Annotated in this window: 44 protein-coding genes, 1 tRNA gene, 2 rRNA genes and 1 pseudogene (1 of these 48 cut by a window edge); 29 read left to right on the top strand and 19 right to left on the bottom strand. The window is 63.2% G+C overall.

Going from position 1 to position 57,671, the window contains the following annotated elements; genetic code table 11:
- Together X750_RS01000000162745 and X750_RS156675 are read right to left on the bottom strand one after the other, a co-directional pair.
- Nucleotides 1-482 (bottom strand): annotated as a pseudogene (locus X750_RS01000000162745) (extracellular solute-binding protein) (it extends 911 nt beyond the left edge of the window).
- 358 nt (nt 483-840) lie between these two features.
- Complete coding sequence (locus tag X750_RS156675; protein ID WP_023704248.1) at nt 841-1,524, bottom strand: TetR/AcrR family transcriptional regulator; 684 nt, start codon at nt 1,522-1,524, stop codon at nt 841-843.
- A gap of 111 nt (nt 1,525-1,635) precedes the next feature.
- Between X750_RS156675 and X750_RS156680 the strand changes: the two genes are divergently transcribed.
- Genes X750_RS156680 through X750_RS156690 form a run of 3 tightly spaced genes read left to right on the top strand, consistent with a single transcriptional unit; the run spans nt 1,636 to nt 4,118 of the window.
- The gene (locus X750_RS156680; protein WP_023747008.1) at nt 1,636-2,829 is read left to right on the top strand and encodes a Tm-1-like ATP-binding domain-containing protein; all 1,194 of its coding nucleotides are present in this window, start codon (nt 1,636-1,638) and stop codon (nt 2,827-2,829) included.
- A 13-nt stretch (nt 2,830-2,842) separates the two neighbouring features.
- Nucleotides 2,843-3,697: a phosphoenolpyruvate hydrolase family protein gene (locus tag X750_RS156685; protein WP_023747007.1), complete on the top strand. Its 855-nt coding sequence runs from the start codon at nt 2,843-2,845 to the stop codon at nt 3,695-3,697.
- A gap of 4 nt (nt 3,698-3,701) precedes the next feature.
- Nucleotides 3,702-4,118: a cupin domain-containing protein gene (locus X750_RS156690; RefSeq protein ID WP_023669853.1), complete on the top strand. Its 417-nt coding sequence runs from the start codon at nt 3,702-3,704 to the stop codon at nt 4,116-4,118.
- A gap of 170 nt (nt 4,119-4,288) precedes the next feature.
- On the opposite strand, the gene X750_RS156695 is transcribed toward X750_RS156690, so the two are convergent.
- A complete protein-coding gene (locus X750_RS156695) occupies nt 4,289-5,479 on the bottom strand; it encodes a Xaa-Pro peptidase family protein (RefSeq protein WP_023747006.1) in 1,191 nt (396 codons plus the stop codon).
- Between the two features lie 363 nt (nt 5,480-5,842).
- Here X750_RS156695 and X750_RS156700 point away from each other — a divergent pair, with 363 nt between their 5' ends.
- The 6 genes from X750_RS156700 to X750_RS156725 all read left to right on the top strand — a co-directional run bounded on the left by X750_RS156700 (nt 5,843) and on the right by X750_RS156725 (nt 11,820).
- Nucleotides 5,843-7,447 (top strand): ABC transporter substrate-binding protein, encoded by a 1,605-nt coding sequence (locus X750_RS156700; RefSeq protein WP_031242710.1) that lies wholly within the window; start codon nt 5,843-5,845, stop codon nt 7,445-7,447.
- 273 nt (nt 7,448-7,720) lie between these two features.
- Complete coding sequence (locus X750_RS156705) at nt 7,721-8,707, top strand: ABC transporter permease (RefSeq protein WP_023747004.1); 987 nt, start codon at nt 7,721-7,723, stop codon at nt 8,705-8,707.
- The gene (locus X750_RS156710; RefSeq protein ID WP_023735154.1) at nt 8,704-9,534 is read left to right on the top strand and encodes an ABC transporter permease; all 831 of its coding nucleotides are present in this window, start codon (nt 8,704-8,706) and stop codon (nt 9,532-9,534) included. Before X750_RS156705 ends, X750_RS156710 begins: the two co-directional genes overlap by 4 nt.
- Complete coding sequence (locus X750_RS156715) at nt 9,531-10,532, top strand: ABC transporter ATP-binding protein (protein ID WP_023747003.1); 1,002 nt, start codon at nt 9,531-9,533, stop codon at nt 10,530-10,532. Before X750_RS156710 ends, X750_RS156715 begins: the two co-directional genes overlap by 4 nt.
- Entirely contained in the window at nt 10,529-11,314 is a 786-nt protein-coding gene (locus X750_RS156720; protein WP_023747002.1) for an ATP-binding cassette domain-containing protein, read from the top strand. Before X750_RS156715 ends, X750_RS156720 begins: the two co-directional genes overlap by 4 nt.
- Entirely contained in the window at nt 11,311-11,820 is a 510-nt protein-coding gene (locus tag X750_RS156725) for an L-2-amino-thiazoline-4-carboxylic acid hydrolase (protein WP_023672929.1), read from the top strand. The genes X750_RS156720 and X750_RS156725 overlap by 4 nt, the downstream gene beginning before the upstream one ends.
- An 11-nt stretch (nt 11,821-11,831) precedes the next feature.
- Here the strand turns inward: X750_RS156725 and X750_RS156730 are convergent, their stop codons facing one another.
- Genes X750_RS156730 through X750_RS156750 form a run of 5 tightly spaced genes read right to left on the bottom strand, consistent with a single transcriptional unit; the run spans nt 11,832 to nt 16,869 of the window.
- Complete coding sequence (locus X750_RS156730; RefSeq protein WP_023672930.1) at nt 11,832-12,614, bottom strand: DeoR/GlpR family DNA-binding transcription regulator; 783 nt, start codon at nt 12,612-12,614, stop codon at nt 11,832-11,834.
- 2 nt (nt 12,615-12,616) lie between these two features.
- Nucleotides 12,617-13,420, bottom strand: coding sequence for an HAD-IIB family hydrolase (locus X750_RS156735; protein WP_023747001.1), 804 nt, complete (start codon nt 13,418-13,420; stop codon nt 12,617-12,619).
- Nucleotides 13,421-13,427: 7 nt separating this feature from the next.
- Nucleotides 13,428-14,720: an iron-containing alcohol dehydrogenase gene (locus tag X750_RS156740; RefSeq protein ID WP_084567111.1), complete on the bottom strand. Its 1,293-nt coding sequence runs from the start codon at nt 14,718-14,720 to the stop codon at nt 13,428-13,430.
- A gap of 14 nt (nt 14,721-14,734) precedes the next feature.
- On the bottom strand, nt 14,735-16,192 hold the full coding sequence (locus X750_RS156745) for an FGGY family carbohydrate kinase (protein WP_023746999.1): 1,458 nt from the start codon (nt 16,190-16,192) through the stop codon (nt 14,735-14,737).
- Nucleotides 16,192-16,869 (bottom strand): 4-hydroxythreonine-4-phosphate dehydrogenase, encoded by a 678-nt coding sequence (locus X750_RS156750; protein ID WP_023672934.1) that lies wholly within the window; start codon nt 16,867-16,869, stop codon nt 16,192-16,194. The genes X750_RS156745 and X750_RS156750 overlap by 1 nt, the downstream gene beginning before the upstream one ends.
- 237 nt (nt 16,870-17,106) lie before the next feature.
- Here X750_RS156750 and X750_RS156755 point away from each other — a divergent pair, with 237 nt between their 5' ends.
- The 5 genes from X750_RS156755 to X750_RS1000000165670 all read left to right on the top strand — a co-directional run bounded on the left by X750_RS156755 (nt 17,107) and on the right by X750_RS1000000165670 (nt 21,494).
- The gene (locus X750_RS156755; protein WP_023746998.1) at nt 17,107-18,420 is read left to right on the top strand and encodes a sugar ABC transporter substrate-binding protein; all 1,314 of its coding nucleotides are present in this window, start codon (nt 17,107-17,109) and stop codon (nt 18,418-18,420) included.
- A gap of 67 nt (nt 18,421-18,487) precedes the next feature.
- Nucleotides 18,488-19,417, top strand: a complete 930-nt coding sequence (locus tag X750_RS156760) for a sugar ABC transporter permease (protein WP_156932370.1) — start codon at nt 18,488-18,490, stop codon at nt 19,415-19,417.
- A gap of 252 nt (nt 19,418-19,669) precedes the next feature.
- Entirely contained in the window at nt 19,670-20,266 is a 597-nt protein-coding gene (locus tag X750_RS1000000163635) for a carbohydrate ABC transporter permease (RefSeq protein ID WP_050588581.1), read from the top strand.
- Between the two features lie 11 nt (nt 20,267-20,277).
- A complete protein-coding gene (locus X750_RS156765; RefSeq protein ID WP_023685718.1) occupies nt 20,278-21,333 on the top strand; it encodes an ABC transporter ATP-binding protein in 1,056 nt (351 codons plus the stop codon).
- The gene (locus X750_RS1000000165670) at nt 21,330-21,494 is read left to right on the top strand and encodes a hypothetical protein (RefSeq protein WP_023672938.1); all 165 of its coding nucleotides are present in this window, start codon (nt 21,330-21,332) and stop codon (nt 21,492-21,494) included. Before X750_RS156765 ends, X750_RS1000000165670 begins: the two co-directional genes overlap by 4 nt.
- 22 nt (nt 21,495-21,516) lie before the next feature.
- Here the strand turns inward: X750_RS1000000165670 and ggt are convergent, their stop codons facing one another.
- From ggt to X750_RS156790, 5 genes are read right to left on the bottom strand one after another with little or no spacing between them, the layout of a single operon-like run.
- Nucleotides 21,517-23,103 (bottom strand): gamma-glutamyltransferase, encoded by a 1,587-nt coding sequence (ggt, locus tag X750_RS156770; RefSeq protein ID WP_023746996.1) that lies wholly within the window; start codon nt 23,101-23,103, stop codon nt 21,517-21,519.
- A gap of 41 nt (nt 23,104-23,144) precedes the next feature.
- Entirely contained in the window at nt 23,145-24,446 is a 1,302-nt protein-coding gene (locus X750_RS156775) for an FAD-binding oxidoreductase (protein WP_031201307.1), read from the bottom strand.
- A gap of 2 nt (nt 24,447-24,448) precedes the next feature.
- Nucleotides 24,449-25,831 carry a glutamine synthetase family protein gene (locus X750_RS156780; protein ID WP_023685714.1) on the bottom strand — a complete coding sequence of 461 codons (1,383 nt, stop codon included), beginning with the start codon at nt 25,829-25,831 and terminating at the stop codon, nt 24,449-24,451.
- A 6-nt stretch (nt 25,832-25,837) separates the two neighbouring features.
- Nucleotides 25,838-27,121 (bottom strand): glycosyltransferase, encoded by a 1,284-nt coding sequence (locus tag X750_RS156785; RefSeq protein WP_023746995.1) that lies wholly within the window; start codon nt 27,119-27,121, stop codon nt 25,838-25,840.
- Between the two features lie 10 nt (nt 27,122-27,131).
- Nucleotides 27,132-28,070, bottom strand: a complete 939-nt coding sequence (locus X750_RS156790) for a GntR family transcriptional regulator (protein WP_023685712.1) — start codon at nt 28,068-28,070, stop codon at nt 27,132-27,134.
- 235 nt (nt 28,071-28,305) lie between these two features.
- Here X750_RS156790 and X750_RS156795 point away from each other — a divergent pair, with 235 nt between their 5' ends.
- The 9 genes from X750_RS156795 (at nt 28,306) to X750_RS156835 (ending at nt 36,246) form a co-directional block, all read left to right on the top strand.
- Entirely contained in the window at nt 28,306-29,370 is a 1,065-nt protein-coding gene (locus X750_RS156795) for a spermidine/putrescine ABC transporter substrate-binding protein (protein ID WP_023746994.1), read from the top strand.
- Nucleotides 29,371-29,464: 94 nt separating this feature from the next.
- Nucleotides 29,465-30,307 carry an ABC transporter permease gene (locus X750_RS156800; RefSeq protein ID WP_023746993.1) on the top strand — a complete coding sequence of 281 codons (843 nt, stop codon included), beginning with the start codon at nt 29,465-29,467 and terminating at the stop codon, nt 30,305-30,307.
- Between the two features lie 186 nt (nt 30,308-30,493).
- The gene (locus X750_RS156805) at nt 30,494-31,285 is read left to right on the top strand and encodes an ABC transporter permease (RefSeq protein WP_023672946.1); all 792 of its coding nucleotides are present in this window, start codon (nt 30,494-30,496) and stop codon (nt 31,283-31,285) included.
- Nucleotides 31,282-32,355, top strand: coding sequence for an ABC transporter ATP-binding protein (locus X750_RS156810; RefSeq protein ID WP_023746992.1), 1,074 nt, complete (start codon nt 31,282-31,284; stop codon nt 32,353-32,355). The genes X750_RS156805 and X750_RS156810 overlap by 4 nt, the downstream gene beginning before the upstream one ends.
- Before the next feature lie 9 nt (nt 32,356-32,364).
- On the top strand, nt 32,365-33,639 hold the full coding sequence (locus tag X750_RS156815; RefSeq protein ID WP_023746991.1) for a glycosyltransferase: 1,275 nt from the start codon (nt 32,365-32,367) through the stop codon (nt 33,637-33,639).
- Entirely contained in the window at nt 33,636-33,986 is a 351-nt protein-coding gene (locus tag X750_RS156820; protein WP_023672949.1) for a cupin domain-containing protein, read from the top strand. Before X750_RS156815 ends, X750_RS156820 begins: the two co-directional genes overlap by 4 nt.
- Nucleotides 33,987-34,007: 21 nt before the next feature.
- Nucleotides 34,008-34,349: a cupin domain-containing protein gene (locus tag X750_RS156825; protein WP_023746990.1), complete on the top strand. Its 342-nt coding sequence runs from the start codon at nt 34,008-34,010 to the stop codon at nt 34,347-34,349.
- A gap of 23 nt (nt 34,350-34,372) precedes the next feature.
- Complete coding sequence (locus X750_RS156830; RefSeq protein WP_023672951.1) at nt 34,373-34,717, top strand: cupin domain-containing protein; 345 nt, start codon at nt 34,373-34,375, stop codon at nt 34,715-34,717.
- A 20-nt stretch (nt 34,718-34,737) separates the two neighbouring features.
- Nucleotides 34,738-36,246, top strand: a complete 1,509-nt coding sequence (locus X750_RS156835; RefSeq protein WP_023685709.1) for an aldehyde dehydrogenase family protein — start codon at nt 34,738-34,740, stop codon at nt 36,244-36,246.
- Between the two features lie 55 nt (nt 36,247-36,301).
- On the opposite strand, the gene X750_RS156840 is transcribed toward X750_RS156835, so the two are convergent.
- On the bottom strand, nt 36,302-36,841 hold the full coding sequence (locus X750_RS156840) for an invasion associated locus B family protein (protein ID WP_023746989.1): 540 nt from the start codon (nt 36,839-36,841) through the stop codon (nt 36,302-36,304).
- 268 nt (nt 36,842-37,109) lie between these two features.
- Between X750_RS156840 and X750_RS156845 the strand changes: the two genes are divergently transcribed.
- From X750_RS156845 to X750_RS156865, 5 genes are all read left to right on the top strand, one after another.
- Entirely contained in the window at nt 37,110-49,352 is a 12,243-nt protein-coding gene (locus X750_RS156845; protein ID WP_156932369.1) for a hypothetical protein, read from the top strand.
- Between the two features lie 118 nt (nt 49,353-49,470).
- The gene (locus tag X750_RS156850) at nt 49,471-49,977 is read left to right on the top strand and encodes a tail fiber protein (RefSeq protein ID WP_023704274.1); all 507 of its coding nucleotides are present in this window, start codon (nt 49,471-49,473) and stop codon (nt 49,975-49,977) included.
- A 12-nt stretch (nt 49,978-49,989) separates the two neighbouring features.
- Nucleotides 49,990-50,511, top strand: coding sequence for a tail fiber protein (locus X750_RS156855; RefSeq protein WP_023672956.1), 522 nt, complete (start codon nt 49,990-49,992; stop codon nt 50,509-50,511).
- A gap of 9 nt (nt 50,512-50,520) precedes the next feature.
- On the top strand, nt 50,521-51,048 hold the full coding sequence (locus X750_RS156860) for a tail fiber protein (protein WP_023686661.1): 528 nt from the start codon (nt 50,521-50,523) through the stop codon (nt 51,046-51,048).
- A 94-nt stretch (nt 51,049-51,142) separates the two neighbouring features.
- Nucleotides 51,143-51,586, top strand: coding sequence for a GNAT family N-acetyltransferase (locus tag X750_RS156865; RefSeq protein WP_032904447.1), 444 nt, complete (start codon nt 51,143-51,145; stop codon nt 51,584-51,586).
- A gap of 15 nt (nt 51,587-51,601) precedes the next feature.
- Here the strand turns inward: X750_RS156865 and X750_RS156870 are convergent, their stop codons facing one another.
- On the bottom strand, nt 51,602-52,174 hold the full coding sequence (locus X750_RS156870) for a 2OG-Fe(II) oxygenase (RefSeq protein ID WP_023707559.1): 573 nt from the start codon (nt 52,172-52,174) through the stop codon (nt 51,602-51,604).
- A 70-nt stretch (nt 52,175-52,244) separates the two neighbouring features.
- Nucleotides 52,245-52,514 (bottom strand): hypothetical protein, encoded by a 270-nt coding sequence (locus X750_RS156875; protein WP_023704276.1) that lies wholly within the window; start codon nt 52,512-52,514, stop codon nt 52,245-52,247.
- A 238-nt stretch (nt 52,515-52,752) separates the two neighbouring features.
- Between X750_RS156875 and X750_RS156880 the strand changes: the two genes are divergently transcribed.
- Nucleotides 52,753-53,541 (top strand): SapC family protein, encoded by a 789-nt coding sequence (locus X750_RS156880; RefSeq protein WP_023704278.1) that lies wholly within the window; start codon nt 52,753-52,755, stop codon nt 53,539-53,541.
- Between the two features lie 311 nt (nt 53,542-53,852).
- On the opposite strand, the gene X750_RS156885 is transcribed toward X750_RS156880, so the two are convergent.
- From X750_RS156885 to X750_RS156895, 3 genes are all read right to left on the bottom strand, one after another.
- Nucleotides 53,853-53,929, bottom strand: a tRNA-Met gene (locus tag X750_RS156885).
- 258 nt (nt 53,930-54,187) lie between these two features.
- Nucleotides 54,188-54,302, bottom strand: a 5S ribosomal RNA gene (gene rrf, locus X750_RS156890).
- A 202-nt stretch (nt 54,303-54,504) separates the two neighbouring features.
- Nucleotides 54,505-57,306, bottom strand: a 23S ribosomal RNA gene (locus tag X750_RS156895).
- Nucleotides 57,307-57,671 lie beyond the last annotated feature (365 nt).

Raw genomic sequence — 57,671 nt, 5'->3', positions numbered from 1 at the left:
TCCTTTTCCTTCGGGTCCTCGAACCAGTCCTTGCGATAGGACCAGCCGACAGCGTCGCCTTCGAGCGGGATCGCCCAGTACTTGCTGCTGCCGCCCGGATACTCGGCGTAATATTTCACCGTTGCCGGCGCCATCACTTCGCCAAGCTTGTGCTTGTTGAAGAAGTCGGTCAGGTCGACATAGTGGCCGCCGGTCGAGCCGGCGCCGAGCCATTGCGAGTCGCCGACGACCATATCATAGGCGTCGCCATGGGCGTTGAACTCGGTGAAAGCCTTGGTCTGGAAGTCGGACCAGGGCGTGGTTTCCACCGTGATCTTGACGCCGGTTTCCTTCTCGTACTCGTTGCCGAGTTCCTGCAGATAATTGGCCGGATCCCATTCCGCCCAAAAGATGGTGAGCTCCTTGTCCTGCGCGTAGACGGACGTTCCGCAGGCAAGTACTAAGCCGATACCAGCAAGCAGGCTGGTCATTGTCTTGCGCATAATGATTTCCTCCCTTGTGCGCATTCTACCTTGTCATGCTAGCCGGCGGTGAAGCCGGCCTGGTAGTTCCTCCCGAGATCGCACCTTTCCGGTTCCAAGCCTCCTCGCTTTGCCGGAAACTGGATCGCAGCTCTCACTTTCGATCCGCTTTTCTGTCCTGATCTGGTATTACCAATTTTAGATAGCCGTCAAGCTCTTTCTTGGACCACCACCGGACCTTGTATAACCGGATTCTTCATGTATCCGACTGTTTTCCCTGAATTTTCCTACTCGTTGATATAGGAGAGCCTTGTTTCGGCACTGCCATCCCGGTTAACATCAATAGTGGGCATCCAAATCTGGTCGAACCAGATTGGCGCTATTTCGCCAATGCCGCTGTCGGGGCCGCATCGATTTCAGCCGTTGATTCCGCCACCGCGGCGCGCACAAGGGCGCCCGCCGCCCATTGCGCGACCGACCGCATGCCGCGGCTATCGAGCCCCCATATATCCTTCAGCACGATCAGCACTTCGACGCCGAACATCATCGACAGCGCCTGCGCCAGGCGCTTGAACTCGCGCGGCGGCAGCCGGCCCTTGAGCGGTGCGATGGCATCCTTCAGCAGCTGGACGCGATGTCCGCGCGTGAATTGCGGCTCGCCGCCCAGCGTGCCCGCCTGCCGCTGCGCCCATTGGTCGAGCGACAGTTTCAGCGCTGCCTTGAAAGTTGCCTCGAAAGCTTCGATGCGCGGCATGGCGGTATCGAACAATTCGGCAACGCGCCGCCCGGCATCGGTGGACGTCGATTGCCAGGTCAGGATCGGCCCAAGCCCCTCGTCAACCACCGCCTGCACCAGGGCTGCCTGGCTGGGGAAATAGCGATAGGCGGTGGCGCGCGACACTTGCGCCGCCTCCGCGACTTCGCTGACCGACGGGGTGACGCCCGCCTGCATCAGCCGCGTCGCCGTCTTCAGCATCAGCCGTTTTGTGCGGGCCCGTGGGCCGCGTTCGGCAGCCTCGTTGGCGTCGTCGTTCCCAGCGGCTTGTTGACGTGAGACTTCCATGTCAATACGATACGCGCGTCTCAAAAAATTGCAATGACCTTTGCCCACCGAAGGGCCGGCAAAGGGCGACAGGCGGCCCGGCGCCGGTCGGCCGGTGACGGGAGAAACGCGATGAAGCGCATCTACGTGGTGGGCACAGCCGACACCAAGGGCGAGGAACTTGCCTTCCTGGCCGATGCTATTGCCGCCACCGGCAGTTCGGTTGCCCGCGTCGACATCGGAACGCGCGGTGCCACGGTGCCGGTCGATATCCCGGCCAGCGAGGTCGCGGCGCATCATCCGGGTGGAGCCAGTGGCGTGCTCGGCATCGATGATCGCGGCACGGCAGTGGCCGGCATGGGCGCCGCCTTCACCGGTTTCATTCAGTCGCGCGACGACATATCAGGCGTGATCGGCATTGGGGGCGGCGGCGGCACGTCGATCATCACTGCCGGCATGCGCGCGCTGCCGCTTGGGCTGCCCAAGATCATGGTCTCGACGCTCGCCTCCGGCGACACCGCGCCCTATGTCGACGTCTCCGACATCATCATGATGCCATCGGTCACCGATATGGCGGGACTGAACCGGCTCTCCCGCACGGTGCTGCACAACGCGGCGCAAGCGATCGCCGGCATGGCCGCAAAGCCGGCGCCGACTGCCACCGGCAAGCCGGCACTCGGGCTCACCATGTTCGGCGTCACCACGCCTTGCGTGACCGCCATCGCGGATCAGTTGCGCGCCAACTATGACTGCATGGTTTTCCACGCCACCGGCACCGGCGGCCGCTCGATGGAGAAGCTCGCGGACTCGGGCCTGCTCGCCGGCGTCATCGACATCACCACGACGGAAGTCTGCGACCTGCTGCTCGGCGGCGTGCTGCCTGCGACGGAGGACCGCTTCGGCGCCATCGCCCGCACCAAGCTGCCCTATGTAGGCTCGGTCGGCGCGCTGGACATGGTCAATTTCTGGGCGCCGCCGACCATTCCCGAGAAGTTTAGGGGCCGGCTGTTCTACGAGCACAATCCCAACGTCACACTGATGCGCACCACGGTGGATGAATGCCGCGGTATAGGCGAGTGGATCGGCACCAGGCTCGCTCGCTGCGAGGGCCCTGTGCATTTCCTGATCCCCGAAAAAGGCGTCTCGGCACTCGACATCGAGGGCGGCGCCTTCTTCGACCCCGAAGCCGACGCCGTGCTGTTCGATGCCGTCGAGCGCACCATCAAGCCGAACGCCGCGCGCCGGGTCTCACGCCTGCCGTTGCACATCAACGATCCGGAATTTGCCAAAGCCGCAACCGCGGCCTTCCTCGACATCGCCAGATAGTGAGAGCCAACAAATGCCCGCAATACCGCGCAAGGACATATTGAAGAAGTTCAAGGCGATGATCGCCGACGGCGTGCCCATCGTTGGGGGCGGCGCCGGCACCGGCTTGTCGGCCAAGGCCGAGGAAGCCGGCGGCATCGACCTCATCATCATCTACAATTCCGGCCGCTATCGCATGGCCGGGCGCGGCTCGGCTGCGGGCCTGCTCGCCTATGGCAACGCCAACGAGATCGTCAAGGAAATGGCCTATGAGGTGCTGCCGGTGGTCAAAAAGACGCCGGTGCTGGCCGGCGTCAACGGCACCGATCCCTTCGTCATCATGCCGCTGCTGCTTGCCGAGCTGAAGACGATGGGCTTTTCAGGCGTGCAGAATTTCCCGACCATCGGCCTGTTCGATGGCAGCATGCGCCAGAGTTTTGAGGAAACCGGCATGGGCTTCGGGCTGGAGGTCGACATGATCGCCGAGGCGCACAAGCTCGATCTTCTGACCACGCCCTATGTCTTCAACCCCGACGAGGCGCGCGCCATGACAAAAGCCGGCGCCGACATCGTCGTTGCCCATATGGGGGTGACAACCGGCGGCTCGATCGGAGCCACGTCGGCCAAGTCGCTCGACGACTGCGTGGTCGAGATCGACGTCATCGCCAACGCGGCGCGCTCGGTGCGCAAGGATGTCATCCTGCTTTGCCATGGCGGGCCGATCTCGATGCCGGACGACGCGAGATACATTCTCGACCGCTGCAAGGGCCTGCATGGCTTTTATGGCGCGAGTTCGATGGAACGGCTGCCGGCTGAAGCCGCGATCGCCAGGCAGACGGCGGATTTCAAGGCCGTCACGCTGCACGACCAGAAGAAAAAGAAGGGATGAGATCATGACCGACAAGAGCAAGGTATTCGTATACCCGAAGGACGTGAGCGCCTTCGGCTTTGACTGGGGCAAGCTGTCGCTGACGGTCGCGCCTGAAGTGAATGGCGCTGAGCGCTTTTCCGGCGGCGTCGTCGACCTGCCCTCAGGCAAGGGCCACACCCGCCACAACCACCCCGGCGCGGAAGAAATCATCTTCGTCATCTCGGGCAATGGCGAGCAGATGGTCGAGGACGAGGAGGGCAATCCGGTCGTCGCCAAGGTCGGCCCCGGCTGCACCATCTATGTGCCGGAAAGCCGTTTCCATTCGACGCTGAACACGGGCGATGGGCCGATGCAGCTCTTCGTTGTCTATTCGCCGGCTGGACCCGAACTGGTGCTGCGGGAGCTGCCGGATTTCAGGCTGATCCCGGCGGGGAAGTAATCGCGAAAGGCCCCCTTCATCCGGCCGCTTCGCGGCCACCTTCTCCCCGAGGGGAGAAGAGGCAGAAGCCAGCGCCGGCGCAAACTCCTCTCCCCTCGGGGAGAGGTCGGATAGCCCCGAATTGCCCTTCGCAATTCGGATGGCAATCCGGGTGAGGGGGTAGCGCCGAGCTAGGCTATCCCACCTCTATTCCACCCCCGCGCCCGATCCCCAAACATCACATATCCCGCATCCGTCACCGCCAGCGTATCCTCCAGCTTGATGAACCCCCGCGTCGGGTGAAGCATGGTCGTCTCCACCGACAGCACCATGTTTGTCTCCAGCGGCTTGGCGGCATAGGTGCCTTCATAGGTCACCGGATGGTTGGTCATCAGGAACGGAGCCTCATGCGTGATCAGCCCCATGCCGTGGGCGAAGAAATCCGTGTAGGGCGCGACCTTGGAGGCCTTCAGCACACCCTCGGCATGCGAAATCATGTCGCCGCCGATGGTGCCCGCCCTCACCTTCGAGAACGCCGCCTGCTGGACAGTCTCGACCTCGGCCAGGAGATCTTCCAGCTCGGCATCCGGTTCGCCGAGAATGCCCATGCGGCAGAGGTCGCCGATATAGCCGTGATAATTGCCGCCGGAATCGATCGACAGCACCTCGCCCTTGTTCCACGCCTGCGGTGACGCCGCGCGGTTGTGGCTGGCACCCAGCGTCAGCAGGCAGTATTCGAAATGCGCGCCGCGATTGGTTTCCTCGCGCCTGAGCTGCTCGATCATCTCGGCCTTGGTCGTGCCTTCATGCGCCCACTGGATGGTCGCCAGCATGGAATCCGTGATCAGCTCGGAGGCAATACGCAGCTTTTCCAGCTCGGCGTCCGTCTTGATGGCGCGCATGCTCTCCAGCATGCCGGTCGCGTCGATCAGCCTGGCATCCGGTAACGCCCTGCGGATCAGCGCATAAGCGTCCGACGGCAGGAAGGCCGGCTCGATGCCGATGCGGGCGCCTGCGTTGCCGATCTTGCTGATGTGCTCGACCGCAAGATTGGCAGCATCGAGCGTGCCCCAGCAGGCGGCATGCAGCGTCGGCGTCCAGAACGGGCTGTTCTGGTGCTCGGCGCCTTCCATGCGGTTGCCGATGTAGGCGGCATGACCGGGCCCGCCCTTTTCATAGAGGACGATAGGCAGGTAACGGCTATGGCCGATCGCATCCATGGCGGCAAAGAAGATGAACTTGTAGCCGCCGAGCAGATACTGCGTGTTGTGCTTGGACGTCGCGAGCAGAACATCGATACCGGCCTCTTCCATCAGCCGGTCGACCCTCGCCTGGTCGAACGGGATATTGCTGACGGCGCTCTTGCCCGGGGCAATGTTCATCTTTCTCTCCCTGATATCAGTGGGATCGCCGGCCGTACTGCGTCCAATCCCTTGGCTTCGATCAAATCTGCACCATTTCGTTAACTCTGGTCCAGCCAGAAACAGGTTAGATTGCTTCGGCAGGCTGTCACCACTCGTCATTGCTGCACGCTCAGGCAATCTGGTCCTACCAGAATACCAGAATGAAAGGGCCACCTCTAAAACTGGTCCAGAGGACGAAAATTTCAAAGCCAAGCAAAGATGCGCCAATTCCGTCTCTGGCGAAACCCTTGGCAAGGGCCATAATCGCCGCGAGGATGCTGGCGGGTGCCGCCAGCTTCGAGGGGTGCGCCCATCTGGTCGCGGAGAGGACGGAGGTTGATCATGTCGGATATTTCCAGACGCACGCTGCTAGGCGGCTCAGTTTTACTGCTGGCCTCCACCGCCATGCCCACATTCAGTTGGGCGCAGACGCCGAAGAAGGGCGGCCGCCTCGTGCTTGCCGCCGATTCCGAGCCGCGCAACCTCAATCCCGCCATCGTCGCCTCCAACGGCGTCTTCTTCATCTCCAGCAAGATCGTCGAAACGCTGGCCGAAGCCTCGTTCGAAGGCAAGGACGGACTGGAACCCCGCCTTGCGCTCTCCTGGGAAGGTGCTGCCGACGGGCTCTCGGTAACCTTCAAACTGCGCGATGGCGTCAAATGGCATGACGGCAAGCCGTTCACCTCGGCCGACGTCGCCTTCTCGGCGCTGCAGATATGGAAGCCGCTGCAGAATCTCGGCCGCACCGTGTTCAAGGATCTGGCCAGCGTCGACACCCCTGACGATCTGACCGCCGTCTTCAAATTCGCCAAGCCAACGCCGTTCCAGCTGATCCGCAACGCGCTGCCGGCGCTGTCAAGCGTGGTGCCGAAGCACATCTACGAGGTCGGCAAGATCGAGGACAACCCGGCCAACAATGCACCCATCGGCACCGGGCCGTTCAAGTTCGGCGAATACAAGGCCGGCCAGTATTACAAGCTGACCAGGAATGCGGATTACTGGGCCAAGGACGAGCCGTATCTCGACGAGATCATCTACCAGGTGCTACCCGACCGCACGTCGGCTGCAGCGGCGCTCGAGGCCGAAGAGATCCAGCTCGCCGCCTTCTCCGCCGTGCCCCTGGCCGACCTCGACCGCATCTCCAAGGTGCCGGGCCTGAAGGTGATCTCCAAGGGCTATGAGGGGCTGACCTATCAGCTCGTCGTCGAGATCAACCATCGCCGCAAGGAACTGGCCGACGTGAAGGTCCGCCAGGCGATCGCGCATGCCATCGACAAGGACTTCGTCGTCAAGACGGTGTTCCTCGGCTATGCCGCCACCGCCACCGGCCCGGTGCCGAAGAACGATCCGCAATTCTACACTGCCGACGTGCCGATCTATCCATTCGACGTCGCCAAGGCCAACGCCTTGCTCGACGACGCGGGGTACAAGCGCGCCGATGACGGCAAGCGTTTTGCGCTGAAACTCCTGCCGGCACCCTATTTCAACGAGACCAAGCAGTTCGGCGACTATCTGCGCCAGGCGCTGGCGGCAATCGGCATCGACGCCGTGATCGTCAACAACGACTCGGCCGCGCACATCAAGGCCGTCTACACCGACCACGCCTTCGACCTCGCCGTCGGCCCGCCGGTGTTCCGCGGCGACCCGGCGATCTCGACCACCATCCTGGTGCAGAGCGGCATTCCCGACGGCGTGCCGTTCTCCAACCAGGGCGGCTACAAGAACGCCGCGCTCGACGCGCTGATCGCCAAGGCTTCGGAGACGCTGGATACGTCAGCGCGCACCGACCTCTACAAGGAATTCCAGAAACAGGTCGCGGCGGACCTGCCGCTGATCAACGTCGCCGAATGGAGCTTCATCAGCGTCGCGCGCGAGACGGTGGGGAACATCGCCAACAACCCGCGCTGGGCGGTTTCGAACTGGGCGGACACGTATCTGGAATCGTGACACATTTGCGCGGATGAAAGTTCGCAAAGAAATTGGTGTGAAGGCATGGCGTAGGGCCGCGTTTCGTCACACCCCCCTCTGTCCTGCCGGACATCTCCCCCTCAAGGGGGGAGATCAGCAGCTTGTCTGTCCCGCCAATTCTGCAACGTTGGAGATTGGCGAAGCCTGCGATGACAGCCAATCTCCCCCCTTGAGGGGGAGATGTCCGGCAGGACAGAGGGGGGTGCCTAGACACCGCACCTCTCCCGACTGGCGCAGCGTTATGCCTTTCCCATGACCCGCGCCCTCACCCTCATGCGCCGTCGCCTCGTCGGCAGCATCTTCGTGCTGCTGATCGTCATCATCGGCACATTCCTCCTCCTGGAAGCCGCCCCCGGTGATGCGGTCGACGCCTACATCGTCTCGACCGGTGGCGATGCCGGCATGATCGAATTGCTGCGCCATCGCTGGGGCCTCGACCAGTCCGAGTTGACCCGGCTCGCCAACTACCTCTGGGCGCTGCTGCATTTCGACCTTGGCCAGTCCGTTACCTTCTCGCGGCCAATTCGCGATGTCATCCTGGAACGCCTGCCGACGACACTGCTCCTGATGGTCACCGCCACCGCGCTCTCCTTCGGGCTCGGCTCGGCGCTCGGCATCTACGCCGGCGCCAGACCCGGCAGCTTTCGCGACCGCTTCCTGTCGATCGGCTCGCTGGCGCTTTATGCCGTGCCGGGCTTCTGGCTCGGCCTGGTGCTGATCGTCGTCTTTGCCGTCGACCTGCGCTGGCTGCCGATCGGCGGCATCGAGAGCCTGGCCTCGGACAAGACCGGTTTTGACCGCGCCACCGACATCGCCGTCCACCTCGTCCTGCCGGTTTCCGCGCTCGGCTTCATCTATCTCGCGCTCTATCTGCGCATGATGCGCGCCGGCATGGCCGAGGCGTGGCGGCAGGATTTTGTGCTCGCCGCCCGCGCCAGGGGGCTGTCGCGCCGCCGCATCGTGCTCGCCCATGTCGCCCGCAACGCGCTCTTGCCGCTGGTCACCATGCTCGGCCTGCAATCGGCGCAGATGCTGGGCGGCAGCGTCGTCATCGAAAGCGTCTTTGCCGTGCCCGGGCTCGGCCGGCTGGCGCAGGAAGCGGTCGGTTCGCGCGACACGCCGCTGCTGCTCGGCATCATTCTCACCAGCGCCGTCCTCGTCATTGCCGTCAACCTTGCCGTCGACATCGCCTACGCCTTCCTCGACCCGCGCGTCGGCGCCGGCGAGGCCAGCGCGTGAGCGCGCTGCCGCGGTTCCTGCGCCGGCCGGAAGCGGTCGCCGGCGCGATCATCCTGGCGCTTCTGTTCGCCATGGCGCTGTTTGCGTCGCTGCTCTTCCCCGGCGACCCGCAGGCCATTGCCGGACCAGCACTGCTGCCGCCGTTCCAGGACTGGTCGCTGCCGCTCGGCACCGACCGGCTCGGCCGTGACGTGCTGGCCGAACTGTTCCACGGCGCCCGCACCTCGCTGGCGGTCGGCCTGGCGGCGGCAGCGGCGGCACTCTTCATCGGCGCGGTCGTCGGCACGCTGGCCGGCTTTGCCGGCGGCCTTGTGGACGAGGGGCTGATGCGCATCACCGATGCCTTCCAGACCGTGCCGAGTTTTCTTCTGGCGCTGGCCTTCGTCAGCGTCGTCGGGCCGTCGCTCGGCGTCGTCGTCACGGCAATAGCGCTTGGCGCCTGGACCGGACCGGCGCGTGTAGCGCGCGCCGAAGTGCTGTCGATCCGCGAGCGCGATTACGTCGCCGGCGCTCGCGTCATCGGCATGCATCCGCTTGAGATCGCTTTTCGCGAGGTGTTGCCCAACGCGTTGCCGCCGGTGCTGGCCTTGTCCTCGGTGATCGTGGCGGCCGCGATCCTCACCGAGGCAGCGCTGTCCTTCCTCGGTCTCGGCGACCCCAATCGCGTCACTTGGGGCGGCATGATCGCCGAGGGCCGCACTGTGCTGCGCACCGCGCCCTTTCTGTCGATCGTTCCGGGCATCGCGTTGGTGCTGACCGTGCTTGGCGTCTATCTCACCGGCGAAGGCGTGGTCGAAACGACGGCGGTGCGGAGGAGCCTGTCGTGACCGCACTGGCTGAGATACGCGATCTGTCTGTGCGCTATTTCAGCGATGGCAGCGAGGTAACGGCGCTGAAGGGGGTCAGCCTGGATGTTATTGCCGGCGAGCGGCTGGCGATTATCGGCGAAAGCGGTTCGGGCAAGAGCACGCTGGCGCTGGCGGTGGCTGGACTGCTGCCGGCGAGCGCCAAGATTGAAGGGCATGTCAAGTGGCAGTTTCAGGCGCCGCGATCCTTCCCACCCCCCTCTGTCCTGCCGGACATCTCCCCCGCAAGGGGGGAGATCAGCAGCTTTGCCGACGGCTTCCCTTCTGCAACGTTCGTGGTTGGCGAAGGCGGAGATGAGAGAGCAATCTCCCCCCTTGCGGGGGAGATGTCCGGCAGGACAGAGGGGGGTGTGACGGAACGCCGACCTCTCAAATTAACCGAACCCAGTACGCTCCCCCTTCCCGGTCGCGACATTGGTTTCGTCTTCCAGGACCCCTCCGCCAGCCTCGACCCCGTCATGACCGTCGGCAAACAGATCGCCGAAGTCGCCCGCACCCACCTCGGCCTCGACTGGCCACAAGCTTACGCCAAAGCCAAAACCCTGCTCCAACGTGTCCGGCTGCCCGACCCACAAACCGCCATGCGTGCTTTCCCGCACCAGCTCTCCGGCGGCCAGAAGCAGCGCGTTGCTGTTGCCGCGGCCATTGCAGCCGGTCCGAAACTGCTGATCGCCGATGAGGCGACCAGCGCGCTGGACACCATTGTGCAAGCCGAAATCGTCAGCCTCATTCGGCAACTGGTGGCGGAGGACGGCATGACGCTGCTGTTCATCAGCCACGACATCGCGCTGGCCGCCGAACTCGCAGAGCGTATCGCTGTATTCCGGAACGCCGAACTGATCGAACTCGGCCCGACGGAGCAAATCATAAACGCCCCGCGCCATGCCTATACGCGAACGCTGCTCGACGCCCATCTCGGCCTCGACGCCGATCCGCTGCTACGACGGGCGCCGGCATGAACTTGCTCACCGTCTCCGGTCTTACCAAGCGATACCGTCGTGGCGGCAAGGCCATCGCGGCCGTCGACGGTGTCTCCTTCGCCATCGAACCCGGCGAGACGCTGGCGCTGGCCGGGCCCTCCGGCGGCGGCAAGTCGACGATCGCGCGGCTGGTGCTTAGGTTGATCGAGCCCGACGCCGGCACCGTCCAGTTCGAAGGCGATGACTTTCTGCTCTTGAAGGGTGCGGCCCTGCGCACCAAGCGCGCGCGCCTGCAAATGGTGTTCCAGGATCCGCTCGCCGCGTTCAACCCGCGCGCCACGGTGGCTCGCGTGCTTGACGATCCCTTGCGCATCCATGCCATCGCTTCCCGCGCCGAGAGGCCGGCCCGCATTGCTGCCTTGCTGGATCGCGTCGGGCTGGCAGCCGATCTCGCCCCGCGCGCCATTCACGAAATCTCCGGCGGCCAGCGCCAGCGCGTCGCCATCGCCCGCGCCATTGCGACAAACCCGTCGCTGATCGTGCTCGACGAGGCAGTGTCGGCGCTCGATGTTTCGGTGCGCGGACAGATCCTCGAACTGCTGCTCGACCTGCAAGCCAGGGAACGGATCGCCTATCTCTTCATTTCGCACGATCTCGGCGTGGTCCGTGCGATCGCTCACCGCGTCGTCCTTCTCGACGCCGGGCGGATCGCCGAGAGCGGCGACGCCCGCAACGTAATCGACGCGCCGCAATCGGCAATCGGCAAGGCGCTGGTTGCGGCGGCGCCAAGATTGAACAAAAGCAGCAGGCAGGTACCATGACCGAACCAGAAGCCAGAGCCGAAAAACTGTCGCTCGAACTCGATTCCGCCTTCCGCAACCGCGCCGATCTCTACCGTCTGTTTCTCGACGAGCTGACCGGCGAACTCGGCGCGGAAAAGGCCGAGGCGATCATGATCCGCACCATCGAGCAGCGCGGCAAGGAGGTGGCGGCGGCCGCCTTCGCCCGTTTCGGACCTAACGACGCGCCGGCCATCGGCGAGGCATTTTTGGCCGTCAGCCCGGATGGCGGCCTGATGTATCCGACGGATGTCGAGCGCGGGCCGGACCACATCGCTTTCAAGGTGAAGCGTTGTCCGCTGAAGGACGCCTGGGTCGAGGCCGGTGTCGGTGATGAAAAACTCGCCACGCTCTGCCGCATCGCCGGCGCTTTCGACCGTGGTCTGTTCGAGGCAACGGGCGTGCGCTTCGACAATGTCACCTGGACGCCGGGCCACGGCTCCGGCTGCTGCCACATCGCGCTGACCAACCGGGATGCCGCCGGATAGGCAGTTGCTGATCAGCCGGCGGCAAACACATGCAGCTCCGTGCCCGCCTGTTCGGCAGCAGTGCGCAGGTCGGCCTTCGGTTCGCTGTCGGTGACGATATCGGCAATGTCATCGAGCCCGCAGATGCGTTCGAGACTGCTGCGGCCAAACTTGTCGTGGGTCACCACCAGCACCGTCGACAATGAACGCGATATCATCGCGCGTTTAACGGCTGCGGCGCCCGAGATCATGTCGCTCGGACCATCGGCGCTTATCCCCGATGCCCCGATAATGGCGACGTCGGCATTGTAGCGGCGCAGGAACTCGACGGTGTCTTCGCCCAACACGCTGCCTTCCCGGCTATCATAGGTCCCGGGGCAGAGCAGCACCCGAAAGGTCGGATTGGCGCCGGCCACAGAGGCCACTCCGGTGGAATTGGTGATGATGGTCAGGTCGCGCTTCAGCTGCGAAAGGTTGCGCGCCACCTCATAGGTGGTCGAACCGCCATCGATCATCACGATCTGGCCCTTCTCGACAAGGCTTGCCGCGCCGCGGCCGATGCGGGCGCGCTCCTCGATCAGGGTCAGGCCACGCTCGGAAATCACCGGTTCTGATGTCACCAGCGAGATCGTCGCACCGCCATAGGTGCGGTTGATCAGTCCGGCATCGCCGAGTTCGATGAGATCGCGGCGGATGGTCTCGCCGGCGACGCCGATGCGCCGTGCGAGCTTGGAGATGCGTATCGACGCCGACCGGCGCACTTCCGAAAGGATAAGCGCGTGCCGCTCCTTCTTCGTCAGTCGGCCTTGGTCCATGACTATTCCATTCCCATTGCAGCAATCAGCGCGTCGCCAAGCTCGGCAAATCCCTCCGCGCCGCGCCCGCTTGTGACGAAGGCGGGAGACGCAGGAAGCTCGCCGGCGAAGTCCAGCACATTAGCGACGCCGACGCTGTTGGGGAAGAAGCCGAACATTGGTGCATCGTTTGGACTATCGCCGACGAAGACAATGCTGTCCTTGTCGTGGTCGATATCTATACCGAAACAGTCCCGCAAGAATAGCCGGCTTGTCGACAGTTTGTCGTATTTGCCGAACCAGCCATTGACGTGGATGGACGAGATTTTCGCCGTCGCGCCATAGCGCTGGAAGATGCCGACGATGTTCAGAACCTCGGTTTTGGGCAGCGGCGCCACGTCCTCGCAAAAATCGATCGCCAGATCGGCCTCGCGATAGGCCTGGTCGGCCGCGACCGCCGCACCCGGAACTTCGCTCAGAACGGTTTGCTCGATCTCCTTGAGGCGTGCGGCATCGGCCTGCCGTTCGGCAGCGCTCTTGGCGTAGTGGCGAACAATCCGCTTTTTGGCGTCGTCGTAGCGGAAATAGAAGGCGCCGTTCTCGCCGATCACGCCGTCCACCGGCCATTGCCGGGCGATCAGGTCGCACCAGCCGGCAGGGCGGCCGGTAACCGGCGCGACAATGAAGCCGGCCTGCTTCAGCCGCTCGAGCGCCACATAGGCTTTTGCCGGCAACCGCCCCTTGTCGGTCAAGGTGTCGTCTATGTCGGTCAGCACGACAGCGATGTTGCGCCGGTCCGGCGCGGTGAAGTCGGTGAGCGGACGCAGCACCCGCTCAGGCTCCCGCCGCAACCGTTTCGAGCGAGGCAGCAGCGACGTCGAGCATGGTGAACCTGTCGCGGATCAGCCGCGCATTGGCGACCGCCTCGTCGTAGAAGCCAGCCGGTATGGCGACCTCTTGCGGCGTGGTCGGGGCGCCGGCGGCACGCAGTGCTGCCGCGATCTCGCGCGCCGGGCGTGCCACCCGCAGCAGCCTTTCGCGATGCGAGCGCCACTGCCTGGCCAGCATGGTGTTGACAGCGTCCGCCCGTTCGCGGTCCAGCAGCTTGGGCTTGAATGCCGCCCAGCAGGAACGTCCGAGCGTTTCGCCGAAGATTTCGATGAAGCGGTCTGGCGTATCGGCGGACGGCGCGAGCTGCAGCTCCCGCAGCGCCAGCACGCGTTCCTGTAGCCGCGCCATCGTCAACGTCGTCACCGCTATGTGCTCGCCGTGATGCGCCTCGGGCAATCCCTGGCCCCGCATGTCGATATAGTGGGCGATGAGATGTTCGCCCTGACTGGCCGGATAGGAGCCGCCGCACAAAGTCATGCCAAGGCCCGACATGACCAGCGTGCGCACCAGCACTTCCGTCGCCTCAAGGTCGCCGGTCCCGAGTTCGCCGGCTTTGGCGATAAGCGCCTCCTCGTCCTCGGCCAGAAGCATGAACGGCGCCTCCCGGTAGGGCGTGCCGAGCAACAGATGCGCCATCAGCCAATCGGTCTGCGCGGTCGGCCGCGCCATCGAATCGCCGAAGCCGGCAGCGATCAGCCGGTGCGGCGCTCGCGCCATGACATCGAGATCGAGGAAGACACCGACCGGCAGGCTCGCCGTCAGCGATTTCTTCAGGCCGTCCTCTGTGATTGCCGCAGACACCGAGGTGTAGCCGTTCATCGACGGCGCGGTGCCGAACACCGCATAGGGCTTTTGGGTCAGGTGGGCGGCATATTTGGTGATGTCATTGATCGAGCCCGATCCGACCGCGACCAGACCGCTGGCGTCTTTCGTGCGGGCGATCACCGATCGCACGGTGTCCATGTCGGGATGCGGATGGCGCGGCAGGATGATCTTGTCGACATCACTGGAGCCGCGCAGCGCAATCGACACTCTCTCGCCGAGAGCCAGCCTTGTGTCGGGATCCATGACAACGGCGAGCCTGCGGCCGAGCGGCAGCGGCTTGACCAGCGCATCGGCTTCATCGCCGAGACCGCGCCCTATGACGATGGTCTTCAGCGGCACCGACAGCATTCCCTGGCTATCCGGGTCAGGCAGCGTGCCGGCAATAAGGCGATCGAGCATTTGTCTGGACATAGGATGCAGTCCGGTCAGTCAGCATGAAGCGGGGTCAGGGCATCGAACAAGGTGCGATACCGGCGGTAACTTCTGTCGTAGGCGGCCTTGGCGGAAGGATCAGGGTCGATCGTCTCGATGTGGCCGGCCAGCCTTTCAGCCGCCTGCTGCACTGAGGAGGTAAGGCCGATGGCTGCGGCGGCAAGGATTGCCGCACCGATCGGCGAGGCATCGGCCGCACCCGCGATCTCGACCGGCCTGCCGCTGACATCGGCACGGATTTGCGCCCATACCCGGCTGCGCGCGCCACCGCCTGAGAGCCGGATGCGATCCGTCGCGATATCGAGATCGTCCAGCCGGTCGACCACGTCGCGCATGGCAAAGGCACAGCCCTCCAGCACGGCACGGGCACAAGCGGCTTTGCCGTGGAAGGATGTCAGGCCGTAGAAAGCGGCACGCGCTTCGGCGATCCAGCGCGGCGCCATGGCACCGGACAACGCGGGCAAGAACAGCAAATCGTCGCTGCCGGCAACCACCGTCGCCGCCAGTTCCGACATCGCCGCCGGCGAATCGACGCCGAAGATTGTTAGAAACCACGTCACCGCGCCGCCCGAGAGCCATCCGGGATTGGAGATGAAATAGCCGTCGCCGAGAAAGCCATGGGTCTCGACCAGGCCGCCGGGGTCGAGGCGAAGCGTGCCGGACACCGCGCCGACCACTTCGGCCGTGCCGAGATTGCAGGCGACGACACCGGGCACGACAACCCCGGCGCCTATGGCGGCCGAAAAATCATCGCCGGTGCCGACCGCCAGCGGCGTGCCCACAGGAAGACCGGTGAGCTCGGCGCCGGCGTGGGTCAAGGCGCCGGCGATCTCAGATGCATCGTCGATGCCGGGCAATTTATCTGCATCGATGTCGAAGGCCGCCAGCAGATCGCCGGCATAATTGTGCTCCTTCAGCCCATAGAGCATGGTCGTCGAGGCCAGCGCGTGATCGATGACGGCACGACCGCACAACGCTGCGACCACGAATGATACAGGTTGATGCCAGAGCGCCACTCGGCGCGCTTCGGGCAGGTTGCGCGCGGCCCAGCGGATTTTCGCCGCCATATGGGTGGCGTCCAGAACGAGACCGGTGCGCTCACGGATGAAGTCCGGGTCGATGCCGGCGATCTCTCCTGCCGCCCGCCGGTCCATCCAGATGATGCACGAAGCCAGCGCCTCACCATTGCGATCGACCGCGACGCAGCCGTCGAGCTGGCCGGCAATGGCAATACCCTTGATGTCGGACGGCGCAAGCCCAGCCTTGTCGAGCGCGCCGGCAATGGCCGGCTTGAGCGCCGCCAGCCACAGCGCCGGGTTCTGTTCGGCCCAGCCGGGCGCCGGGAAGGCCGGCTGGTACAACACAGCGGCCTCGCCACGCAGCCGCAATTCGTCATCGACAACGATCGCCTTTAGGCTTTGTGTGCCGAGATCGATGCCGATGACTGGCATTAGACACGCTCGCAATCCGCGAGGACATCCCGCAGTTGCGAGAGGATAGAACCTTTCGTCGGCGAATAGGAGCCATCGAAAACCGCTGTGCCAATGGTAAAAGCGTTGGCGCCGGCCAGCTTGATTGCCTTGATGCGATCGGCTGATGCCACAGCGCCGGCGACGATCAGATGCCGCGACGGACCAAGCCCGCGCCGGGCTGCGCGCACCAGTTCGGCCGGGTCGGCCTCGGTGGCGCGATAGGCGAGGATGTCGCATCCCGCACAACCCTTCTCGGCGAAGGCGCGGCAGTCGGCCTCGACATCCTCAGCCGAACCGCCGAGCTTGGTCGGATGGCCGACCGGCCGCCCGGGAAAAGGGTAGTATTCGGTGCCGCTCCCCTCCAGCAACGCCATGATCTCGTCGACCTGGGTACCACCGAGCAGGCGCTGGATGCCAAGATCCCTGGCGATGCGCGCGGAATTAAGGCAGGCCTCGGCCGTCGTCGAGACAACTTCCATGTAAGTGGTGGCGCCTGTCCGGCCAATGGCGACAGCGAGCTTGCGCAGCACATCCGGCGCGACGCCAATATCCTTGAAGCCGACATGCTTCAGGCCGACCGGCTCAATCAAATCGACCAGGTCGAGACAGTCCTCGACCGTGCGATCGTTGCGCGTCAGCATGAAGATGAAGTCCATCCGAAAGGTCCCTCGCCTGGTCGGGAAAGCCGGTTTGCTGCCGGTCTGTTAACACCTCCCAACCATTTGTTGCAAGGTGCCACATTTTGATTTGCAGTACCACACATTTTATGACAAAACGGGCGCCGGCCCGCCAGGCACGACTTCTAGGGAGAGGGAAGAATGCTCAAGCCGCTGAGACGTACCGCGTCCAGACTGCTCGTCGCAGTCGTATTTGTGTGGCCCCTGACGTGGCAAGTGACACAAGCGGCCGCGTGGGATCTGAAAGAGGCGTCGAAACGCTATAGCGGCCAGACCATCCGCATGGTCGGCGAGGCGCTGCCGCCGCTCGAAGCGCTGAAGAAGATGGCGCCGGAGTTTGAAAAACAGACCGGCATCCATGTCGAAGTCGAGATGTACGAGCACTCGGAAGCCGTCAACAAGGTGCAGCTCGATCTCAACTCGCACCGCGGCCGCTACGACGTCATCATCCAGCCGCATCGCGAACTCGGCAAGTTCGCCACCAACAACCATCTGGTCGAAATCGCCAAGATGATGGCCGACCCGGCTTTGCGCGATCCGAGCTTCGAGCCGGAGAAGCAGCTCTACCAGACCGCCTGGCACGAAATCTCCTGGTATGACGGCAAGGAGTACGGCTTCCCCTTCACAGTGCTCAACATGTTCATGTGGTATCGCTCGGACCTGCTCGCCGATCCCAAGGAGCAGGCAGGCTTCAAGGCCAAGTATGGCTACGACCTCGCTCCCGCCAAGGACTGGAAGCAATACCGCGATATCGCCGAATGGTTCTATCGCCCCGACCAGGGTTTTTACGGCACCGCCCTGCAGGGCAAGCGCCATGAGGCACTGTGGTATGAGTGGCTCAATTTCCTTTATTCCTTCGGCGGCGACGTGCTCGACGTGAAGAGCGGCTCGGCCTGCGGCCCGGTCATCGTCAACAGCCCCAAGGCCGTCGCCTCGCTCGAATATTACAAGAGCCTGCTGCAATTCTCGCCGCCGGACAGCCTCAACTATTTCTGGGATGATGTCATGGCGCTGATGCAGCAAGCCAAGGTCGCCGAGCTGATCATGTGGAACGACGCAACCTATGCCGTGTCGGTCGACACCACGGCCTCCACCGTGGTCGGCAAGGTTGGCTTCGATCTCGTGCCGCAAGGCGACGGCGGGAAGATCGGCCAGGTCGAGGGCTGGACCTATCTGATCCCGGTCTATTCGAAGAACCAGCAGGCCGCCTTCCTCTTCGTCCAGTGGATGATGGGCTATGACCGCCAGCTCGAACAGCATCTCAATGGCGGCGCTTCAGGTCGGCCGGATGTCTATGCCTCCGCCGAGGTGCAGAAGCTGCCCTATGCCAAGGCTTCGATGGAGGCCAACGAGCATGCGGTGCCGAAGGCGACGCTGCCGCAATCGGCCGAGATGACCGACATACTAGTGCGCGAACTGTCATCCTACCTCGCCGGCGAAAAGGAGGCGCAGGCCGCCCTTGACACCGCCGCCACTGACATCTCGACACTGCTCGGTTCTTGCGCACCCATGACCTATCCGGCACGATAGGCCTTGAGATGTCGCGCAGAGGCTACCCGCACAAGCGGGTAGCCGTTCTTGTCCGCAGGAAACGCCCGTGACGAACCGCACTCCATCGCCGCGCGGAATGCCGCTTCTCGACCGTGGGGTGGGGCCGCTCTTGATGCTGCCGGCGACCCTGCTCGTCGTCGTCTTCCTGGTCGGCCCGTTCTACTACATGGTCTACACCGCGCTGACCGACCTCAGCTTCGCCGACGCCAGCCATGCCGGCGCCTTCGTCGGTTTCGACAATTTCCGCAAGCTGATGCGCAACGACCCATTCTTCTGGGCATCGTTCCTGTTGACGCTGAAATTCGTCGTCATCGCCGTCGGCCTTGAGTTCCTGCTCGGCTTTGCGCTGGCCTTCCTGATCTTCCGCTTCGTCGCCAGCCAGCGGCTTCTCACCACACTGCTGCTCATCCCGATGATGATCGCGCCGGTCGCCGTCGGGCTGATCTGGCGGCTGCTGTTGCAGGGCGATTTCGGCATGCTCACCTTCTACATGCGCAAGGTCGGTCTGCTGGCGCAGAATTCGGCGGTGCTTTCGGCACCCGACCTGGTGTTTCCGACCATCGTCGCCATCGATGTCTGGCAGTGGACGCCTTTCGTCACCCTGATCATGCTCGCCGGCATGATGAGCCTGCCGCGCGCGCCGTTCGAGGCGGCAATGATGGATGGCGCCAAACCGTTCCAGATTTTCCGAGACGTCATGCTGCCGCTGCTGCGGCCGGTCATCGCGCTCGTGCTGCTGCTGCGCGGCATCGACGCCTTCAAGGAGTTCGACAAGGTTTTCCTGATGACCGGCGGCGGTCCGGGAACGCTGACCGAGCTGGTCTCGATCTACGCCTACCGCGTCAATTTCCGTAACTGGGACCTCGGCTACGGCGCCGCGGTCGCCTTCATGATCTACCTCGTCGTGCTGATCCTGTGCTCGGTCTTCTACAAGGCCGTCTACTGGTCGAGCCGCAAGCAGGCGGCGGCGTTTTGAGGGCGCGGCGATGATCGATCAATCCACCAACCGCGCCTGGAAAAGCTTTGCCTGGGCGGTGTTGCTCGTCGCCGTCGTGGTGTCGCTGACGCCTTATGTCTGGATGGTGCTGGCGTCGTTCAAGAACCGCGTCGATCTTCTGTCTTCTGTGCCGAAATGGATTTTTTCGCCGACGCTTGCCAACTATCCCGCCGTCTTCATCGACAAGGGATACTGGCCGCTGGCGATCAATTCGGTGCTGATCTCGGTGTCNTGTCGTCGACCATACTCTGCATCGTCATCGGCGCGCCAGCGGCCTATGGCTTTGCCCGCTCGGATTTTCCCGGCAAGGAAGACCTGTTCTTCTTCTTCCTGACCACGCGCATGGCGCCGCCGATCTCAATCGCCGTCCCGCTGTTCCTGTTCTTCACCTCGCTGGGCCTGATCGACACCATCTACGCCGTTGTGATCGCCCACACCTCCTTCAACCTGTCGCTCGTCGTCTGGATGATGCGCGGCTTCTTCGCCGAAATCCCCAGGGAGATCGACGAGGCCGCGATGATGGACGGCCGCTCGCGGCTCGGCGCATTCTTTTTCGTCGTCGCGCCGCTGGCCGCGCCCGGCATCGGCGCAACGGCCGTGCTCTGCTTCATCCTGTCGTGGAACGAGTTCCTCTATGCCTTCATCCTCGTCGCTTTCGACGGGCGGCCGCTGACCGTCGGCATACCGGGGCTGGTGACGCCGCATGGCACGCTCTGGGGACAGGTCGCGGCAGTCGCGATCGTGGCAACGCTGCCGATCGTGCTTTTCACGTTCCTTGTCCAGAAACAGCTCGTCCGCGGCCTCACCTTCGGCGCGGTCAAGGGTTGAAGGGATCTTGTATGGCAATTGTTTTCGACGGCGTCACCAAGGCCTTCCCGGACGGGACGGTGGCGCTGCAGGCGCTCGATCTTGCTTTCGAGCCCGGCGAATTCCTGGTTCTGCTCGGCCCGTCCGGTTCCGGCAAGACGACAGCCTGCCGGCTGCTCGCCGGGCTGGAGCGGCCGACCGCCGGGCGCATCATGGTCGAGGGCCTCGATGTCACCGACCTGCCGCCGCGCCTGCGCGGCATGGGCATGGTGTTCCAGAACTATGCGCTCTACAGCCATAAGAGCGTCTACGAGAACATCGCCTATCCCTTGCGCATCCGAAAGATGCCGGCCGCCGAGCTTGACCGCTGCGTCCGCGCCATGGCCGAGCTGCTCGAAATCACCCGTTACCTCGACCGCCGCCCTTCGCAATTGTCGGGCGGCCAAGCGCAGCGCGTGGCTGTGGCCCGCGCACTCGTCTGGCAGCCGAGCCTCTGTCTGATGGACGAGCCGCTGTCCAATCTCGACGCCTTGTTGCGGCTCCACATGCGCACCGAGCTGAAGCGTCTGCATCGCGAGCTGAAAAAGACCTTCGTCTTCGTCACCCACGACCAGGAAGAGGCGATGACGCTGGCGACCAGGGTCGCGGTGTTGCGCGAAGGCGCACTGATCCAGTACGACGACCCGCGCGAGATCTATCGGCGGCCTGCCAATCGCTTCATCGCCGAATTCATCGGCCGTCCAGCGATGAACACGTTCGATGGCGATGTCCGCGCCGGCGTCTTCCACGCCAGCGGTTTCACTTGCCCGCTTCCGGGAAAGCCTGATGGTCCCATCGTGCTCGGCATTCGCCCCGAGCAGATCCAGCTTGTCGACGCGACTGCCGGCGACGCCATCCTGTTTGCCGTCGACGTCGTCGAACCGGTCGAGCCGGACGTGCTGATCTTCGCCAATAGCGAGGCCAACGCGCTGATCGTCAGGACTGTGAATGACGATCGCGCTTTCGATCCCGGCCAGCCGCTTTATCTACGCTTTCCGCCGGCAGCGCTGCACACATTCGATGCGGTGTCGGGAGCGCGGCTGCCGTGAGCACGCTGCTCGCTTTGGTGCCGCTGGCCGCCGCTGCTCTGGTCTGGCGGCTGTTCTACAGCTTCAACCGGTCGCGGCGCTGGTTCTCGATGGGCGAACTCATCTTCTGGGACGCCATTGCACTGGTAATCCTGCAGCTTGTCTGGCTGATCTGGTTCTGAATGCGCATTCCAGCAACGCAGATCAGTAGCCCAGCGCACAACCGTCCTTGCGCGGATCGGAGGCACCGGTGAGCGTGCCCTTTTCCCAATCGATCTGCACCAGCTGGCCGCCGCCATGCGGCTCCTCGGCGATCGAAACCTGATGGCCGCGCTGACGCAGGCCGGCGATCGCCTCAGCCGGAATCCCGCGCTCGGCCAGCACGGCATTGTCCTTGTAGAACACCCGTGGCGCATCCAGTGCCTGCTGCGGGTCCATCCCGAAATCGATCATGTTGGTCAACAGATGGACATGGCCGAACGGCTGGTAGCCGCCGCCCATCACCCCGAACGGCATCACCACCTTACCCCCTCGCGTCGCCATGCCAGGCATGATGGTGTGCATCGGTCGCTTTCGCGGCGCGATACGATTTGGATGGCCTTCCGTGAGGCGAAAACTGCTGCCGCGATTCTGCAGCACGACGCCTGTCTTGGGACCGACGACGCCGCTGCCGAAGGAACCGAAGGTCGAGTTGATGAAGCTGACCGAATTGCGGTCGCGGTCGACCACGGAGATATAGACGGTGTCGCTGCGCGACAGCTCAAGCCGCGGCAGATGCGTCATGGCGAGGGCCGGATCGATGGCGGCGCGCAGCCGCTCCGCATGGGCTGCCGACAGCAGTTGTTCGACGGGGACCTGGACGAAATCCTGGTCGCCGATGAAAGTATCGCGGTCCTGGTAGGCAAGCCGGCCGGCTTCGATCTCGAGATGCAGCCGCTGGGCACTGTTCGGCTCCAACGAACCAAGGCTGAAGCCCGAAAGCACATTCAGCATGATCAGCGCCGTCATGCCCTGATTGTTCGGTGGCATCTGATGGATATCGTAGCCGCGATAGGACGTATTCACCGACGTAACGTAGTCGCCTTGGGTCTCGGCGAAATCCTCCAATGCATGCAGCCCGCCCAGCGCGCGAAGACGTTCCACCAGATCGTCCGCGACCTCACCTTCATAAAACCCTGCACGGCCTCCGTTGGCGATGATGCGCAAGGTGTCCGCCAAGTGCGGCTGCCGATGCACATCGCCGGCTTGCGGCGCCCTTCCCTCGGGCAGGAATATGCGCGCGGCGTGTTCATCGGCTGAGAGCAGGGCGACCTCGTCGGCCCAGTCGAAGGCGACGCGATCATAAACGACATAGCCTTGTTCGGCACAGCGAATGGCTGGCGCCAGCGCGGCGTCGATGCCCTTTTTTCCGTGGTCCTCGAGTAGCCGGCACCATGCATCGATGGCGCCTGGTATGGTGACGGCATGCGGTCCGGCCGCAGGCAGTTCGCTATGCCCCCGCTCCAGATACCATTCGGCGGTTGCCGCAGCGGGCGAACGCCCCGAGCCGTTGAAAGCGAGAACATCGCCCTCGCCTTTGGGACTGTAGAGCACAAAACAGTCGCCGCCGATGCCGGTCGATTGCGGCTCGACGACGCCTTGCACCGCCGCAGCGCAGACAGCGGCATCCATGGCATTGCCGCCGGAGCGCAGCATGTCGATGGCGGCCAGCGTCGCCAGCGGATGCGATGTCGCCGCCATCGCTTCTGTCGCGCGAACTGGCGAGCGGCCGGGGAACTGAAAATCACGCATGCAATCGCCTCCAATGATTTCGCGCCCGCCGGCCGCAGCCTTCAATGCTTGATGCGGTCGCGCATGGCGTACCACAACATCCCCAGCACATAGAGCGGGCCCCGCAGCGCCGTACCGCCCGGGAACGGCATCGGCGTCAGCGTCGAGAACAGGTCCAGCCGCGAGGCGTCGCCCGTAATCGCTTCGGCCAAGAGCTTGCCCGACAGCGTTGACAGGATGACGCCCTTGCCGGAATAGCCATGCGCGAAATAGACCTCGCCATAGTGCCCGACATGCGGCAGCCGCGACGTGGTCACCGACACCAGACCGCCCCAGGCATGATCGATGCGGCAGCCCTTCAGTTGCGGGAAGGTGGCCTCCATGTGCGGCCGCACGAAGCCGGCGATGTCGGCCGGCGGCGATGGCGTGTAGCGCTCGCCGCCGCCGAACAGCAGCCGACCGTCCGCCGACATGCGGTAGTAGTTGACGACGAAGCGCGTGTCGGACACCGCGACATTGGCCGGGATGACATTGTGTTTGCCCTCCAGCGGTTCGGTGGCGACGATGTAGTTGCCGACCGGCATGATGCGGCTGTTGACGCGCGGCTCCAGCCCATGCAGCAACGCGTCGCCGGCCAGCACGACATGTTTGGCCCTTACCGACCCCTGCGCCGTCGAGACCCGGATCGAAGGCTCGCGCTCCAGCTTTACCGCGACGGAATTTTCATGGATGACGACACCGGCCGCCACGGCGGCACGGGCAAGGCCGAGCGTGTAGTTCAGCGGATGCATATGGCCGCCAAGCGGCTCATACATCGCGCCATGATAGGGCGTGTCCACCTTGCCGCGTGCCTGCGCCGCCGACAGGATCTCGACGTCGCGGAACTTCATCACGCTCTCGAGGCATTTGGCCTCGTCTTCGAGATCCCTGAGGTCGGAGCCATTAACGGCACCGACGAGATGGCCGGTCAGCCGCAGATCGCAATCGATGGCGTGGCGCTCGATGATGTCGAGCACCAGGCCCCGCGCCTCGAAGGCGAGGTCGAACAGCGCCTTCGCCCGCTCGGGGCCGTAAAGCTTGACCAACCCCTTGGCGCCTTTGCGCAGGCCAGGGATCATCTGGCCGCCATTGCGGCCCGACGCGCCCCAGCCGATCTTGCCGCCTTCGAGCAGCACCACCTTCAGGCCGCGCTCGGCGGCATGAAGGGCGGCCGACAGGCCGGTGCAGCCGCCGCCGACCACCACCAGATCGGCGCCGACATCTCCCACCAGCGCCGGATGGTCCGGCGCCGGATTGGCGGTGGCGACATAATAGGAATTGCCGATATCGAGGCTCGAATTGAAACCTGTTGAGCCGGAGGCCATGATCACACCTTCAGCAGCAAATGGTCGCGTTCCCAGCTCGTCACCACGCTCTGGAACAGGTCGAGTTCGACGCTCTTGACGCGCAGATAGGTCTGGAAAAAATCCTCGCCGAGCAATGCCCGCACCGGCTCGCAAGCAATGAAACGATCAAGCGCCTCCTCCATCGTTTTCGGCAGCGTGCTTTTGATCCTGTAGGCATTGCCCGAGGCCTCAGCCGAGCGCGCCAGCTTCTGCTCGACGCCGAGATAGCCGGCAAGCAGCGAACCGGCGATCGCCAGATAGGGATTGCAATCCGCTCCCGGCAAGCGGTTCTCTACCCGCCGGGCGGCGCGGCCACCTGCCGGCACGCGCAGGCCGCAAGAGCGGTTGTCATGCGACCATTCGATGTTGGCCGGTGCGCTGTGGTTCGGCCGGATGCGGCGGAACGAGTTCACGTTGGGTGCGAACAGCGGCATGATCTCGGGCACATATCTCTGCAGGCCGCCGATGAAATGGCCGAACATTTCGGTGTCTGCATCATCTCTGTCGGCAAACAGCGCGGCGCCTGTCGTTTCATCGACGACAGACATGTGCAGATGCATCGAGCTTCCCGCCTGCGCCGCGATCGGCTTGGCCATGAAGGTCGCGTGCATGCCGCTCTGCTGCGCCGCCTGGCGAGTCAGCCGCTTGAACAGCAGCACCTGGTCGGCGAGCGGCACCGCGTCGCCGTGCAAGAGATTGATCTCCAGCTGCGCGGTGCCGGACTCATGGATCAGCGTGTCGAGCGGCAGGCCGGCGGCTGCGGCATAATCATAGACGCGCCTTATCACCGGCTCGAATTCTTCCAGCGCCACCATGTCATAGGGATGCTGCGAGCCCTCGGCGCGGCCATTGGCGCCAACCGGTGCCGTCAGCGGCTGGTCGGGATTCGGATTGGGCGCGGTCAGATAGAATTCGATTTCCGGCGCCACCACCGCGCGCCAACCGCGCTTCCGGTAGAGATCGAGCACGGCGCGCAGCACATGTCGTGGCGAGGCCATCCATGGCTTGCCTTGCATGTGGAAGGCGTCGGCGAAGACATAGGCTTTGCCGACGCCACCGCCCGGCGCCAGGCACAGCGTCGACATATCAGGCACCATGCGCATATCCGGGTCTTGATAGGCAAAGCCTTCGTCGATGGAACCGGAGTAGCGGCCATCGATGCTGACCAGGAAAGCGCTGCTCGGCAGGTAGAGTGCGCGGTCTTCCAGCGCCTTGAGGAATTTCACCGTCGGCAGCGCCTTGCCGCGCAGCACGCCATTCATGTCGGGCACCAGGCACTCGACCTCCGTGATGCCGTGCTGGGCGAGCCAGGCCTTGGGATCGTTGCCGGTGAAGAGAGCGGTGTTGGTATTTTTGTCCTGCATTTTGGTTCACGTACCTATGAGAGAGAGTATGGCTTGCGCGGCCACATCCGTTCCAGGGGTCAGCGCCATCTTGGCAGCATTGTCCCTGAGGCCGGCGCGCATCGCATCGTCGGCCAGCAGGCCGAGAATGGCTCTCTCCAATCCCCCTTCCGTCCAGGCGTCGCGGCCGATATGGTCGCCGACACCTGTCTCTCCCGCGCGTTGCGCATTGTCGTGACCGTCCCAGCAATAGGGCATGATCAGCGACGGCACGCCGAAGCGCAGCGCCTCGCAAAAGCTGTTGTTGCCGCCATGGTGGATGAACAGGTCCGACTTCGCCACCACCGAAGGCTGCGGAAACCAGGCGTCGAGATAGACATTGTCCGGCACCGCGCGATAGGCGTCGCGCAGGCCGCCGGCATTGACGATGAAGCGCGCCGGCAGCCTGTCGAAGACGGCGAGCATGCGCTCGATCAGCCCGACATCCATCGCGCCGAGGCTGCCGAAGCTGACATAGACCAGCGGGCCGCCATTGCGCGGAAACACCGGCACCTCGAATGGCCCTTCCGAACGCACGCAGCCTTCGAGATAGACAAAGCGTTTGGGGTCGAGCGGCTCGGCCCGCTCACGCCGTACGATCGCTGGCGTCAGCAGCAGATTGAGGTCGGGTGATGTCTCGAGGAACAGGCCCTTGGGCAACGGCGCCAGGCCGGCATCCGCGCGAAAACGGTTGAAGCGCTCATGCGCGGGTGCGGAGGCCGCGAGATAGCGCGCTTCGAACGCCGCACGTTGCGGGTCGTCGGCACCCATCCCCGAGAGATAGGGCGGCACCTCGGCATCCGGCAGTTCCGTCTCGGCACAGGAGACGACGCGCACCCACGGGCAGCCGGCGGCGGCGATCGCCGGGAACATGATGACGTTGTCGAGCACAACCGCGTCCGGCTTCAGCCGCGCCAGCAATTGGCGCAGCGGCGCCTCGGCGTTGACGGCGGTGTCGACGATCGCTTGCCAGGTCGGCGCGACATAGGTCTCGAGCTGGTCGATCGGGCTCAGCCGGAAATGCGGCAGGTGCCGGCGCACGAAGGCCTGCCAATAGCTCTGGCGGTCGCTGTCGCTCAGCGGCTCATCCGTCGGCAGATGGTATTCCTGGAAGCCATAGTCGGTAAAGACGCCGGAGAAGCCGGCATGGCAGATGAAGACGGGGCGAGCGCCCCGTGCGCGCAATGCCTGTGCGATACCGACGCAATTCAACGCGGCGCCGAAACTGGCTTCGGGAAACAGCGCGATGGTCGGGCTGGCTTTACGCGTCAATTATTCCTCTTCAATCCGGCCGGCTGATCATGCCGAACAGTGCGGGAGCTCCGCGGCTGGCTGCTTGCGGTCGCTGGCTGCGGGAGAGCCGCAGGTGGATGCGAAGCAGATCGGCAGCCACCTCATACTGCCGGCTTTCAAGATAGTCGAGTATGCCCGAGTGTTCGCGCAACGATTGCCGCAGCCGAAACACGTTGACGCCGGAATAGATGCCCGGCAGCCGGCGCAGGCGGAGATGATCGGCCAATGCATCCGACACAAAACGGTTGGCGCAGCCCTCGGCGATCATGCCATGAAAATCCATGTCCAGCCGCTGGAACTCGCGCGTGTCGAATGTCTCGTCCGGCAGCGCTGCAAGCGCTTCCATGCCTTGCCGCAACATTGCTGCCCGCGCCCCGTCCAGCCGAAAGCCTGGCGTCAGGATGGCCGCCGGCTCCAGCACCAGGCGGAACTCGTAGCTTTCGCCTTGCGCCTCCGGATCGTCCGGCGCGCGGCGAAACAACCAGGATTGCCCAGGCGCACGATCCAGAAGATTCTCGTCGGTCAGTTTGTTAAGTGCTTTTAGTACCGTCTTGCGATCAGCGTCGTAGCGTCGCATCAGCCCAGCGATGGTCACCGTCTGGTCCAACCGTCGCGCCGAGCGGTCGCGCAGGATGGCTTCGGCGAGCTCGTCTTCCTCCGCACTGGGTAGTTCGGCGGCAATGGCGGGCTGGGCGGCGAGGTCGACCGTCAGATGATAACCGCTGTCGGCCTCCCAGCGCACCACGCCCCGTTCCGCGAGCAGGCCGAGTGCGGCGCGTACGGGCGTGCGCGAGACATTGCACAGCGAGGCGATCTGCTGTTCGGGCAGGCGGGCGCCAGGCTCGAAGCCACGCTGCCGCGCCACATCCAGGATGCGCTGCGCCAGATCGAGATGGTTGGTGCGAGGTCGCCTGGCTACGGCTTGCATGACTTTTCTCGAATGCGAATGTGGCGCATTGGTCTGGCTGATCGCCGGAACAGGGACAATCGGCCAAATTCCTCCGTCGGTTGACAGATTATGGATTGACGTACTTTTTTCTGCAATAGTACTGTCGGCACAATCGGCGAGAAAAGACCGAGGGAACAGGATCGAGGCAGGCGCGCGCGTCGCCGGCCTTGGTCCGGCAAATGATTTCGACGATCAAACCGAATGGGAGACTGCCATGACCGCTACCAGCCTGCGGCGCCGTGCGCTCAATACATCCTCAATCGCTCTCGGTCTCGCCCTGACGCTCTCGGTGCCGGCCGCCGCAGCCGACTTCGTTATTTCGAACTGGGATGGGTACATGGCACCCGACGCCATGGCCGCTTTCAAGACCGCCACCGGCGTTGCGGGCGAAGTGGTGGTGCACGCCACCAATGAAGAGATCATGGGCAAGCTGATTGCCGCCGGCGGCAAGGGCTATGACGTGGTCTTCGTCTCCTCGCCCTTCGCCGAAGTATTAAACAAGCTTGGCCTGACCGAGCCGATCGACCATGCCAAGATCCCCAACCTCGCCAACCTCTATCCCGAAGCGACCAAGCTGCCGCACGATGTCGGCAACGCTTTCTCCGTGCCTTACACCTGGGGCACGACGGGCCTCTGCTACCGCTCTGACCTTGTCAAGACGGCGCCCACGAGCTGGAGCGACCTGCTCGCCCCTTCCGACGAGATGAAGGGCAAGACCACCATGCTGGCGACCGATCGCTGGCTGCTGGCCGCCGGGCAGCTCGACAAGGGCTATTCGGTCAACGAGACCGACCCGGCCAAGATGGCCGAGGTCAAGGACCTCTTGATCTCCGCCAAGAAGACCCTGCTCGCCTATGACGACACCACCTTCTATTCCAAGCTGGTTTCCGGCGAGGCGCTGATGGTGCAGGCCTGGGACGGCTGGTGCAATTACGGCATCGCCGACAAGCCGGAGATCAAATACGTCATCCCTAAAGAAGGTTCGGACCTGTGGGTCGACACGATGGTGGTGATGAAGGCGTCCGAGCACAAGGACGACGCCTTCAAGTTCATCAACTTCATGCTCGACGCCAAGAACCACGCCTGGGCGGCGCAGAACATCGACTACAAGGTGCCGAACAAGCCGGCGATGGAAAGCCTGCCGGCCGACTTCCTGGCCAAATTCCCCAACATGGCGATGCCGGTGGCCGATCTCGTCAAGTTCGAGCAGTTGCGTGACGTCGGCGAAGCCCAGCGCGACTATTCCAAGATCGTCAGCGAGATCAAGGCCGCGCAGTAAGCGGCGCAGACTTCACGGCCGGCAGCACTTCTGCCGCCGGCCCTGAGCGGTACCCGAGAAATTGTCCCAGACCCGACTTCGTTCCTCTCTGCTGATGGCCCCGGCGCTGGTCTGGCTGACCGCGCTGATGGTGGTGCCATGCGCCCTGGTGCTGGCGCTCGCCTTCTTCCGGCGCGGCGTCTATGGCGGCATCGACTACACTTTGACGCTGGAAAATTTCGGGTTGGTCTTCGACCCGCTCTATGCCGGCATCTTCCTCAACTCAGCACGTATCGCCGGCACCGCGACCCTGATCGTGGTGGTGATCGGCTATGCCGCAGCCTATGCGATCGCGGCCGCACCGCGCCGGTGGCAGCCAATTTTCCTGTTCTTCGCCGTGCTGCCGTTCTGGTCCAACTATCTGATCCGCACCTATGCCTGGATCGTGCTGCTGAACCGCGAAGGGCTGATCACCCAGTTGCTGCGCTGGTTCGGCTACACCGGCGAACCGCCCTCGATGCTCTATACCGAAGGCTCGGTCATCGCGGGCCTCGTCTACAACTATCTGCCCTTCGTCATCCTCGCCTGCTACGCGCCGCTGTCGCGCCTCAACCCGGAACTGGCCGAGGCATCGCGCGATCTCGGCGCCTCCGCTGCCACCACTTTCCGACGTGTCATCCTGCCGCTGACCGTGCCCGGCATCGCTGCGGGTGCTGTCTTCGTCTTCGTGCTGTCGATCGGCAATTTCGTCACCCCGGCGCTGCTCGGTGGCGGCCGCTTCCAGATGATCGGCAACCTCGTTTACGACCAGTTCCTGACTGCCAATGACTGGCCGTTCGGCGCAGCGCTCGCCATGGCGCTGATCGCCATCATGCTTCTGGTGCTGATGGCGCAGGCGCTCGCCGCCGACCGCGCCGCGGGGCGTGCGGCTGAGGCAAAGGGTGACGCCGATGGCTGAGCGCTGCGCAATTCTTGCCTTCTCCCCGTTCACCGGGAGAAGGTGCCCCGAAGGGGCGGATGAGGGGCGGCGTCAACCTTTGCGACGCTCAGCGCTGCCCCTCATCTGTCTGCCGGTATCTTCTACCCGTGAACAGGGAGAAGGACTCTGGTCGTTCGCTTGCCTTCCAATTGTCGGAGGCCGGCGATGACCCATTCCTTCACCCGTACGCTCGGCATGCGGACGATCCTCACCCTCGTCTTCGCCTTCCTCTACATCCCCATCGCCGTGCTGGTGGCGCTGTCCTTCAACGAAGGCGGATTGCCGACGGCATGGTCGGGCTTTTCGCTGAAATGGTATGCCTCGCTGGCCGGCAATTCCGCCATCCTTTCCGCTGCGCTCAACACGCTGATCGTGGCGTTGGTCTCCACGGCCATCGCCACGCTGCTCGGCACGCTGCTGGCCATCGGCATCGAGATGCGCCGGCAATACGGCAGGGGTCTCGAGGCGCTGATCTTCGCACCGATGATCATCCCCGACATCGTCCTGGCGATCGCTCTGCTGTCGTTCTTCTCCATGCTAAACCTGACCATGGGCCTGCACACCATCATCCTCGCCCATGTCGTCTTCAACCTCGCCTTCGTCTGCTCGGTGGTGCGCGCAAGGCTAAAGAGTTTCGACTGGTCGATCGTCGAGGCCTCCGCCGACCTCGGCGCCTCGGCTCTGACCACCTTCCGGCGTGTGACATTGCCGGTCATCGCGCCGGCAGTGATTGCCGGCGCTCTGCTTGCCTTCACGCTCTCGGTCGACGAGTTCATCATCGCCTTCTTCACCGCCGGTGCCGGCCGCGCCTCGACGACGCTGCCTATGCAGATCTACGCCATGATCCGCTTCGGCATCACGCCGGAGATCAACGCGCTGGCGACCATCGTCATGGCGGTATCCATCACCGCGCTGACCCTGTCGCAGCGGCTCAACCGTGGGATCATCGGCCAATGAGCGAACCGCGCACGCTGCTGGCCATTGATAACGTTTCGAAGAAGTTCGGCCGGGTCACCGCCGTCGACGGCATCTCGCTCGACATCCGCGAAAACGAGTTCTTCGCGCTGCTTGGACCCTCCGGCTGCGGCAAGACCACGCTGCTGCGCATGCTGGCCGGCTTCGAGACGCCAACCGACGGCCGCATACTGCTCGATGGCAAAGACATCGCCCGGACCCCGCCCAACAAGCGGCCGGTCAATCTGATGTTCCAGTCCTACGCGCTGTTCCCGCATATGAGCGTGCGCGCCAATGTCTCCTACGGGCTGGAGATGGAGCGCTTGCCGAAAGCTGAAATCCGTTCCCGCGTCGAGGCCATTCTGGCCACCACCGAGCTTGTCCCCTTCGCCGACCGTAAGCCTGAGCAATTGTCGGGTGGCCAGAAGCAGCGCGTCGCGCTCGCCCGCGCGCTGGTCAAACGGCCTCGGTTGCTGCTGCTCGACGAACCGCTGGGCGCGCTGGACATGAAACTGCGCGGCGCCATGCAGATGGAGCTGAAGCGCCTGCAGCACGAAGTCGGCATCACCTTCGTCATCGTCACCCACGACCAGGAAGAGTCACTCGTCATGGCCGACCGCATGGCGGTGCTCAAGGACGGCCAGCTGCTGCAATGCGACACGCCGCACGTGATCTACGAGCATCCCACCGACCGTTTCGTCGCCGACTTCATCGGCGTGATGAATTTCGTACCGGGCAAGATGTCTGCGGATGGCGTGATCGCCGCGAACGGCGCGCGCATCACCGGCAAGGTTCCCGCCAAGCTCACACCCGGCGCTTCCGCCGTGGCCTCGGTGCGACCCGAACGCATCCGGCTGTTCCCGTCACCCGAGACCGCCAACCGCACCGCCGGCATGGTCGAGGCGCTGGCCTATCACGGGCTCGACCTGCAGCTGCATGTCCGCACGCCTCTGTCGCCAAAACCATTTCTGGTGCGCGTCACCGCCGATGCCGCCGACCGCCGGCCGGTCTCGTCGGGCGATCAGGTCGAACTCGGCTGGGACGCCGCCGATGTCAGAATTTTTCAGGAATAGGAGAGCTTGATGGCGCAGAAGACGATCGCGTTTTTTCCCGAAGCGGCCTACGGCCCGGCGCTCAATTCGGTCGGCATCGCGCAAGCCGTCGAGGCGCGCGGCCATAAGGCAGTGTTCCTGTCCGACCCCGGCTTTGTCGATGTCTACAAGGGTTACGGCTTCGAAGCGCATCCGGTGAACCTGTCGGAGCCGATGCCGCCCGAGCAGATGGCGAAATTCTGGGAAGACTTCATCAACGGCCACATCCCGAACTTCCGCAAATCGCCCTACGATCAGGTCGACAATTACGTGAAGGATTGCTGGACCGCGATCGTCGACAGCGCCAAATGGGCGCAGAAGGATTTGCCGCGAGTCCTGGCCGCCATCAAGCCTGATGTCATTTGCGTCGACAATGTCATCCTGTTTCCGGCCATCAAACAGTTCGGCAAGCCTTGGGTGCGCGTCATCTCCTGCTCGGAAAACGAGATCGAGGATGAGGACATCCCGCCGCATCTCTCCGGTTGCGGCGAGAACGACCATGTGGGCCACCAGCGCTATCGCGATCATTTCAATGCGGTGATCAAGCCCATCCACGACGACTTCAACGCCTTCCTCACCGCAAACAATGAAGCGCCATACCCGGTCGGTCAGTTCTTCGAGACCTCGCCCTATCTCAATCTGCTGCTCTATCCCGAAGCGGCAAAGTTCAAACGCCGCCATCCGCTTGATACGACGAAATTCCAGTATCTCGAAGGCTGCGTGCGGCAGGAAAAGCCATACGCCGTGCCGACCTTCGCCGAGAACAATGACGGGCCGCTGCTCTATGTCTCCTTCGGCAGCCTCGGCGCCGGCGATGTCGATTTGTTGAAGCGCATAATCGCAACACTGGGCAAGACCCGTTACCGCGCGCTGGTCAATGTCGGCGGCTACAAGGACCTGTACACGGATGTGCCGGACAACGTCGTCGTCGAGAGCTGGTTTCCGCAGCCTTCAGTCATCCCGCAGGTCGATGCCGTAATCCACCATGGCGGCAACAACTCGTTCACAGAGTGCCTCTATTTCGGCAAGCCGGCCATCATCATGCCCTATGTCTGGGACGGCCACGACAACGCCACCCGCGTCCAGGAAACCGGCCACGGCTTCGGCATGCCGCGCTATGACTGGAGCGACGCCCAGCTGATCAGCAGGATCGAAGCCTGCCTGACTGACCCCAAGATGAAGATCAGGCTGGCGAAGACCTCGGCGCAGATGCAGGCCCAGAACGGGCCTGAGAAGGCAGCCGGGCTGCTGGAGGCGCTGCTGTGACCTCCTCCGCCCCGCATCTCTACCAAGCCTCCACCCGCACCGACCTCGTCGACTGGGGCGCCCAGTCCGACGCGCTGGACGGCGCGTCGCACTCGACCGGCAGGCTTGTCCACAAAGGACCCAACAACCAGCCGGAATCCGGCATCTGGGTCTGCACGCCCGGCCGCTGGCGGCTCTCGATTCCGCGCGACGAATTGTGCCATTTCGTCGCCGGCCGCGCGACGTACCGGTCGGATGCCGGGGAGGTGGTAGAAGTCGCAGCCGGGACCGTGGTCATGTTCCCTGCCGGCTGGACAGGCGAATGCACCGTGCATGAGACCATGCGCAACGTCTACATGCTGGCTTGAACAGCAACGGAGCTTCCCAATATGCCGACACCGCACTGGCCAAAGGCCTCGACCGTGAAACTGGAGGACTGGGGCGGGGGCAGCAACACGCTTGCCGGCTCGCCGCGCGCCTCGGGCAGGATCCTCTCGCAGAACCCGGACGGCTCAAGCGAATGCGGCCTGTGGTCGTGCACGCCAGGCAGCCGCAAGGTTACCTTTGCCGCCGACGAGTTCTGCCATTTCCTGTCGGGCCGCGGGACCTATGTCCGCGAGAATGGCGAAGAGATCCCGGTCGAGGCCGGCATGCTGGTGTTCTTCCCCGCCGGCTGGGCCGGCACCTCCACCATCACGCAAACACTGACCAGGGCCTTCATGTGCCGCTGAGCACTTTTTTAAAGGAAATCGCCATGACCACGCCCATCATGCAATCCCCGCTTGCCATCACCGACCTCGTCGACTGGGGCGTCATCCCGACCATGATCGAGGGCGTGTCCCACACCTCGGGCAAGCTGCTCTACAAGGGGCCGGAGGGCCGTTCGGAATGCGGCCTGTGGGTCTGCACCCCCGGCAAATGGCACTGCCATGTCACCCGCGACGAGTTCTGCCACTTCCTCGAGGGCCGCTGCACCTATGTGCACGAATCGGGCGAGGTCATCCAGATCGAGCCGGACACGGCGGCGTTCTTTCCTCAGAATTGGAAAGGCGTCTGCACCGTTCATGAGACCATCAAGAAGGTCTACATGATCCGCTGAGCGGACCTGAAAGGACGACCATGCAATTCTCCGCTGAACGGCCGGCTTTCTTCGTCAATCCGGACTACCGGCCGATGACCGGCACGGCAAAACCGGTGATCGATCCGGCGACGCTGGAGACCGTCGGCTCGATCTCCGCCGCAACGGACGGTGAGGTCGATGCGGTGCTGTGTGCCGCAACCACGGCACAAGCCGCCTGGAAGAAGCTCGATGCCAAGAGCCGGGCAAAGCATCTGCATGCGGTCGCCAACGCCATCGAGGCGGCGGACTTCACCCGCTGCGCAGAGCTGATGGTGCGCGAGATGGGCAAGCCTTATCCCGAAGCAATCGGCGAGATCGCCAATTGCGCGCCGATCTTCCGCTACTATGCCGAGATGGCGCGCGACGACGCCGGCAAGATCGCCGGTACGACGCAGGCCGGGTCGTTCCAGTATGCGCGCTACGAGCCGTATGGCGTCTCCGTGCACATCATGCCTTACAACTTCCCGATCCTGCTGATGTGCTGGACCGTTGCGGCCTCGCTTGCCGCCGGCAATGGCTGCGTCATCAAGCCGGCCGAAGCGACGACGCTGTCGACGCTGGACTACATGACGGTGTTCCGTTCACTGCCGGAAGGGCTGGTCGCCTGCCTGCCTGGCACGGCCGCCACCGCGCAGGCGCTGATCGCCTCCGAGCGCACCCACGCTGTCGCCTTCACCGGCTCGGTCGCCGCCGGCAAAGCCGTGGCAGTCGCCTGCGCCGAGCGCATGAAGCCTTGCGTCATCGAAGCCGGCGGCAGCGATCCGCTGATTGTCAGCGAGTACGCTCCGCTGGAGGTGGCCGCTGCCGGCAGCGTCACCGCAGCCTTCCACCTCACCGGCCAGGTGTGCACTTCGGCCGAGCGCTTCTTCGTCGTCGAATCGGTTCACGATCGCTTCGTCGAGCTGTTCGCCGAGAAGACGCGGGCGCTGCGCATCGGCAATGGCATGGACAAGACCGAGATCGGCCCGCTGGTCAGCGAGGCCGCGCGAGCGAAAGTGATGCGGCTGGTCGATGATGCCATCAGCAACGGCGCTATAGCCGTTGCCGGCGGGCGCATTCCGCCGGCGCACAACACTGGCTGGTTCTACGAGCCTACGATCCTGACCGGGGTTACACCCGATATGGCGATCGTGCGCGAAGAGTGTTTCGGGCCGGTCGCCGCCATCTGCCGCGTAAAGGACTTCGACGAAGCGATCCGGCTTGCCAATGACAGCCCGTTCGGGCTTGGCGCCTCGGTGTTCACCACCGACCTCGCCGAGGCGCATGAGGCGGCCGAGCGGCTCGAGGCCGGCATGGTCTGGGTCAACAACCCGCTGATCGACAATGACGCCCTGCCCTTCGGCGGCTGGAAGGCATCAGGCCTTGGCCGCGAGCTGGGACGCCAGGGACTCGACGCCTTCCGACGCTCCAAGATGGTCATCATCGACCACAGACCGGCGATCCAGGACTGGTGGTACCCCTACCCCGACAGCTGGTTCCGCGAGACAGGCGGCCGCAAGCACGTGTGAGCCCGGCCAGTCCACAACGTAAGCTGATGCTTACGCATCTGCCGAGATAGGCCGGCTATTTCAACGCTTGAAGCTTGTCGATCGCGGCAGTGAATCCGGCAAGCGAGACCGGAATGGTCACCGGCTTGCGCGTCACCGACTCCATGCCGATGTTCAGGTTGGTTCCCGATTTCATCGCCTTGACGAGGTCCGCCGACAAATGGGTCGCGGCATAGGCGCCGTTCTGGTCGCTGGTCTGGATGGCGATGGTCGTCTTCTGCCCCTGGTCGATCTGGTACGAGGCGCCGGAAGGCAGGAACAGCCCGTGCGGCAAGGCCAGCAGCATGGCGAGGTTGCCGTTGCCATTGTCGCGGCGAAGCGTAACGGTAAGAACGCGCTGCCCCGTCTTGGCCTCGGTAAGGTTTTGGGAGACCTGGCATTGAAGCTCGGTGCCGGCCGATCCGCTGGCGCAGTTTAGCGCCCACGGATTGCCTTCTGCAGGCTTCGTCTCGGCAGATTTGGTTGACTTCGGCTCTTCGGCAAGCACCGACCCTGCCGACACGACCAGCCATAGCGCGCCGACCCAGGCGGCCCGCCCACAAACGGTTCTCAGCAATGAAGCCACCCGATCCTCGTGTCAGGGTTTCGCCGAGCGCGTTGATACAACAGCCGAGCCTGGCGGGGAAGCCAATACGGTACATGAGCGCCGGCTAAATTACTGTTGCTGGATTACCACAATAAACAACTTTGAAATCTTGTACGTGTAAAGCAAACAATCGATGCTCGCTATACACTGGAATCCGGATAGTATTATCGACGGAGCGTGTACTCGTCGGGGTTCGCAAGAGATGGAGACGACCGAGAAAACTCGGCAGATCAATGACATGGCGACGCACGGAAGAAGGTTCCGGGCGAATACCAAGTATCGCCGGTCAGGTTTTTCCAGACATCTCTGGAAGACGACTGCGCTGTCCACTCTGGCACTTGCCCTTTCCGGCATAGCCGCCCATGCCGGCGACACCGGACTGTGGCAGCCGCAGGTCCGCGCCATCATCGGCGCCAACAACAATGGCGGCAACACGGCGATCGAGGGTTTCCTGCCGCTGAAGCAGAACCTCGAATCCGTTCTCTTTCTCGATGTGCGCTCGAAATACGATTTCGACGACGGTTTCGGCCAGGACGTCGGCCTCGGCGTTCGCCGCATCGTCAATCCGGACCTGATGATCGGCGGCTACGCCTATCTCAACATCCAGAATCACGACAGCCACCAGTTCGTCGCCTCGACGCTCGGCCTCGAGGCCATCACCTCAAAATACGACGCGCACGTAAACGTCTACCTGCCGATCAGCGGCGACCGCAGCACGGCCGGGCAAGAGTCGAGCCTGTCGCTGGTCGGTCATCAGCTGATCGAGCAGATATCGGCCATCGCCCACCGCGATTACGCGGCCTGGGGCATCGAGGGCGAGGTCGGCGTTCAGGTGCCGCTCAACCTGCCCGAGAACCATTCACTGCGTTTCGATGTCGGCGCCTATCATTTCGGCGATCCCGACGGCGACGACGGCAGCATCACCGGCGGCAAGGCCGGCCTGGAATATTCGATCGGCGACGTCGTCGGCAAAGGCACGTCGCTGACCTTCACCGGCGAGGTGCGCAACGACAACCGCGATGACACCCAGTTCGCCGGCAGCATCCGGCTGACGGTGCCGCTCAACGCTTTCGACAAGGGCTCGTCTTCGGCCGATGACGGCGCCGAGCCGGTCTATCCGGTCAGCCCCGGCCTGCGCAAACGCGTCAACGAGCGCGTGCGCGGCGACATCGGCGTTCGCATCGAGAGCCAGGACAAAGTCACCGGCACGTCGACGCGGGTGGCGATCAATGCCGCCACCAACACGGCACTCGGCCAGTTCTTCTTCGCCGATGGCGATAACGACGCGCTCGGCCTCGGCACGATCGGCGACCCGACCACGCTCGACAATGCAGTCGCCGGCGCCGGCGCTAACGGCGTCGTCGTCGCACTGGGCGGCAAGGGCAACATTACGACAGCCGGCGTGAAGCTCGCCAACGGACAGACCGTCATCGGCGGTGGCGGGAGCGTCCAGGCGCGGCTCGTCGACGGCAGCATCGGCACCTACAATTTCGGCGGATCCAACGGCACCCTCCAGGGCACCAACCCCGCCAACAACGTCCTGACGCTCGCCAACGGCAACACGCTGAGCGGCATCATCATCACAGGCGGCAAGGACGGCATCTTCGGCAACAACATTACCGGCGCCACGTTGACCAACGTCACCGTCACCGGCACGGCCGGCCACGGCGCCGACTTCACCGGCACCTCGACCGGCGTCAACGGCTCGAATTTCACCGCGACGGGCAACGGCCTCGACGGCCTGCACATAGAAGGCGACGGCACCTACAATTTCACCGGCACGACTCTGCTGCAGGGCAATGGCGACGACGGCCTGGATATAACCGGCCACGGCACCTACACTTTCGCCACCCTCAACGCGCTCGACAACAACGATGCCGGCATTGCCGTGAAGGGCACCGGGGTCGCCGGCTCGATCACCATCACCGGCGGCCAGGTGTCGGGCAACAAGGCGCTCGGCGACGACGGCGTCGGTGTCTTCATCGATCCGATCACCGCCCATATCGTGCTCGATTCGATCACCCAGACCGGCGGCGCATCGGGCGTCGTCCTCGATCATGTCTCGGGCAACTTCACCGTCAACGGCGCGACGACGATCTCGAACACGACCGGACCCGCCATCGCGATCACGGAATCGCCGGCGGCGATCCGTTTCGGCGACATCAACATCACCAATCCCGGCTCGGACGGCACGGTGTTTGCGGGCGCCAACACATCGATAATTGCCGGCAACATCGTCATTGCTGGCCTCGGCTCCGGCGTCGGCCTCGATTTCTCCGGCAGCCAGACCAATTTCAGGGCGCAGTCGCTCAACATCACTGGCACAGGCGCCGCCGGCTCGATCGGCATCGATCTGTCTTCGCCGAGCGCGGGCGGGGCGACGATCGTCATCACCGATGGCGGCGCGATCGCCAATGTCGATACCGGCGTGCGCTTCGGCATTTCCGGCTCGCTGGCCAATTCGGCCAATGCCCAATTCAGTTTCGGCGGCGGCTCGATTGCCGGCATCACCGCCTCGCTCGACGCGCGGGGGCTCAACCAGACGCTCGGGCTCTATGCTTTCGGCTCGACGACCTTCAGCGGCCCGCAGCTGTTCGACCAGCAGAATGTGATTTTCGTCGGCGCGACCGCGACCGGTTCGGGCACCGGATCCTCGCTGCTCGACCTGGCGACGGTCGCGACGGCCGATGCCAATACCGACGGCACCGCGATCTTCGTGCTGGTCAATCGCGGCACGGACATAGACGATGCGGACGGCTTCTCGCTGAGCGCCGGCCAGACGCTGGCTTCGTTCGGCAATGGCCGCACGTTCTCGCTCGGCGGCATCCCGATCAATGTGACGGGCGACAATGTCGTGCACAGCAGCACCGTCTCCGACGCCGGCGGCGCAGCCACGCTGACCAATAGCGGTGCCGGCGACACGGTGACGCTCGCCAACAATACCTCGCTGCTCGACTTCAACCTGTCCAATACCGGTGGCGGCAACGCGGTTCACGGCAGCGCCGTCAGCAATGTCACAATGACGGGCCTAGCCGTCAGCGGCGCCGACCTGAACGGCTTGCTGTTCGACGGCACCAATACCGTTGCCGCCACCAACCTCAGCTCGACCAACAATGGCGGCGCCGGCTTGTCGATCCAGGGCGACGGAACCTATTCGTTCAACGGCACGACGACGCTGTCGAACAACGGCACCGACGGCCTGTTGATCAACGGCAACGGTACCTACGGCTTCGAGACGCTTGACGCCAAGGTCAATGGCGGCAGTGGCGTCGACGCCACATCGACGGGCGCCGGCAAGCTGACGACCACTGGCGGAACGATCTCCGGCAATGGCGGCAACGGATTCAGCGCATCCCAGATTGGGCTCGATGTCACGCTGACCAGCCTCAACCAGATTAGTGGCGGGACCGGTGTCGGCCTCACGAACGTCACCGGCAGCTTCGATATCTCCGGCTCGACGACGATTTCGAACGTCGCAAACGGCATTGTCATCCAGAATAGCTCGGCAACGGTAGGCTTTGGCGGCAATGTCACGGTCACCGCTCCTTCTGGCTCTGGTATCATACTGGCTGCCAATTCCGGTGCCATCACTTTCGGCGATGTCGCGATCGACCAGCCGGGCCAAAACGCGATCGACATTTCCGGTACGAACGGCACGATCAGCTTCGCCAACATCGACATCACCGGCCTGCCGACCGGCAAGACCGGGCTCGACCTGTCGGGCAGCCAGTCGACCTTCACCGCCACCTCGCTCGACATCACCGGCGCCGGCACTTCGACCGGCATCGACCTTTCCGGCACCACCGGCGGCTCGGTGACGATCGGCACCGGTGTGATCTCCGCCGGCACCGGCGTCCAGATGGGCACCAACGGCGCGGCAGGCACCAGCGCAAACACGACCTTCTCGTTCGGCGCCGGTGTCGGCACCAGTTCGATCACCGGGACGACCGCCTCGCTCGACATGCGCGGCCTGCTAGCCGGCAACGGCACCTATGCCTTCAACGCCACCCATCTGGTCGGCCCGCAGCTGTTCGACACCGCCAACGTCATCTTCGTCGGCGCAGCAAACACCGGGACCGGCTCCGGCGCGAGCGTTGGCGACCTTATCAACGCCGACGCCGCCGACGGTCTGACGACCGAAGCCAACACCATCTTCGTCCTTGTCAACAACGGCGCTGGAACCATCAACACCGATGCCGACGGCTTCACGCTTGCCGACGGCCAGCAGATCGTCTCCTTCGCCAACGGCAACACCGTCGCTCTCGGCGGGCCGCCGGCCAACGTCACCGGCGCCGAGGTGGTTACTTCGGGCACCCAGGTCGATCCGTTCGGCAATGGCGCCGCCACTCTCAACAACTCGGCCGGCAGCACCATCGATCTCGCCAACGGCAACCGCGTCGCCGACCTCAGCGTCAGCAATGCGGGTTCGGGCTCGGCGATCAACGGATCGAATGTAAACGCGGCCACCATCACCGGGGTGACGATCGGCAGCGCCGTAACCGGCATCGACCTGACCGGCGCAACGGGTGCGATCAACATCACCAACACGACGATGGGCGGCGTCAGCGGCACCGGCCTGCTGGCCAGCAACTTCGGCGGCACCGGCACCTTCAACAATTTGGATATCACCGGCGCCGGTATCGGCGTCAGCGTCACGGGCGGTTCCACGGGCACGCTGACCTTCGACAATGCGAGTTCGATCGCCGGCACGACGGGCACGGCGCTCAGCATTCTTGGAGCAACGCCTAACCTCACCTACAACGGCACCATCAATCAGACGAGTGCCGCGAGCGCGGTCATGATCAGCGGCATGACCGGCGGCTCCGCCACCTTCGCCGGCCAAATCACCGCCAGCACCGGCGCGGCCAACGCCATCGACCTGACCGGCAATGCCGGCGGCACGATCAATTTCACCGGCGGGCTCGACCTCACCACCGATGGCGGCCTTGCCTTCAGCGCCATCAATGGCGGCACGCTCACCGTCACCGGCACCAACACGACCGCATCTGGGCTCGGCCCTGTCGAAAACGGCATCCATCTCGGTGGCGCCGGCGGTTTGACCATCGGCGCAGGCGGCGTCATTTTCGACAGCGTCACCGTCGACGGCTCAGGCGGCGCCGTGCAGACCGGCATCCTCATCGAAAACACCAGCGGCGGCAGCGTCACCTTCGGCGCTGTCGACATCAATCGCGTCAATGGCGACGCCATCCGCCTCACCAACGTGGCCAACGCCGTTACCTTCAATGGCACGACGACGATCGACACGGTTGTTGGCGGTGGCCCCGGCTTCGTGGTGCAAGGCAGCGCCGCGACGGTCAATGTCAACAATCTGGTGACGACGCTGGTTTCGGGCGACGACGTCAGCCTGACCAACAACACCGGCACGATCAACATCGGCGGCACCATCACCGGTTCCGGCACCGGCAACGGCGTCGTGGTTTTTGGCGGCAGCGCCGCGATCACGGTCTCGGCCAACATCTCCAGCTCGGCAACAGCACCAGGCACGGCGGTCAAGATCGACGGCACCATCGGCGGCTCGGCCCAGTTCAGCGGCAGCGTCACGTCGACCGGCACCGGAAATCTGTTCGCAATCGGCTCGACATTGCCCCCGGCAGGCGGTGCGTTCAGCTTCACCGGCCCGACCCTGTCGGCGAGCGGTGGCGGCGGCGCGGTGGTCGGTGGCCTGATCGGCACCGCAACGTTGAATGTTACCACCCCGCTATCGATCACCAATGCCTTGGGCACCGGCCTGTCCGTCTCCGGTGTCGCGAGCACCGCATCGGCAACCTTCGGGGCGGTGACCGTGACGGGCGCCGGCGGCATCGGCATCAACATTGTCGGCAATGCCGGCCCGGTGACCTTCGGCACGACCCAGGTCACGCTGGGCACCACGAGCGGCACTGCCGGCATCAACTTCGCCGGCACCAACAACGATGTCAGCTTCGGCACGACCACCATCGACGATGTCGGCGCCAACCAGACCGGCATCGACTTCAGCGGCTCCTCGACGACGGCCGATTTCGGCCTGACGACGATCACCGGCCTGGGCGACCTGACCTCGCGCGGCATCGACCTGTCGTCGACCACCGGCAACAAGGTCATCACCTTCCTGCAGGGCTCGAAGATCGACAATGTCGGCATCGGCGTCGAATTGTCGTCCGGCCAGACCACGGCGACCTCCGCCAATGCCAACTTCACCTTCGGCGACGGCGATTCGACCGACGGGCTGGAATCCTTCATCATCGCCGCCGCCGGCGGCTTCACCGTCAACGCGGTCGGTCTCGATCCGACGCTCGGCAACTACGATTTCGACGACGTGTTCTTCACCGGCAGCGCCAACCTCGCCACCGCGCCCGGTTCGATCACGCTGGTCTCGCAGTCGGGCGGCTTCATCGCCGCCGGCACGACCGGCAATCTCAGCATGGGCGTCAACACCATTTCGCTCGCCGCCGCCGATGCGCTGACCGGCACGCAGAACTTCGCCTTCGTCGGCACGATCAATCTCGGCGCCACCGCCTTCACGCTCGATTCCGGCCAGACGATCACCGGCTTCGGCAACAGCAATGTGGTTTCGACCGGCACGATCCAGCCGGCCAACGTCCAGGGCAATCTCGGCGCCACCGGCGGCAACATCACCGGCGACGAGGCCGTGGTCAGCGGGACGGCCAACCTGATGCAATTGCTCGGCGACAACGCCGTGCGCCACACCGCTTTCGACTTCAGCAGCGCGACCGGTGCCGCCTTCCTCATCGATCAGAGCGCGGTCGGCTTCAGCAATGCCAGCGGCATCACCATCGAAGGCGTGACGATCAGCAACGTCGCCGCTGGTCAGACGGCCATCCAGGTCGCCGGCCTCAACGGCAATCTGTCGATCATCAACAACAACATCAACGTTGCCGGCACGCTGCTCGACGTCAACGGCGGCACCGGCACCATTTCGGTGTCGCGCGGCATCCTGCCCAACAGCGCCACTCCGGGAACGCTGACCGGTGGCGGCATCAATATCGCCAACCGCACCGGCGGCGCGGTGACCTTCACCGACCAGGTGACGATCACCGGCGGCAACGGCGTTTCGATTTCGGGCGGCAGCGCGGCAGCTGCGGTCAACTTCAATGGCGGCCTCGACATCACGACATCGTTGGCCACCGGCCTCAGCCTTTCGGGACTGAATGGCCTCACCGTCGCCAATGCCGGTTCCACGACGATCAACGCCACGGGCCAGACCGCGCTGTCGCTGCAAGGCACACTCGGCGCCGGCGGCGTCAATTTCGACAGCATCACCTCGAGCGGCGCCACCAGCGGCATCATCCTCAACGGCGTCACCGGGGCGGTGAATGTCTCCGGCGCAACCAGCATCACCGGCACCGGCAGCTTCGGCATCGACGTCACCGGCGCCAACACCGGCACGTTCACCTTCAACACGGTGACGGTGAACAACGTCGCGACGACCGGCGGCGGCATCAACTGGGTCAGCGGCAACCTCAACATCGCCAGCCTCGCCAACATCGACACGAGCAGCGGCGTCGGCTTCTCGCAAAGCGCCGGCACGGTGAACTTCCTCAACGGCCTGACCATCGATACCACCAGCGGCACCGGCATTGTCGGGACCGGCGGCACGATGGGCATCACCGCTTCCGCTGCAGCCCAGACGGTAAATTCGACCAGCGGCCAGGCCATCAGCCTCTCCGGCGTCGCCGCCACCATCGCGCTCGACTCGACCTCGTCGGGCGGCGGCACCAACAATGTTGGCCTGGCCAATGTCACCGGAACAGTCAGCCTCGGATCCGGCGCATTGAGCGGCGCTTCGGGCGTCGCATTCCTGCTCAATGGCAGTGCTGCGACCGTCAGCTATGGCGGCACGGTCACCAAGACCACCACCGGCAAGATCGTCGACATCTCCGGCGTCACCGGCGGCACGGTCACACTGTCCGGCGCGCTCAGCGCCACCGGCGGTTTCGACAATGGTATTTATGTCCACGGCAACTCCGGCGGGACCATCACTCTCAGCGGTGGCACGAAGACGCTGACCACTGGCGCCAATACGGCGGTCGACTTGACGACCAACACCGGCGCGACGATCAACTTCGATACGGGTGGCCTGGTGATTACCACCACCTCCGGCACGGGCTTCAACGCCAGCGGCGGTGGCACGGTCAGCGTCGGCGCGCTCCTCAGCGACAACAGCATCACCACGACGGCCGGCGGCACCGCGTTGAACCTCAATGGCGTTGCGATTGGCGCTGCGGGCATGAATTTCGACAGTGTTTCGGCCACTGCCGCCGCAACCGGCATCTCGCTGACCAATATCGCCTCGTCCGGCGGCGGCGCCATCATTCTCGGCACGGTCAACCTGCAAGGCATCACCACGCGTGGTGTCGATGTTTCCGGCACGCTTGGCGCGGCGCTGTCCTTCAACGATCTCGACATCGGCCTGAACAGCACCACGGGCGTGGCCTTCGACCTCAACGGTGCCACCATCAATGCGGCGCTGACGGCCAATGACTTCGATGTCACCAATGCCGCCGCCGGCACCTCGATAGGCGTCGACCTGCGCGGCGCCATCGGCGGCCAGACGGTGCGCCTCGGCGATGCCGTGGTCGGCGGCGCCAGTTCGAGCATAGCCGGGGTCAACACCGGCGTGTTCCTCAACAGCGCCACCAACCTCGCTTTCACCTATGGCGACGGCGAATCGGCGACCGACCAGCTCTCGACCATCGGCGCCAATGTAGGCATCGACGCATCCAGTGCGCCGGTTGCCGGCACCTACAATTTCCAGGATGTGAACTTCCAGTCGGCTCCCGGCCTGGGCTTCGGAGTCGGCAAAGTCTATTTCGTCGGCGCGTCCGCGACCGGTGACGGCAGCGGTCGCGACCAGAACAATCTCGCGACGCTGGCCACCGCCGAAGCAGCAGCAGTCTCGACGGACATTCTCGTCCTCGTCAACGATGGCGGCGTCATCACCGCGGCAGGCAGCAATGGCAACGACACGCTGGCGCTCGCCATCGGCGAGCAGCTGCGCGGCTTCGGCAACGGCAACATCAACCTGGCGCTGACGGTGCCCTCCACCATCCAGCTCGCCAGCAACAACATCTCGATCATCGACCAGACGCCCAATGGCGCCGCGACGCTGACCACGAGTGCCGGCAACAATGTCATCACGCTCGGCGCCGGCGGCAACATCATCGACGGCTTCATCCTGAATGGCAGCCCGGCGGGTGCCGCGCGCGGCATCAAGGACAATGGCGCGGGCGCTGCGAATACCGTCATCAGCAACATGACTATCAGCAATTTTGCCACGCAGGGTATCGAGATCACGCCGTCAAACAGCACGACGATCAACAACGTTACCTTCTCCGGCAACGCCAGCGATGTGTGGCTGAACGCGTCCAACAGCACCATCACCAACGTCACCAGCACCGGCGCCACCGGCATTGCCTTCAGGCTCGACAACACCACCGGCACGACGACGCTGACCAACGTCAACATCACCACGGCGGCGACCGGCACCGGCATCGCCTTCGGCGGCGCGTCGGGCGCTGGCGGCACGATTGCCGGTATCAATGTCGACATATCGGGCGGCAGCGGCCTTTCGGTGACCGGCGGCAACGCGGTGATCAGCTTCGACGGCGCCAGCTCCATCATCAGCACGTCGGGCGCGGCGGCCACGATCTCGACCCGCGCTGGCGGCAGCTTCACCTTCGCCGGCTCGGTGATCGCCAACGGCGCTGCGAGCGGCATCAGCATTTCCGGCGCGACGGCGGCCAATACGGTGAGCTTCACCGGTACGGTCGATCTCGGCACCACGACGCCGATGACCGGCACCGCAGTCGCAATCAACAACGGCGCCACGGCCTCGACCGTCAGCTTCGCAAGCCTCGACATCGTCACCAACGGCACCACCGGATTCAGCGCCAGCAATGGCGGCACGGTCAATGTGACGACCGGCACGGTGAGCTCCACTTCCGCGCAGGCGGTCAACCTCAACGGCATCGCCACCACCACCGGCATCAATTTCACCTCGACCAATTCGACCGGCGGCACCAACAACGTGTCGCTGACCAATGTCACCGGCGCCGGCACTGTCAGCCTGGGCTCCGGTGCGCTCGGCGGCGCGACCGGCGCGGCCTTCCTGGTCACCGGCGGCTCGGCCAATGTCAGCTATGCCGGCTCGGTCACCAAGACCACGGCCGGAAACGTCGTCAGCATCTCCACCCGCACCGCCGGCACCACGACATTGTCGGGCACTCTCAGCGCCACCGGCGGCGTGGCCAACGGCATCCTCGTCAACGCCAACACCGGCGGCACGATCAACTTCTCCGGCGCCAGCAAGATACTGACCACCGGAGCCAACAATGCCGTCGACCTGACGGCGAACACCAACACCGCGGTCAACTTCACCGGCGGCGGCCTAGCCATCACCACCACCTCCGGCACCGGCTTCAACGCCACGAGCAACGGTACTGGCACCGTGACCGTTATCGGCTCGGGCAACACGATTTCGACCGGCAGCGGCGTCGCGGTCAACCTTGACAGCGTTGCCATCGCGGCGGGCGGCGTGACCTTCGCTTCCACGAACAAAGGCGCCGGCGGCACCAGCGCCGTCATCCTCGATACCGTCACCGGTTCGGGAGCGATCGACCTCGGCACCGGCGCGCTGGTGGGCGGAACAAGCGCCGTGATCCGTATCGGCGATGGCCTAGGCACCGCCAACAGCGGCGGCACGGCGGCCTTCACCTATGCCGGCGCGATCACCAGCGGCAGCACCGGCCAGGCGGTCAACATCCAGGATCGCGCCCTGACCGCCGGCAACATCACCCTGTCGGGCAACATCACGCATAATGCGGCGGGCCAGATCGGCATCCTGCTGGACGACAATGTCGCCGGCATCATCACCTTCTCCGGCGCGTCGAAATCGATCACCTCGACCACGGCGGCTGGCGTCAGCCTGAGCGACAATGCCGGCGCGACGATCAACTTCACCAATGGCGGGCTGGTCATCGCCACGACCAGCGGCGCCGGTTTCAGCGCCACCGGCCCCGGTCCGGCAGCCACCACCGGCGGCACGATGACGGTGCAGGGCACCGGCAACACCATCGTGTCCGGCACGGGCACGGCCCTTAATGTCGCCAACACGACGATCGGCGCCGGCGACGTGACGTTCAGGAGCATTGCGTCCAATGGTGCAGCCAACGGCATCGTGCTCAACAACACCGGCACCAGCGGCAATCTGGTGGTGACCGGCACCGGCGCGACGGGGGGCAGCGGCGGCACGATCCAGAACTCGACCGGCGATGGCGTCAGCCTGACCGACACTCAGGATGTCAGCCTGAGCAACATGATTATCAGCGACAATGCGGGCAACGGCATAAAGGGCCTGCGCGTCAACGGTGTGGTGCTCAACGGTCTGACCCTGAACAGCAATGCCGATGCCAACACCGAGTCCGGAATCCTGTTCAACGAACTTACCGGCAACGCCTCGCACGTCACCACGTTCACCAACCTCACGGTCTCCAACTCATTCACCCATAACGTGCAGGTCATCAATTCCGGCGGCACGTTGGCGAACCTGGTGGTGAGCGGCGGCACGTTCTCGAACAACGGCGCCTCAAACAATGCCGGCAGCGACTTCATCTTCGAGGCGGACGGCGCCGGTGTCGCCGGCGCGCCGACGATGACGCTGACCGTCGACGGCGCAACCTTCACCGGCAACAACGCCTATCCCGGACCGGGAGTCATCCCTGGAACCGGTCTGTTCGTCATTGCCAATGACGGCACCGTCAATGCTCACATCGGCGAGACCACGGGAAATCTATTCAACAATCTGAACAACGGCATCAACCTCACCCAGAGCAGCAATTCCGGCGCCGGCACGGGCGGCAATCTGAATTTCACCGTCCGGAACAACACCGTCACCAACAGCGACTCGACGGCCATCAACCTGTTCAGCAGCGGCGACCTCGCACGGACGCTTGACGGCACAATCGCCAACAACGTCATCGGTACGCAAGGCGTAGCAACCTCGGGATCGCGAACCGGCAACGGCATCAGGGTTGGGCATGAAAGCCTCGGCGTCGCCAAGGTGCTGATCGACAACAACATTATTCAGAGCATCGGCGTCAACGGCATAGGCGGTGGCGACAGCGTCTCGATCACGCAGCTCGTGCAGCCGGGCACCGTGCACGCGACGGTCACCAACAACACCATTCGCGACAATGCCGACAGCCGCGGCATCACGGTCACCGCCACATTTGCCGGCGCTATCATCAATGCCGACGTTCATGCCAACACCATCACCAACGTCAACAACGCCAATGCCATCCGCTTCTTCGCGGACGGCCTCGGCGGCGCCGACGGCACGATCAACGTACCGCAGGCGAGCGAGGCCGGTATCGAAACCGTCAATGGCGGGGCAACGGCACTGACGGACACCCGGACGTTCTTCAACCAGCCGCTGCCACTGCTGCCTGCCGCGACACCGTAGTCAGCAACCTTGGATTTCGTCTTAGGAAATATATTTTTTGAATCTGATATCGACTTGCTGTCTTACTTAGGCATAATACAAGAATTCAGACAGTAAGCGGCCAACGGAGGGAACGGGGATGAGCGAGCCTTATTTAGGTGAAGTCAAGATCATTTCCTGGAACTATGCACCGCGCGGCTGGGCATTTTGTAACGGCCAGTTGTTGCCGCTTAACCAGAACCAGCCATTGTTCTCACTTCTAGGCACCAGGTACGGCGGCAACGGCCAGACAAATTTTGCCCTTCCGGATATGAGGGGACGTGCGGCGGTTCATACGGGCGGCCCTATCGGTGCAATTGTCGGCGGCCAGGGCGGCGAAGAGTTTCACACGCTCACGCTCGGCGAAATGCCGACACACAACCATTTCGTCAACGCATCGAACACTGCCGGCAACGTCAACAATCCATCCGGCGCGCTGTTGGGGGCGAACGCCAGCCCGATCTATCAGCCGCCTGGCAGCGCGGTGGCTATGGCGAAGGAAAACATCACTTTCGTCGGTGGCGGCCAGCCGCATGAGAACAGATCGCCCTATCTCGTCTTGAATTTCATCATTGCCCTGCAAGGCATATTCCCGTCGCGAAATTAAGAGGACGCTTCGATGAGCCAACCTTTTGTCGGCGAGATCAGGATGTTCGGTGGCAATTTCCCTCCGAATGGCTGGGCGTTCTGCCAAGGCCAGCTGATGCCGATCTCCGAGAACGAAACCTTGTTCAATCTGATCGGTACGACCTATGGCGGCGACGGGGAGGAAACATTCGCCCTGCCCAACCTCGCATCCCGCATCCCCGTCCATGCTGGCAAGGGCCCGCTGGTCAGCCAGACCTATATCATCGGAGAACTGGGCGGGGTCGAATCCGTCACTGTTTCAACCCAACAAATGCCGAACCATTCCCATACCTGGACCGGTTCGTCGAATATCGCCAAGAATCCGGGTCCGTCCGGCGGTGTCCTGGCGACATCGAGCCTGCTGACGCCCTATGTGGGTATCGCACCTGATGGCAACATGGCCGCCGGAGCCATTTCGCCGGCCGGCGGCAGCCAGCCTCACGACAATATGGTGCCGTTCCTCGCCGTCAGTTTCATCATCTCGCTATTTGGCATCTTCCCCCAGCAAAGCTAGAGACTTGCCATGACCAATCCGTTCGTCGCCGAAATTCGAATTTTTGCCGGAGATTTCGCCCCGACGGGGTGGGCGACCTGCGATGGCCAGCTCCTGCCAATCTCGCAGAATACGGCGCTGTTTTCGCTCCTGGGCACAGTTTACGGCGGCGACGGCAAGTCGACCTTCGCGTTGCCGAATATGGCTGGCTCCGCGCCCATGGGGCAAGGACAGGGCAATGGCTTGTCGGAGCGGTTTCTCGGCGAGACGGGTGGCGAAACGTCCGTCACCCTTCTGCAAACGGAAATGCCGCAACATAATCATTTTGTCGCGATATCCACCGAGAGTGGCGCCCAGGGAACTCTTACCGATGCGGTTGTTCTGGGGAAGTCGGGGGGCGGAACGCTGTATCAGAACAACACTTCGCAAAATCTGGTCCAGATGGACCCCCAGGCACTGAGCATAACGGGCAGTACGTTGCCTCACAACAACCTGCCTCCCTATCTGGCGATGACGTTCATCATTGCCATGCAAGGCGTCTATCCGGCGCGTCCGTAAGCGCCACTCCATGATCCAGCTTCCGACTGTGGACAACGGGCCTGTTATATTTTGCTGGGTGCGCGCGGCGCGGATTGATCTGACGTTCCGCCCGATGGCGGACGCCGATCTGCCGTTCCTGTCGGCGCTCTACGCCTCGACCCGCGCCGAAGAACTTGCCGTCACGCCGTGGAGCGACGCGCAGAAAACGGCGTTCCTCGACATGCAGTTTCAAGCGCAGCACGCGCATTACCAGAAATACTATCCCAACGCCGACAGGCTGGTGATCGAGCAGGCAAGGCAAGATATCGGTCGCCTGTATATCGAGCGCTCGGCGAGCGAGCATTGCATCATAGATATCGCCTTCCTGCCGGCGCATCGCGGCAAGGGGTCTGGCGGTGCGTTGCTCGCCGATCTCATCGATGAGGCCGCCGCCGCCGGCAAGTCGGTCTCGATCCATGTCGAGAAGAACAATCCAGCGCGGCGGCTCTACAAACGCCTCGGCTTCACTGTTGCCGAGGACAAAGGCGTCTACGACCTGATGATCCGTTCGCCGTAAGGGCCGTGTTGGTCGTCACGCGCCGCGATACCAGGATACGATGGTGAAACGTTCGTTGCACGTGACCGGGGTGACTTCATGCGTCGTTTCCGAACGAAAGGCGACGAGAGAGCCCGGCAATGCGGGCATGGCAACGCGCAGGTCCGGGCCGCTGTAAGGCCCATGCAGGACCAGCGAGCCGCCTGCATAGCTTTCTGGCGAAGGGTTGTCCGATTGACGGTTGAGAAAGATCACCACCGAGATCTTTCGGAACCGCGACTCGTCGTGAATGAGCGGCGTGTTGCCATCCTGATGCGGCACAAAGAAATCGCCTTCCCGATAGTGAAGGAACTGAGGTTCCTCGACCTGGCCGAGCAGCCGCCCGAAATGCCGCTCGAGAGCCGCCTTCTGCTGCGCCAACAGGGCACTCACTCGCGCTTCAGTGGCCTGCGAAACCTCGGCGCGCGCGGTCTTGCGGATCCATGCCGTCTTCTGGTCGGCACGCCCCAGCAGGCCGGCCGGACGGCCCACGGCCGCCCGGAATTCGGCGCACAGTGCGCTACACGCCGCTCCGTCAAATACGTCCGCAATCTCGATATAGTCGATCATATGTCGAGCCGCCGCGCTGGCAATCACCCTGATGACCGGATCGTCCCCTGGCCGATCGGACCGCGAAAAATCAGTTGAATACCGCCTCGTAAAGTCGCCCCGCCGCATCGGCAGCGATCGGCACGATGAAGATCTCATGGGCGCCGCTTTTGCCGTTGAACCGATAGATAGCCTGCGGCAGCGCCGCGTCGCGCGGCCCCCTGAACAGCAGCGTGAAGCCACCGCCGTCGCGCGGGCTGTTGGCAATGGGCTGCACCGCGCTCAGTTCCAGCGTGAGCGTCTGACCGCCGGCTTCGACGGAAAAGCTCTGCCCCTGCTCGAAATCCGAAAGCGATGCCATGCGCCTGCCCTGGTTCGTCTGTCTTAAGACGTTTTGTGTTGAGAGTCTGTCCCGTCAGCCAATGTCGCTGCTTGATGGCATGCTGTCTATAGAGCTCGATCTCCAGAAGTAGAAAAGAGCACGATCGAACAACGAGGTAGATTTATCCCGCTAATGTCGGGGTAGATCAGTCGTCAGTGCGTTGCGCCCTCGCCGCCGCTGGCCTAAACCGGGAGGGCATAAGAGGAGAATGCCAGGGATGACCGATGCGAAAACGGACGGGGCGGAAAGCACGCCCGCCAATGCGCTGCCGCTGTTCTACAAAAAGCCCGAGGCGCTCAATCCGCTGCGGCACGGCTCACTCGGCCTTACGGCGCGTGCCGATTTCTCCTTTGCCCGCACCGCGCACGCCATCCCCGTCGTCGCCTCGGAAATGCCGGCGGCAATGCGCTCCTACCCGATCGTTTTCATCGGCGACGCCAAGGCGCCTGTCATCATCACCGGCCTGCGCCAGGACCAGAACCTGTTCGTCGGCGCCGACGGCAAATGGGCGGAGCCGCATTACATTCCCGCCTATGTCCGCCGGTACCCCTTCATCCTGGCCGATGAATCGAAAACGACCGGCCGCCTGACGTTGTGCATCGACCGCGCCAGCGAACGCGTCGTCGAGCAGACGCCTTCGTCCAAGGGCGGCGACGAGACCGCGCCCTTCTTCGACGGCAACGAGCCGGCCGAGGCCTCGAGGCAGGCGCTCGCCTTCTGCAGCCAGTTCCAGACCGACTTCAATGCGACTCGCGCCATGATCGACAAGATCGACGCGCACGGCCTGTTCGCGCCGCGGCAGAGCAAGGTGACGCTGGAGGGCGGCGAGACCCTCAACCTCACCGACTTTCAGGTGATCGACGAGCCGGCCTTCAACAAATTGAGCGACGAGGCGTTTCTTGATCTCAGGAAATCCGGCGCGCTTGCGCTGCTCTATTGCCACCTCGCCTCGAGCAACAGCTGGACCTCGCTGGCCTTCCAGGCGTCATTGCGGCGAGCTGGCTGACGCGGCCCGCGACGAAAAGCTTCGGCAAGGCGCGGGTTGTTTAAATCAACGGTTCGCGCCTTCGCACGACGATCTCTCCGCGGCTCGAATCATGCTGTTGTCGTGCAGATCGATTGCCATGACGGGTTGGCGAACTTCCTAATGCTCGACGTATCTCTCGCGAAATGCGCCGAGGCGGCATCAATCCCCCGGTTCGCGGACCTCTCAGCACGCCAACCTTGCTGCCCTCCTCAATCGTTGAATAGCCGGTCGTCGCCATCGATCACGGTCCGAACGCAAAAAGCCCGCGTGAAGCGGGCTGTTTTTGATGTTGGTTGCGGGGACAGGATTTGAACCTGTGACCTTCAGGTTATGAGCCTGACGAGCTACCGGGCTGCTCCACCCCGCGTCACCTCCAGGGCAAGCTCTTGCTTGCTCCGGACTCTCCAGGGCAAGCTCTTGCCTGCTCCGGATCTGAAGCAAGCGTTTGCTTGCTTATCTGGANGTAAGCCTGGGCCTATGAACAGGATGGCTTACAGATAGGTATATGGCTGACCAAATGAAAGGGCCGCTTGCGCGGCCCGTGATCCCTTGGCGGGCCTTTTCGTAGAGAGAAGATTTCAGTTTCATCCGGTTTGCGGATGAGAGTTCAACGTGCGTTTTGCAGACCTGGCAGCGACCTACTCTCCCGCGTCTTGAGACGAAGTACCATCAGCGCTGGAGCGTTTCACGGCCGAGTTCGGAATGGGATCGGGTGCAGCCGCTCCGCCATAACCACCAGGTCGGCAAAACGCACGTTATATCGAGAAGCTGTTTTTTCGTGCCAAGGCGACGTTTGTGTTTTGCTTACGGGCGTAAGCCCGCAAGCGCGACTGCGCGTCGCCGGTTTTCCGGCGCCCTCGCGGAGCATAGGCCCTGTAAGGGCCGCTCATGCGTGAGCGCTGGTCAGATCATCGTGTTTCACGATGAGCATAAGGAATGAGAACGATCAAGCCGATCGAACTATTAGTACCGGTAAGCTTCAAGCGTTGCCGCTCTTCCACACCCGGCCTATCAACGTGGTCGTCTTCCACGGTTCTCAGGGAATACTCGTTTTAAGGTGGGTTTCCCGCTTAGATGCCTTCAGCGGTTATCCCGTCCGGATATAGCTACCCTGCTATGCGGCTGGCGCCACAACAGGTCCACCAGAGATCCGTCCATCCCGGTCCTCTCGTACTAGGGACAGATCCTTTCAATATTCCTACACCCACGGCAGATAGGGACCGAACTGTCTCACGACGTTCTGAACCCAACTCACGTACCGCTTTAAATGGCGAACAGCCATACCCTTGGGACCTGCTCCAGCCCCAGGATGCGATGAGTCGACATCGAGGTGCCAAACAACCCCGTCGATATGGACTCTTGGGGGTCATCAGCCTGTTATCCCCGGCGTACCTTTTATCCGTTGAGCGATGGCCCTTCCACGCGGGACCACCGGATCACTATGACCGACTTTCGTCTCTGCTCGACTTGTCAGTCTCGCAGTCAGGCAGGCTTATGCCATTGCACTCAGCGAACGATTTCCGACCGTTCTGAGCCCACCATCGCGCGCCTCCGTTACTCTTTAGGAGGCGACCGCCCCAGTCAAACTACCCACCATACATTGTCCCGGACCCGGATAACGGGCCGCGGTTAGACATCCATAGTAATAAGGGTGGTATTTCAAGGGTGGCTCCACCTGAGCTGGCGCCCAGGTTTCAAAGCCTACCACCTATCCTACACATGCCACTACGAATGCCAATGTAAAGCTATAGTAAAGGTGCACGGGGTCTTTCCGTCTAACCGCAGGAACCCCGCATCTTCACGGGGAATTCAATTTCACTGAGTCTATGCTGGAGACAGCGGGGAAGTCGTTACGCCATTCGTGCAGGTCGGAACTTACCCGACAAGGAATTTCGCTACCTTAGGACCGTTATAGTTACGGCCGCCGTTTACTGGGGCTTCGATTCAGAGCTTGCACCCCTCCTCTTAACCTTCCAGCACCGGGCAGGCGTCAGACCCTATACGTCGTCTTGCGACTTCGCAGAGCCCTGTGTTTTTGATAAACAGTCGCTACCCCCTGGTCTGTGCCACCCTCCTCTACTTGCGTAGAAAAGGGTCACGCTTCTTCCGAAGTTACGCGTGCAATTTGCCGAGTTCCTTCAGCATAGTTCTCTCAAGCGCCTTGGTATACTCTACCTGACCACCAGTGTCGGTTTCGGGTACGGTTTATAAGGAGGAGCTATTTCCTGGAACCGCTCCGCTGCCCGTTCAATCCGATAAGATTGGACAACTTGTGCGATCCGTCACTACCTCCAAGCCCACGAATATTAACGTGGTTCCCATCGACTACGCGTTTCCGCCTCGTCTTAGGGGCCGGCTAACCCTGCTCAGATTAGCTTTAAGCAGGAACCCTTGGTCTTTCGGCGGGGGAGTCTCTCACTCCCCTTACGTTACTCATGTCAGCATTCGCACTTCTGATACCTCCACCACCCCTCACGGGTATGGCTTCGTCAGCTTACAGAACGCTCCGCTACCGCTTGGCCCTTGCGGACCAAACCCTAAGCTTCGGTGTATGGCTTTAGCCCCGTTACATTTTCGGCGCAAAGACCCTTATTTAGACCAGTGAGCTGTTACGCTTTCTTTAAATGATGGCTGCTTCTAAGCCAACATCCTGGTTGTTTTGGGATCCTCACATCCTTTCCCACTTAGCCATAACTTGGGGACCTTAGCTGTAGGTCAGGGTTGTTTCCCTTTTCACGACGGACGTTAGCACCCGCCGTGTGTCTGCCGACTAGTACTCCCAGGTATTCGGAGTTTGGTTAGGTTTGGTAATCCGGTGAGGACCCCTAGCCCATCCAGTGCTCTACCCCCTGGGGTATTCGGTCGACGCTCTACCTAAATAGATTTCGCGGAGAACCAGCTATTTCCGAGTTTGATTGGCCTTTCACCCCTAGCCACAAGTCATCCCGAACTATTGCAACAGTTATGGGTTCGGTCCTCCAGTAAGTGTTACCTTACCTTCAACCTGCTCATGGCTAGATCACTCGGTTTCGGGTCTAATGCGACGAACTGAACGCCCTGTTCAGACTCGCTTTCGCTGCGCCTACACCTAGCGGTTTAAGCTTGCTCGTCACACTAAGTCGCTGACCCATTATACAAAAGGTACGTGGTGACCCTTGCGGGCTCCCACTGTTTGTAGGCAATCGGTTTCAGGTACTCTTTCACTCCCCTTGTCGGGGTGCTTTTCACCTTTCCCTCACGGTACTAGTTCGCTATCGGTCATGCACGAGTACTTAGGCTTGGAAGGTGGTCCTCCCAATTTCAGACAGGATTTCACGTGTCCCGCCTTACTCGAGGACGATTGATTGCATTACGCGTACGGGGCTGTCACCCACTATGGCCCTACTTTCCAGAAGGTTCCGCTTGTCTCTCAATCGCCACTGGCCTGGTCCGGGTTCGCTCGCCACTACTTCCGGAGTCTCGGTTGATGTCCTTTCCTACGGGTACTTAGATGTTTCAGTTCCCCGCGTTCGCCACTTTATCCCTATGTATTCAGGATAAGTTACCTATTATCGATACTTGGAAACCACAGTAGCAGATCGCTCTGCTACTCTGATTTTCCAAGTACCTTAGGTGGGTTTCCCCATTCGGAAATCTACGGATCAAAGGGTATTCGCACCTCCCCGTAGCTTATCGCAGCGTATCACGTCCTTCATCGCCTGTGCATGCCAAGGCATCCACCAATTGCCCTTAAGACACTTGATCGTTCTCATTGCCAATGCCCATCCGCGCAATCCGAAGGATTGTCGCTTCAGCCTCTCCCTTGCGGGGTTGGCGTCCGCGCAATTCCAAAGGAATTGTCGCCTGAACCGGATCCTGTGCGGGATCCAAGTTCGATGTCATTGGCACAAAAAGACCAGCTTCTCGAGATCGGTTCGAGGGTGCGGTTAGGCAAACCCATCATTATGCGGGAGATTGAGCGTCTCCCGCGACAAATCACGAACCTTTCGGCTCATGAAGTTCGAACAAATCTTCTCTTTACGATGTCAAAACAGAACAAGCGGCAAGCCAAGAAGCTCACCACAAACCTTTATACGAATGACTTTTTCACCACCTCCTCGACACCCCTT

This window comes from Mesorhizobium sp. LNJC391B00 (assembly GCF_000502535.1).
Lineage (GTDB): Bacteria > Pseudomonadota > Alphaproteobacteria > Rhizobiales > Rhizobiaceae > Mesorhizobium.
The sequence above is the reverse complement of the archived record's forward strand: the minus strand, read 5'-3'. Positions and strand labels throughout refer to the sequence as shown.

Excerpts from the sequence above, each read along its gene's own strand:
- X750_RS156675 (WP_023704248.1), bottom strand. The coding sequence starts at position 1,524 with ATGGAAGTCTCACGTCAACAAGCCGCTGGGAACGACGACGCCAACGAG.
- X750_RS156680 (WP_023747008.1), top strand. The coding sequence starts at position 1,636 with ATGAAGCGCATCTACGTGGTGGGCACAGCCGACACCAAGGGCGAGGAA.
- X750_RS156685 (WP_023747007.1), top strand. The coding sequence starts at position 2,843 with ATGCCCGCAATACCGCGCAAGGACATATTGAAGAAGTTCAAGGCGATG.
- X750_RS156690 (WP_023669853.1), top strand. The coding sequence starts at position 3,702 with ATGACCGACAAGAGCAAGGTATTCGTATACCCGAAGGACGTGAGCGCC.
- X750_RS156695 (WP_023747006.1), bottom strand. The coding sequence starts at position 5,479 with ATGAACATTGCCCCGGGCAAGAGCGCCGTCAGCAATATCCCGTTCGAC.
- X750_RS156700 (WP_031242710.1), top strand. The coding sequence starts at position 5,843 with ATGTCGGATATTTCCAGACGCACGCTGCTAGGCGGCTCAGTTTTACTG.
- X750_RS156705 (WP_023747004.1), top strand. The coding sequence starts at position 7,721 with ATGACCCGCGCCCTCACCCTCATGCGCCGTCGCCTCGTCGGCAGCATC.
- X750_RS156720 (WP_023747002.1), top strand. The coding sequence starts at position 10,529 with ATGAACTTGCTCACCGTCTCCGGTCTTACCAAGCGATACCGTCGTGGC.
- X750_RS156725 (WP_023672929.1), top strand. The coding sequence starts at position 11,311 with ATGACCGAACCAGAAGCCAGAGCCGAAAAACTGTCGCTCGAACTCGAT.
- X750_RS156730 (WP_023672930.1), bottom strand. The coding sequence starts at position 12,614 with ATGGACCAAGGCCGACTGACGAAGAAGGAGCGGCACGCGCTTATCCTT.
- X750_RS156740 (WP_084567111.1), bottom strand. The coding sequence starts at position 14,720 with ATGTCCAGACAAATGCTCGATCGCCTTATTGCCGGCACGCTGCCTGAC.
- X750_RS156745 (WP_023746999.1), bottom strand. The coding sequence starts at position 16,192 with ATGCCAGTCATCGGCATCGATCTCGGCACACAAAGCCTAAAGGCGATC.
- X750_RS156750 (WP_023672934.1), bottom strand. The coding sequence starts at position 16,869 with ATGGACTTCATCTTCATGCTGACGCGCAACGATCGCACGGTCGAGGAC.
- X750_RS156765 (WP_023685718.1), top strand. The coding sequence starts at position 20,278 with ATGGCAATTGTTTTCGACGGCGTCACCAAGGCCTTCCCGGACGGGACG.
- ggt (WP_023746996.1), bottom strand. The coding sequence starts at position 23,103 with ATGCGTGATTTTCAGTTCCCCGGCCGCTCGCCAGTTCGCGCGACAGAA.
- X750_RS156775 (WP_031201307.1), bottom strand. The coding sequence starts at position 24,446 with ATGGCCTCCGGCTCAACAGGTTTCAATTCGAGCCTCGATATCGGCAAT.
- X750_RS156780 (WP_023685714.1), bottom strand. The coding sequence starts at position 25,831 with ATGCAGGACAAAAATACCAACACCGCTCTCTTCACCGGCAACGATCCC.
- X750_RS156790 (WP_023685712.1), bottom strand. The coding sequence starts at position 28,070 with ATGCAAGCCGTAGCCAGGCGACCTCGCACCAACCATCTCGATCTGGCG.
- X750_RS156795 (WP_023746994.1), top strand. The coding sequence starts at position 28,306 with ATGACCGCTACCAGCCTGCGGCGCCGTGCGCTCAATACATCCTCAATC.
- X750_RS156800 (WP_023746993.1), top strand. The coding sequence starts at position 29,465 with ATGGCCCCGGCGCTGGTCTGGCTGACCGCGCTGATGGTGGTGCCATGC.
- X750_RS156805 (WP_023672946.1), top strand. The coding sequence starts at position 30,494 with ATGACCCATTCCTTCACCCGTACGCTCGGCATGCGGACGATCCTCACC.
- X750_RS156810 (WP_023746992.1), top strand. The coding sequence starts at position 31,282 with ATGAGCGAACCGCGCACGCTGCTGGCCATTGATAACGTTTCGAAGAAG.
- X750_RS156815 (WP_023746991.1), top strand. The coding sequence starts at position 32,365 with ATGGCGCAGAAGACGATCGCGTTTTTTCCCGAAGCGGCCTACGGCCCG.
- X750_RS156825 (WP_023746990.1), top strand. The coding sequence starts at position 34,008 with ATGCCGACACCGCACTGGCCAAAGGCCTCGACCGTGAAACTGGAGGAC.
- X750_RS156830 (WP_023672951.1), top strand. The coding sequence starts at position 34,373 with ATGACCACGCCCATCATGCAATCCCCGCTTGCCATCACCGACCTCGTC.
- X750_RS156835 (WP_023685709.1), top strand. The coding sequence starts at position 34,738 with ATGCAATTCTCCGCTGAACGGCCGGCTTTCTTCGTCAATCCGGACTAC.
- X750_RS156845 (WP_156932369.1), top strand. The coding sequence starts at position 37,110 with ATGGCGACGCACGGAAGAAGGTTCCGGGCGAATACCAAGTATCGCCGG.
- X750_RS156850 (WP_023704274.1), top strand. The coding sequence starts at position 49,471 with ATGAGCGAGCCTTATTTAGGTGAAGTCAAGATCATTTCCTGGAACTAT.
- X750_RS156855 (WP_023672956.1), top strand. The coding sequence starts at position 49,990 with ATGAGCCAACCTTTTGTCGGCGAGATCAGGATGTTCGGTGGCAATTTC.
- X750_RS156860 (WP_023686661.1), top strand. The coding sequence starts at position 50,521 with ATGACCAATCCGTTCGTCGCCGAAATTCGAATTTTTGCCGGAGATTTC.
- X750_RS156865 (WP_032904447.1), top strand. The coding sequence starts at position 51,143 with ATGGCGGACGCCGATCTGCCGTTCCTGTCGGCGCTCTACGCCTCGACC.
- X750_RS156870 (WP_023707559.1), bottom strand. The coding sequence starts at position 52,174 with ATGATCGACTATATCGAGATTGCGGACGTATTTGACGGAGCGGCGTGT.
- X750_RS156875 (WP_023704276.1), bottom strand. The coding sequence starts at position 52,514 with ATGGCATCGCTTTCGGATTTCGAGCAGGGGCAGAGCTTTTCCGTCGAA.
- X750_RS156880 (WP_023704278.1), top strand. The coding sequence starts at position 52,753 with ATGACCGATGCGAAAACGGACGGGGCGGAAAGCACGCCCGCCAATGCG.